At 63.6% G+C, this 55672-nt stretch carries 59 protein-coding genes (1 of these 59 cut by a window edge); 30 read left to right on the top strand and 29 right to left on the bottom strand.

The genetic code is table 11. The annotated features are described in order from the left end of the window. Positions 1-11: the 3' end of an HD domain-containing phosphohydrolase gene (locus tag OZ411_RS27725; protein ID WP_282530500.1), read on the top strand. It extends 1039 nt beyond the left edge of the window; only the last 11 of its 1050 coding nucleotides appear in the window; its start codon lies beyond the left edge, outside the window; it ends in the stop codon at positions 9-11. A gap of 135 nt (positions 12-146) precedes the next feature. Here OZ411_RS27725 and OZ411_RS27720 read toward each other — a convergent pair whose 3' ends face one another. The 8 genes from OZ411_RS27720 to OZ411_RS27685 form a co-directional block, all read right to left on the bottom strand. Next, positions 147-1769 carry an ABC-F family ATP-binding cassette domain-containing protein gene (locus OZ411_RS27720; RefSeq protein ID WP_282530499.1) on the bottom strand — a complete coding sequence of 541 codons (1623 nt, stop codon included), beginning with the start codon at positions 1767-1769 and terminating at the stop codon, positions 147-149. A 221-nt stretch (positions 1770-1990) separates the two neighbouring features. After that, positions 1991-2140, bottom strand: coding sequence for a hypothetical protein (locus OZ411_RS27715; RefSeq protein WP_130582672.1), 150 nt, complete (start codon positions 2138-2140; stop codon positions 1991-1993). Between the two features lie 50 nt (positions 2141-2190). Next, complete coding sequence (locus tag OZ411_RS27710) at positions 2191-2565, bottom strand: hypothetical protein (protein ID WP_130582673.1); 375 nt, start codon at positions 2563-2565, stop codon at positions 2191-2193. Between the two features lie 77 nt (positions 2566-2642). Further along, a complete protein-coding gene (locus tag OZ411_RS27705) occupies positions 2643-3428 on the bottom strand; it encodes a tetratricopeptide repeat protein (protein ID WP_282530507.1) in 786 nt (261 codons plus the stop codon). Positions 3429-3550: 122 nt separating this feature from the next. Further along, positions 3551-4597, bottom strand: a complete 1047-nt coding sequence (locus OZ411_RS27700; RefSeq protein ID WP_282530498.1) for a GDSL-type esterase/lipase family protein — start codon at positions 4595-4597, stop codon at positions 3551-3553. Between the two features lie 91 nt (positions 4598-4688). After that, the gene (locus OZ411_RS27695) at positions 4689-5375 is read right to left on the bottom strand and encodes a substrate-binding domain-containing protein (RefSeq protein ID WP_282530497.1); all 687 of its coding nucleotides are present in this window, start codon (positions 5373-5375) and stop codon (positions 4689-4691) included. Between the two features lie 6 nt (positions 5376-5381). Next, positions 5382-6026: a GrlR family regulatory protein gene (locus tag OZ411_RS27690; RefSeq protein WP_165421155.1), complete on the bottom strand. Its 645-nt coding sequence runs from the start codon at positions 6024-6026 to the stop codon at positions 5382-5384. A gap of 266 nt (positions 6027-6292) precedes the next feature. Continuing rightward, the gene (locus OZ411_RS27685) at positions 6293-7327 is read right to left on the bottom strand and encodes a glutamine synthetase beta-grasp domain-containing protein (protein ID WP_130579539.1); all 1035 of its coding nucleotides are present in this window, start codon (positions 7325-7327) and stop codon (positions 6293-6295) included. A 548-nt stretch (positions 7328-7875) separates the two neighbouring features. Between OZ411_RS27685 and OZ411_RS27680 the strand changes: the two genes are divergently transcribed. Next, positions 7876-8076, top strand: coding sequence for a DUF2735 domain-containing protein (locus OZ411_RS27680; protein ID WP_130579538.1), 201 nt, complete (start codon positions 7876-7878; stop codon positions 8074-8076). A gap of 90 nt (positions 8077-8166) precedes the next feature. On the opposite strand, the gene OZ411_RS27675 is transcribed toward OZ411_RS27680, so the two are convergent. Then, positions 8167-8481, bottom strand: a complete 315-nt coding sequence (locus tag OZ411_RS27675; RefSeq protein WP_282530496.1) for an MliC family protein — start codon at positions 8479-8481, stop codon at positions 8167-8169. 101 nt (positions 8482-8582) lie between these two features. On the opposite strand from OZ411_RS27675, the gene OZ411_RS27670 reads away from it, so the two are divergent. Next, on the top strand, positions 8583-9332 hold the full coding sequence (locus tag OZ411_RS27670; protein WP_282530495.1) for a tyrosine-protein phosphatase: 750 nt from the start codon (positions 8583-8585) through the stop codon (positions 9330-9332). A 58-nt stretch (positions 9333-9390) separates the two neighbouring features. Here OZ411_RS27670 and OZ411_RS27665 read toward each other — a convergent pair whose 3' ends face one another. Further along, positions 9391-9606, bottom strand: a complete 216-nt coding sequence (locus OZ411_RS27665; protein WP_282530494.1) for a hypothetical protein — start codon at positions 9604-9606, stop codon at positions 9391-9393. A 99-nt stretch (positions 9607-9705) separates the two neighbouring features. After that, on the bottom strand, positions 9706-10416 hold the full coding sequence (locus OZ411_RS27660; protein ID WP_282530493.1) for an SGNH/GDSL hydrolase family protein: 711 nt from the start codon (positions 10414-10416) through the stop codon (positions 9706-9708). Positions 10417-10541: 125 nt separating this feature from the next. Between OZ411_RS27660 and fabG the strand changes: the two genes are divergently transcribed. Together fabG and OZ411_RS27650 are read left to right on the top strand one after the other, a co-directional pair. Further along, positions 10542-11222 carry a 3-oxoacyl-ACP reductase FabG gene (fabG, locus tag OZ411_RS27655; RefSeq protein ID WP_282530492.1) on the top strand — a complete coding sequence of 227 codons (681 nt, stop codon included), beginning with the start codon at positions 10542-10544 and terminating at the stop codon, positions 11220-11222. A gap of 14 nt (positions 11223-11236) precedes the next feature. After that, positions 11237-11437 (top strand): hypothetical protein, encoded by a 201-nt coding sequence (locus OZ411_RS27650; RefSeq protein WP_130579533.1) that lies wholly within the window; start codon positions 11237-11239, stop codon positions 11435-11437. Positions 11438-11440: 3 nt separating this feature from the next. Here OZ411_RS27650 and OZ411_RS27645 read toward each other — a convergent pair whose 3' ends face one another. Continuing rightward, entirely contained in the window at positions 11441-12148 is a 708-nt protein-coding gene (locus tag OZ411_RS27645) for a hypothetical protein (protein ID WP_282530491.1), read from the bottom strand. A gap of 192 nt (positions 12149-12340) precedes the next feature. On the opposite strand from OZ411_RS27645, the gene OZ411_RS27640 reads away from it, so the two are divergent. Together OZ411_RS27640 and OZ411_RS27635 are read left to right on the top strand one after the other, a co-directional pair. Beyond that, the gene (locus OZ411_RS27640) at positions 12341-13030 is read left to right on the top strand and encodes a DUF2161 family putative PD-(D/E)XK-type phosphodiesterase (protein ID WP_282530490.1); all 690 of its coding nucleotides are present in this window, start codon (positions 12341-12343) and stop codon (positions 13028-13030) included. A 284-nt stretch (positions 13031-13314) separates the two neighbouring features. Then, entirely contained in the window at positions 13315-13617 is a 303-nt protein-coding gene (locus tag OZ411_RS27635) for a hypothetical protein (RefSeq protein WP_130579531.1), read from the top strand. Between the two features lie 57 nt (positions 13618-13674). Here the strand turns inward: OZ411_RS27635 and OZ411_RS27630 are convergent, their stop codons facing one another. Both OZ411_RS27630 and OZ411_RS27625 read right to left on the bottom strand, forming a co-directional pair. Beyond that, positions 13675-14289 (bottom strand): GNAT family N-acetyltransferase, encoded by a 615-nt coding sequence (locus OZ411_RS27630; RefSeq protein WP_282530489.1) that lies wholly within the window; start codon positions 14287-14289, stop codon positions 13675-13677. A gap of 165 nt (positions 14290-14454) precedes the next feature. Beyond that, complete coding sequence (locus OZ411_RS27625) at positions 14455-14853, bottom strand: PaaI family thioesterase (RefSeq protein ID WP_282530488.1); 399 nt, start codon at positions 14851-14853, stop codon at positions 14455-14457. A 120-nt stretch (positions 14854-14973) separates the two neighbouring features. On the opposite strand from OZ411_RS27625, the gene OZ411_RS27620 reads away from it, so the two are divergent. Next, positions 14974-15762, top strand: coding sequence for a cobalamin-binding protein (locus tag OZ411_RS27620; protein ID WP_282530487.1), 789 nt, complete (start codon positions 14974-14976; stop codon positions 15760-15762). A gap of 118 nt (positions 15763-15880) precedes the next feature. Here OZ411_RS27620 and OZ411_RS27615 read toward each other — a convergent pair whose 3' ends face one another. Both OZ411_RS27615 and OZ411_RS27610 read right to left on the bottom strand, forming a co-directional pair. After that, a complete protein-coding gene (locus tag OZ411_RS27615; RefSeq protein WP_282530486.1) occupies positions 15881-17158 on the bottom strand; it encodes an ArgE/DapE family deacylase in 1278 nt (425 codons plus the stop codon). Between the two features lie 70 nt (positions 17159-17228). Then, positions 17229-17951, bottom strand: coding sequence for a pyridoxamine 5'-phosphate oxidase family protein (locus OZ411_RS27610; RefSeq protein WP_282530485.1), 723 nt, complete (start codon positions 17949-17951; stop codon positions 17229-17231). 76 nt (positions 17952-18027) lie between these two features. On the opposite strand from OZ411_RS27610, the gene OZ411_RS27605 reads away from it, so the two are divergent. Genes OZ411_RS27605 through OZ411_RS27595 form a run of 3 tightly spaced genes read left to right on the top strand, consistent with a single transcriptional unit; the run spans position 18028 to position 20007 of the window. Continuing rightward, positions 18028-19527, top strand: coding sequence for a PLP-dependent aminotransferase family protein (locus OZ411_RS27605; RefSeq protein ID WP_282530484.1), 1500 nt, complete (start codon positions 18028-18030; stop codon positions 19525-19527). A 56-nt stretch (positions 19528-19583) separates the two neighbouring features. Continuing rightward, positions 19584-19736, top strand: coding sequence for a hypothetical protein (locus OZ411_RS27600; RefSeq protein WP_165421152.1), 153 nt, complete (start codon positions 19584-19586; stop codon positions 19734-19736). Between the two features lie 16 nt (positions 19737-19752). Beyond that, complete coding sequence (locus OZ411_RS27595; RefSeq protein WP_282530506.1) at positions 19753-20007, top strand: DUF6719 family protein; 255 nt, start codon at positions 19753-19755, stop codon at positions 20005-20007. Between the two features lie 179 nt (positions 20008-20186). Here OZ411_RS27595 and OZ411_RS27590 read toward each other — a convergent pair whose 3' ends face one another. Both OZ411_RS27590 and OZ411_RS27585 read right to left on the bottom strand, forming a co-directional pair. Continuing rightward, positions 20187-20591, bottom strand: a complete 405-nt coding sequence (locus tag OZ411_RS27590; RefSeq protein ID WP_130579545.1) for a hypothetical protein — start codon at positions 20589-20591, stop codon at positions 20187-20189. 99 nt (positions 20592-20690) lie between these two features. Beyond that, positions 20691-20852 carry a hypothetical protein gene (locus OZ411_RS27585; RefSeq protein ID WP_165421151.1) on the bottom strand — a complete coding sequence of 54 codons (162 nt, stop codon included), beginning with the start codon at positions 20850-20852 and terminating at the stop codon, positions 20691-20693. A gap of 454 nt (positions 20853-21306) precedes the next feature. On the opposite strand from OZ411_RS27585, the gene OZ411_RS27580 reads away from it, so the two are divergent. Beyond that, positions 21307-21522, top strand: a complete 216-nt coding sequence (locus OZ411_RS27580) for a hypothetical protein (protein ID WP_245476304.1) — start codon at positions 21307-21309, stop codon at positions 21520-21522. Between the two features lie 12 nt (positions 21523-21534). Here OZ411_RS27580 and OZ411_RS27575 read toward each other — a convergent pair whose 3' ends face one another. Next, positions 21535-22032 (bottom strand): CreA family protein, encoded by a 498-nt coding sequence (locus tag OZ411_RS27575; protein WP_282530483.1) that lies wholly within the window; start codon positions 22030-22032, stop codon positions 21535-21537. Between the two features lie 279 nt (positions 22033-22311). Between OZ411_RS27575 and OZ411_RS27570 the strand changes: the two genes are divergently transcribed. The 4 genes from OZ411_RS27570 to OZ411_RS27555 all read left to right on the top strand — a co-directional run bounded on the left by OZ411_RS27570 (position 22312) and on the right by OZ411_RS27555 (position 26475). Beyond that, positions 22312-24093: a L,D-transpeptidase family protein gene (locus tag OZ411_RS27570; protein WP_282530482.1), complete on the top strand. Its 1782-nt coding sequence runs from the start codon at positions 22312-22314 to the stop codon at positions 24091-24093. An 85-nt stretch (positions 24094-24178) separates the two neighbouring features. Then, positions 24179-24754, top strand: a complete 576-nt coding sequence (locus OZ411_RS27565) for a glutathione peroxidase (RefSeq protein WP_282530481.1) — start codon at positions 24179-24181, stop codon at positions 24752-24754. Positions 24755-24898: 144 nt separating this feature from the next. Then, complete coding sequence (locus tag OZ411_RS27560) at positions 24899-25900, top strand: polysaccharide deacetylase family protein (RefSeq protein ID WP_130579523.1); 1002 nt, start codon at positions 24899-24901, stop codon at positions 25898-25900. Positions 25901-25914: 14 nt separating this feature from the next. Beyond that, entirely contained in the window at positions 25915-26475 is a 561-nt protein-coding gene (locus OZ411_RS27555) for a dihydrofolate reductase (RefSeq protein ID WP_282530480.1), read from the top strand. Between the two features lie 106 nt (positions 26476-26581). Here the strand turns inward: OZ411_RS27555 and OZ411_RS27550 are convergent, their stop codons facing one another. Continuing rightward, on the bottom strand, positions 26582-27034 hold the full coding sequence (locus tag OZ411_RS27550; protein ID WP_130579522.1) for a DoxX family protein: 453 nt from the start codon (positions 27032-27034) through the stop codon (positions 26582-26584). A gap of 88 nt (positions 27035-27122) precedes the next feature. Further along, entirely contained in the window at positions 27123-29432 is a 2310-nt protein-coding gene (locus OZ411_RS27545; protein WP_282530479.1) for an NADP-dependent malic enzyme, read from the bottom strand. Between the two features lie 244 nt (positions 29433-29676). Between OZ411_RS27545 and OZ411_RS27540 the strand changes: the two genes are divergently transcribed. Next, positions 29677-31653 carry a hypothetical protein gene (locus tag OZ411_RS27540; RefSeq protein WP_282530478.1) on the top strand — a complete coding sequence of 659 codons (1977 nt, stop codon included), beginning with the start codon at positions 29677-29679 and terminating at the stop codon, positions 31651-31653. Between the two features lie 105 nt (positions 31654-31758). On the opposite strand, the gene aspS is transcribed toward OZ411_RS27540, so the two are convergent. Further along, entirely contained in the window at positions 31759-33531 is a 1773-nt protein-coding gene (gene aspS / locus OZ411_RS27535; protein ID WP_282530477.1) for an aspartate--tRNA ligase, read from the bottom strand. Between the two features lie 192 nt (positions 33532-33723). On the opposite strand from aspS, the gene OZ411_RS27530 reads away from it, so the two are divergent. After that, positions 33724-35202 carry a protein adenylyltransferase SelO gene (locus OZ411_RS27530; RefSeq protein WP_282530476.1) on the top strand — a complete coding sequence of 493 codons (1479 nt, stop codon included), beginning with the start codon at positions 33724-33726 and terminating at the stop codon, positions 35200-35202. 440 nt (positions 35203-35642) lie between these two features. After that, positions 35643-36875 carry a chromate efflux transporter gene (gene chrA, locus OZ411_RS27525; RefSeq protein ID WP_282530475.1) on the top strand — a complete coding sequence of 411 codons (1233 nt, stop codon included), beginning with the start codon at positions 35643-35645 and terminating at the stop codon, positions 36873-36875. Positions 36876-37051: 176 nt separating this feature from the next. Here chrA and OZ411_RS27520 read toward each other — a convergent pair whose 3' ends face one another. Next, positions 37052-37495 carry a hypothetical protein gene (locus tag OZ411_RS27520; RefSeq protein ID WP_282530474.1) on the bottom strand — a complete coding sequence of 148 codons (444 nt, stop codon included), beginning with the start codon at positions 37493-37495 and terminating at the stop codon, positions 37052-37054. Between the two features lie 765 nt (positions 37496-38260). Here OZ411_RS27520 and rnd point away from each other — a divergent pair. Together rnd and OZ411_RS27510 are read left to right on the top strand one after the other, a co-directional pair. Continuing rightward, positions 38261-39415 (top strand): ribonuclease D, encoded by a 1155-nt coding sequence (gene rnd / locus OZ411_RS27515; protein ID WP_282530473.1) that lies wholly within the window; start codon positions 38261-38263, stop codon positions 39413-39415. Positions 39416-39540: 125 nt separating this feature from the next. Further along, a complete protein-coding gene (locus tag OZ411_RS27510) occupies positions 39541-40605 on the top strand; it encodes a LysR family transcriptional regulator (protein ID WP_282530472.1) in 1065 nt (354 codons plus the stop codon). Here OZ411_RS27510 and OZ411_RS43395 read toward each other — a convergent pair. Beyond that, positions 40595-40891: a hypothetical protein gene (locus OZ411_RS43395; protein ID WP_349017042.1), complete on the bottom strand. Its 297-nt coding sequence runs from the start codon at positions 40889-40891 to the stop codon at positions 40595-40597. The genes OZ411_RS27510 and OZ411_RS43395 overlap by 11 nt on opposite strands. Beyond that, positions 40891-41553: an autotransporter outer membrane beta-barrel domain-containing protein gene (locus tag OZ411_RS43390; protein ID WP_349017041.1), complete on the bottom strand. Its 663-nt coding sequence runs from the start codon at positions 41551-41553 to the stop codon at positions 40891-40893. Before OZ411_RS43390 ends, OZ411_RS43395 begins: the two co-directional genes overlap by 1 nt. Positions 41554-42144: 591 nt before the next feature. Here OZ411_RS43390 and OZ411_RS27500 point away from each other — a divergent pair. Further along, on the top strand, positions 42145-42348 hold the full coding sequence (locus OZ411_RS27500; RefSeq protein ID WP_130581408.1) for a cold-shock protein: 204 nt from the start codon (positions 42145-42147) through the stop codon (positions 42346-42348). Positions 42349-42425: 77 nt separating this feature from the next. On the opposite strand, the gene purN is transcribed toward OZ411_RS27500, so the two are convergent. Then, entirely contained in the window at positions 42426-43079 is a 654-nt protein-coding gene (purN, locus tag OZ411_RS27495) for a phosphoribosylglycinamide formyltransferase (RefSeq protein WP_282530471.1), read from the bottom strand. Further along, positions 43076-44149: a phosphoribosylformylglycinamidine cyclo-ligase gene (purM, locus tag OZ411_RS27490; protein ID WP_282530470.1), complete on the bottom strand. Its 1074-nt coding sequence runs from the start codon at positions 44147-44149 to the stop codon at positions 43076-43078. Before purM ends, purN begins: the two co-directional genes overlap by 4 nt. Before the next feature lie 159 nt (positions 44150-44308). Here purM and OZ411_RS27485 point away from each other — a divergent pair, with 159 nt between their 5' ends. From OZ411_RS27485 to OZ411_RS27465, 5 genes are all read left to right on the top strand, one after another. Continuing rightward, positions 44309-44851, top strand: coding sequence for a CDP-alcohol phosphatidyltransferase family protein (locus OZ411_RS27485; protein WP_028165891.1), 543 nt, complete (start codon positions 44309-44311; stop codon positions 44849-44851). A gap of 133 nt (positions 44852-44984) precedes the next feature. Further along, positions 44985-45662: a chromosomal replication initiator DnaA gene (locus tag OZ411_RS27480; protein WP_130581405.1), complete on the top strand. Its 678-nt coding sequence runs from the start codon at positions 44985-44987 to the stop codon at positions 45660-45662. Between the two features lie 127 nt (positions 45663-45789). After that, positions 45790-47970, top strand: a complete 2181-nt coding sequence (locus OZ411_RS27475; protein ID WP_282530469.1) for an RNA degradosome polyphosphate kinase — start codon at positions 45790-45792, stop codon at positions 47968-47970. Between the two features lie 21 nt (positions 47971-47991). Continuing rightward, entirely contained in the window at positions 47992-49494 is a 1503-nt protein-coding gene (gene ppx / locus OZ411_RS27470) for an exopolyphosphatase (protein WP_130581403.1), read from the top strand. 497 nt (positions 49495-49991) lie between these two features. After that, the gene (locus OZ411_RS27465) at positions 49992-50546 is read left to right on the top strand and encodes a TonB C-terminal domain-containing protein (RefSeq protein ID WP_282530468.1); all 555 of its coding nucleotides are present in this window, start codon (positions 49992-49994) and stop codon (positions 50544-50546) included. Positions 50547-50592: 46 nt separating this feature from the next. Here OZ411_RS27465 and OZ411_RS27460 read toward each other — a convergent pair whose 3' ends face one another. After that, complete coding sequence (locus OZ411_RS27460) at positions 50593-51432, bottom strand: TerC family protein (protein ID WP_130581401.1); 840 nt, start codon at positions 51430-51432, stop codon at positions 50593-50595. 294 nt (positions 51433-51726) lie between these two features. Next, a complete protein-coding gene (gene ndk / locus OZ411_RS27455; protein WP_130581400.1) occupies positions 51727-52149 on the bottom strand; it encodes a nucleoside-diphosphate kinase in 423 nt (140 codons plus the stop codon). Positions 52150-52599: 450 nt separating this feature from the next. Here ndk and OZ411_RS27450 point away from each other — a divergent pair, with 450 nt between their 5' ends. The 3 genes from OZ411_RS27450 (at position 52600) to abc-f (ending at position 55213) form a co-directional block, all read left to right on the top strand. Further along, positions 52600-52851, top strand: a complete 252-nt coding sequence (locus OZ411_RS27450; protein WP_282530467.1) for a sulfur globule protein precursor — start codon at positions 52600-52602, stop codon at positions 52849-52851. Positions 52852-53062: 211 nt separating this feature from the next. Further along, positions 53063-53239 carry a hypothetical protein gene (locus OZ411_RS27445; RefSeq protein ID WP_282530466.1) on the top strand — a complete coding sequence of 59 codons (177 nt, stop codon included), beginning with the start codon at positions 53063-53065 and terminating at the stop codon, positions 53237-53239. A 111-nt stretch (positions 53240-53350) separates the two neighbouring features. After that, positions 53351-55213 (top strand): ribosomal protection-like ABC-F family protein, encoded by a 1863-nt coding sequence (gene abc-f, locus OZ411_RS27440; protein WP_282530465.1) that lies wholly within the window; start codon positions 53351-53353, stop codon positions 55211-55213. Positions 55214-55672: the final 459 nt, after the last annotated feature.

The following is a 55672-nucleotide window of genomic DNA, read 5'->3' as shown; positions in this document are numbered from 1 at the left end:
TGAACCGTTGACCCGCCCTCCTAGAGCGTGATGACTTTTCTTCGAATCGTCATCCCGCTCTAGCTCTTTGTTTGAGCATGATCTTTTTCGGAAAACCGGTCTCCACTTTTCCGGATCATGCTCTAGTCGTCGCCGACGGCCGAAAGCTAGCTCCGCAGCCCCGGTGCTTCCTGGCCCGTGCGAGCGACGTACTCCGTATAGCCCCCGCCAAATTGGTGGATACCCTCCGGTGTCAACTCCAGAACACGGTTGGAGAGCGCGGCGAGAAAATGCCGGTCGTGCGAGACGAACAACATCGTGCCTTCAAACTCCGACAGCGCGTTGATCAGCATCTCCTTGGTCGCGAGATCGAGGTGGTTGGTCGGCTCGTCCAGCACCAGGAAGTTCGGGGGATCGAAGAGCATCTTCGCCATCACCAGCCGCGCCTTCTCGCCGCCCGACAGTACCCGGCACCTCTTCTCGACATCGTCGCCGGAGAATCCGAAGCAGCCGGCAAGCGCACGCAATGAGCCCTGCCCCGCTTGCGGGAACGCGTCTTCGAGCGACTGAAACACGGTGCGTTCGCCGTCGAGCAGATCCATCGCGTGCTGCGCGAAATAGCCCATCTTGACGCTGCCGCCGAGCACGACCGCGCCGTTGTCCGGCTCGGTCGAGCCGGTTACCAGCTTCAACAATGTCGACTTTCCGGCACCATTGATGCCCATCACGCACCAGCGCTCGCGCCGGCGGATCATGAAGTCCAGTCCTTCATAGATTCGCTTGCTGCCATAGCCCTTGTGGACGTTCTTCAGCGCGACCACGTCTTCGCCGGAGCGCGGCGCCTGCTGGAATTCGAACGCCACGGTTTGGCGGCGTCTCGGAGGCTCGACCCGCTCGATCTTGTCGAGCTTCTTGACACGGCTTTGCACCTGGGCCGCATGAGAGGCGCGCGCCTTGAAGCGCTCGATGAACTTGATCTCCTTCGCCAGCATCGCCTGCTGGCGCTCGAACTGAGCCTGCTGCTGCTTGTCGGCCATCGCGCGCTGCTGCTCATAGAACTCGTAGTCGCCGGAGTAAGTGGTGAGCGCGCCGCCGTCGATCTCGATCACCTTGCCGATCACGCGATTGATGAACGCGCGGTCGTGCGACGTCATCAATAACGCGCCCTCGTACCCTCTGAGGAACTGCTCAAGCCAGATCAGGCTTTCGAGATCGAGATGGTTGCTCGGCTCGTCCAGCAGCATGACATCCGGACGCATCAAGAGGATGCGCGCCAGCGCGACGCGCATCTTCCAGCCGCCCGAGAGCGCGCCGACGTCGCCGTCCATCATCTCCTGGCTGAAGCCAAGGCCGGCCAGCGCCTCGCGCGCCCGCCCCTCGAGCGCGTAGCCGTCAAGCTCCTCGAACCGTCCCTGCACCTCGCCATAGCGCGCGATGATGTCGTCCATCTCGTCGGCGCGATCAGGATCGGCCATCGCGGCCTCGAGCTCCTTCAGCTCGGCCGCAACGATGCTGACGGGGCCCGCGCCATCCATCACCTCGGCGACCGCGCTGCGGCCGGACATCTCGCCGACATCCTGGCTGAAATAGCCGATCGTGATACCGCGATCGACCGCGACCTGCCCTTCGTCGGGCACGTCCTGGCCTGCGATCATGCGGAACAGCGTCGACTTGCCGGCGCCGTTCGGCCCGACGAGGCCGATCTTTTCACCCCGGTTGAGCGCTGCGGAAGCTTCGATGAAGAGGATTTGGTGGCCGGCCTGCTTGCTGACGTTATCGAGACGGATCATTGCGCTATCTGGTGGGACATCTGTGCGGGGCGCTCTTAGTCGATTTCGCCCGCCAGCGCGAGCGGAGATATCGGGCCAGCCGCCGAAAACACGGACTCGGCGCCTCGCCCGTCATTGCGAGCGCAGCGAAGCAATCCATAGCGCGGCAAGTGGGGGCATGGATTGCTTCGCTACGCTCGCAATGACGAGGAGAGAGGCGACGTCGCGCAGGACAGTCTCGACTAGTGGCGCTTGAAATATTGCACGTCGCGCTCGTGCTTTTCGGCCGCGGCCCGGGTCTTGAAGGTGCCGAGATTGCGGCGTTTACCGGTCTTCGGATTGACCTTCCGCGAATAGAGGCGGTATTCGCCGGATCGTAGCTTGCGGATCATGGTCGGGTCTCCTTTTGCCCGATCAACCGCGCCCCACCCTCTCGGTTCCATTAGGGCTTGCGCTGAGGTGGAAATAGCTGATTGCCAAATGGCTGCGGTCCAGTGGGAACGCGGATGGCGATGAAGCTTCGGCCCATCGACGTGTGGCAGGAATTGCAGCCTTCGGTCAGATTTCCAAAGGCCTTCGCAAATTTGCGGCCATCCTTCGCGGCGATCGCGTCGGAAACCGACTGCAACGGATCCTTCAGCGTGGTGACATTGCTGACGGGGATACCGGAATACAGCATGGCTGCTTCCGCAAGGCTGGATTCGAGCTGGCTCAGTTCGTAGGCCGCGAGCTCCCAATTCTGGGCCGTGGCGGCAAAGCGGCTTACGGAATTCGAACAAGCCGCACCACAGACGTCATTGCGAGCGTAGCGAAGCAATCCATTGTCACCGCAAGCTTTGAGAGATGGATTGCTTCGCTACGCTCGCAATGGCGGCTGGGCTACCATTGATCGCGCTAGAAGCAGAGGTTCGTCACGACGTTGCCGCGCTTGTCCTTGATCGTCATCGGACATCGCGCCCGCTCCAGCGCCTTCTTGGCGTCCTCGTCGCCGAGGGCTGCGGCGCGCTCGTAATAGGCTTTCGCGGCATCCGAATCCTTCGGACCGCCGCGGCCGGATTGCGCGAAGGCGCCCATCCGCTCCAGCGCGCCGGGATGATTTTGCGCCGCCGCCTTCTCGAACAGCGCGCGCGCCGCGACATCATCCTTCTCGCCGCCGGTGCCTTCGGAAAGCATCAGGCCGAGCTGATATTGCGCCTCGGGGTTGGTCTCGGCGGCCTTCGCGAGCAATTCGCGGGCGCGCGCCGGGTCGGCCGCCGAGGAGCCGCCGAGCGCGGCGAGATTGGTGACGCCGCGCGGATTGCCGGCCTGCGCCGCGCGCTCGAACAGTTTGCGCGCCTGCGCCTCGTCCTTCGCAACGCCCGCGCCAGTCCCATAGAGCACGCCGAGCTCGACCATCGCCGAGGTCGAGCCCTTGTCTGCCGCCTTGCGCCAGGCCGCGACCGCTTCCGCCGTTTGCCGATTGGCCGCATAGGCGCGGCCGAGCTGATACATCGCCCGGCGCGAGGATTTCGTGGCAGTCGCGCAGTATCTGATCGCGGTCGCGATGTCGGCCGAGGCGACCTCCGGCACGCCCTTGACGTCGGCGGGCTTGTCGGGATCAGAGGGATCGGCCGCGAGGCGGTCGCACAGCACGAGGTCGGCAGATTGCGCATGGGCATGGCCTGGCGCCACGCCAACCATGAGCGCAGCAAACAGGCAGCAGGAAAGTCGTTTCTTCATGCCGCTACGTTGCTTCGAAGGCCCGGCAAATTCAAGGCTGCCGATGGCGGCAAAGCCGGCATTCGACAGCCTTGAAAAGGGATCTAGGCGGCCCGCCCGAACAGCACGCGCGACGCAATCGCCGGCGTCTCGAACGTGCCGGACTTGGGCAGGCTCTTCAGCATCGCATCAAATCGGGCGGCGGTCTTTGCGGCGCCGGCGGCCGTCGGATGCAATTCGTCGCGCCATTCGTTCTTGCCAACCGCCCCGCGCAGGTCGACAAAACGATAATTCGAATAGGTCGCGGCGAAGCCCGCAAGCCCCTTGTTGAAGGCATCGGTCATGATGCGCATGATCGCCTGGCAGAGGTCGGCCTGAAAGGTCGGGTCGAGTCCCACGAACATCATGCCATTTCCGATCCAGGGGCCGCTGCTGCGCGGGATCGCGTAGTCGTAGCCGTGGCCGACCATGATCACATCAGGCGCGCGCAGATGGACGCGCTGGATCAGGGACTCGTAGTCCTGCAGGACCAGCTTGAGGTTTGCGTAGAATTCCGGCTTGACGTAGTAGGCGGCATCCGACGGATTGGCGTGATCGGGATCGAACAGATTGAGGAAGCGCGCGATGCCGGCATCGCCGCCAAGCATGTCGTTTCCTCCGCCGGAAAACAGAAACGTATCCGCCTCCCCGGAGATCAGCGCGGGCCAGAACTGGCCGGCCTGGATCATTTCCGTGAGCGTATCTCCCCAATGCGCCAGATTGCTGATGGGATAGACGTAACTTTGCTGGAGCACGTCAATCAGCGTGGGCGGCATGACCAGCGGCGGCAGCCGAAACCATGAATCGCCCTCGGCGACAACCGGGACCTTGCGACCAAAACCCTTCGGTGGCGTGGTCGGAGCAAGCTTTTCATCTCGGCCAATCGACGCATCATGCGCAAGGGCGTCGGCCAGCTTGGCGGATTTCTCGATGCCCTGAAAATCAACGGCGGAGCGGTTCAAACCGACCGTGAAATCGAATGGCCGCCGCGGATTGGGCTGGACGACAAAGAAATTCGAAATGTCGGCATCGCTGATGCTGCGATTCTGGATTTTCTCGACGACGGCGTGGAATGGCGTTTTGCCGCCGGCTGATTTCCGCTTCTTGGCCATGGCATTCCCTCCAATGAATGCCACGAGCATTGCACAACCTAAAGTTCGCAGCAACGCGATGGCGGGTCAGCGCAGCGTCCACCGTGATACATCAAGGCTCAAGCCCCGACTCGCGCAGCATCGGCGCGACCTTGGCGGAAGCGAGATAGCGCAGCAGCCGGTCGGCCTGGCCCGCCTTCTCCGAGCCAATCATGCGGCCCGCTGAGAACACCGCCGGCGTCTGCAACTCGCGCGGAATTGCGCCGACGACCTCGATGCCCGCAACCTGCTTCAATTCGCTGATCTGCTGCACGGCGAGATCGGCCTCATCAGTGATGAGTCGCTCTGCGGTGAATCCCGACGGAATAATGGTCGCACGCGCGTTGATCTCGGCCGCGATGCCTAAGCGCTCGATCAGTTGCGCGAAGAAAATGCCGCTGGCGCCGATCCGCGAATAAGCCACCGAGCGCGCAGCCAGCAGCGTCGCGCGCAATGCCGCCTCGCTGGTGATGTCGGGATGAATGGCTCCGGCCTTCACGGCGATGCCGACATAGGAGCGCGCGAGATCGACGCAGCTCTCCGCGGCCACGCGTCCTTCCCGCACGAGCTCGGCGAGCCCCTCTTGCGTCAGGATGAGGATGTCGGCGCCCTCGCCGCGCCTGATCCGGTCGAGCAGCGCCAACGTCGGCGCGAAATCGGCGTCGATCCGTACGTCGCTGGACGCCTCATACAGTCCGGCAAGATTGGCAACTGCGCCTTTCAGCGCCAGCGTAGAGAGCAGGCGAATGGTGTCTGGCATCGCGTCTTACAGGCGGCGCATCAGCTTCAGCACTGCCGTCAATCGCAGGCTGCGCTTGCCGGCGAGCGCGGTTGCTTCCAGCACCGCTCCCTCGTCATCACAGGTGCCGGAAAAGCCGATACCGACTTCGTGGCCGCCGAAGACCGGATTCTCGCCCCTCGCCGGTGTGTGCTCCTGGTTGAGGATCTGGCCTTTCCAGCGGCCATTCTCCGAGAAGTAGGTACCAAGATAATAGAAGCACGCGTCACCGCCGACGATGCGGCCATCCTTGAGCAGCATCACGCCGGTCAGGCCGCCTGAGACCCCATCCAGCAGACGAAGATCGATGGAATAGAGGCCGTTGGCGATCCCGCCCTCGCCGACGCCGCCGGCGATCGGAATCTCCTGCTCCTCGATCGGCGTCAGCACTGCCTGAAACGGGACGCCTGGCACCTCCCGCAACCCTCCCTCGAAGCGATAGGTGTCACCATTGGGCCGGCCCTGCGCCACCAGCGTCGCATCATCGGTGCCGGCCATGGCGGGATAGTTGGGATCCGGATTGTGGCGCACGGTCCTGACCACAACCGAGACATCGTCGCCGCTTTCCTCGTAAGTGCCGATATGGGCGAAGGCCGAATTGCCGCCGAGCATCTTGCCGTCGTGCGCATGCATCACGCTGCGGCCGACCGCATCGTTGAGCTGAAATCTGACCTTATAGAAGCCTCCGAAACCCACGTCGGTCCCCGGCCTGCGCCATCCAGACCAAGTCTAGCGCGCTTTCGGTGAGGTCGATACCGGCTTGCGCTGAACAAAGCGTGTGGACGGTTCGGAAGTGCAACCAGTCCAATGCCACTAAAATGCGAAAGTCCGCCAAAGCCAGACGGCTTTGGCGGACTTGATTGCGGCCCCGGGCGCCCCCAGCCCGGGCCGGGAGCGTCTTAGGCCGCGGCCTTCTTGCCGGTCGGGACCTGAGCGACGGTCTTCAGGATCTGCGAAGCGATCTGGTAGGGGTCGCCTTGGGAGTTCGGACGGCGATCTTCCAGATAGCCCTTGTAGCTGTTGTTGACGAAGGAGTGCGGAACGCGGATCGAAGCGCCGCGGTCGGCGACGCCGTAAGAGAAGGTATCGATCGAGGCCGTCTCGTGCTTGCCGGTCAGGCGCATATGGTTGTCCGGACCGTAGACCGCGATGTGGTCAGCGCGGTTGGCCTTGAAGGCTTCCATCAGCGCCTCGAAGTACTCCTTGCCGCCGACTTCGCGCATGTACTGGGTCGAGAAGTTGGCGTGCATGCCGGAGCCGTTCCAGTCGGTGTCGCCGAGCGGCTTGCAGTGGAACTCGATGTCGATGCCATAGCTCTCGGTGAGGCGCAGCATCAGATAGCGCGCCATCCACATCTGATCAGCAGCGGTCTTGGAGCCCTTGCCGAAGATCTGGAATTCCCACTGGCCCTTCGCCACTTCGGCGTTGATGCCTTCGTGGTTGATACCGGCGGCGAGGCAGAGGTCAAGATGCTCTTCCACGATCTTGCGGGCGACATCGCCGACGTTCTTGTAGCCGACGCCGGTGTAGTACGGGCCCTGCGGAGCGGGATAGCCGCTCGAGGGGAAGCCCAGCGGACGGCCGTCCTTGTAGAAGAAATATTCCTGCTCAAAGCCGAACCAGGCGCCGGCGTCATCGAGAATGGTGGCGCGCTTGTTGGACGGATGCGGGGTGACGCCATCGGGCATCATGACTTCGCACATCACGAGCGCGCCGTTGGTGCGCGCAGCGTCCGGATAGACGGCGACCGGCTTCAGCACGCAATCGGAGCTGTGGCCTTCAGCCTGCATGGTCGAGGAGCCATCGAAGCCCCAGAGCGGAAGCTGCTCGAGCGTCGGAAACGACGCAAATTCCTTGATCTGAGTCTTGCCGCGCAAATTCGGTGTCGGCGTATACCCGTCGAGCCAAATATACTCGAGCTTGTACTTGGTCATTGAGCCTCTCTGTTGATGATGCAAAACGCGAGGGGCCGAAAAGCCAGCCGGTCTTGCCCCACGCGTACCCGGCCACCATCGGCCAAGAATCTACCAAGCAATTTGAATGCCAATCGCTGCAGTGCGGGAGCGAGCCTCTGGGGAAAAGTCCAGACGGCGAGACGCCATTTTCGCTGCGACATAGAAGCGCGGCTGGCATGCGCGTCAGGCGGCCAAATGACCCTTTGAGGCGGTAACCGGCGCCTGATTCTCCGGCAATTTTGGCTAGGTGCCTGCGGTCCGATTAAAGCCTTGGCACGCCCAAGCAACTTTCCTTGGATGCGCCGCCCCGCACCCGCAACCTTCGCCGCGGCTTACGAGTTAGCCATCTGCTTAGTGCCTCACGCGAAGCAAAACCGAAAATGCCTACAGAATGATCATCTAGTGACTTTTTTTGATCATCTTGCATTCGAGCGGGGCACGGCTGATATCGCAGGTCCGGGTAACCACACGAGAACAAGTCGGGCGCACCGTGGAGGATCGCAGCTCCGATGAGAGGAGAGAATCACATGAATTCGGGTTTGAATCAGGGATCTGCCAAGATCTACCAATTTCCGGTCGGCGGCCGGGCCTCCATCGCGGGACACCGCTACGGTGAGACCAAGTCGGCGCTCGAGATTGCCGCCTCACAGGTGAACAAGGCCGATTGCAGCGGTAGCTGGTACCACCAAGCGGCTATCGAGGAATCCAAGCCAACGCGTGACCACTAATGCCGGGTGGATGTCGGATAACGTCCCGACGGGAATGTCGGGGATCGGTAGCGTAGAAAAGGGTCGGAGCGAGCGCGTTTCGGCCCTTTTTCATGCCAGCTCGCAGGCCGTGGTCGGCCGCTTGGCGTGCTTGAGCGTGGCGAGTCCGGCTTTGGTGATCCTCAGCGTAACGCCGCCGCCAGAGTAGCGCGAGCCTGACATGGTCAGCCGCTTCAACAGCGTCACCGCCTTGCCGTCGAGCTGCAGATGGGCGCGGGAATCGTATTGGAAAAATCCGACGATGAACTGCGTGCCGTCGGCGCAGCGATAGTTCCGGAACGTGCTCTGGGCCGAGGCTTGCGATCCACCGGCGAGGGTTCCCGCCACCAACACCACCGCAAAAATCGCTGCCTGTCGATGATTCATGCTTCGCCCCCGGAGCCAGCTTGAGTATAGACGAGCACGGGATGCGCACCATCTCTTATCCGGTCATCTGCTTGCCGTAGAAGATTGCTTAAGTCAGCCCGATGCAAGATTCCCCTGCCCGACATTTCAATCTCGCCGGCGCCAGCAATTTCCGCGACCTCGGCGGCTACACCACGCGCGACGGCCGCAGCGTCCGTTGGCGCCAGATCTTTCGCTCCAACCATCTCGGCCGCCTCACCGACGACGATGTCGCAGTGGTCCGCGGCCTCGGCGTCCGCAGCGCCTTCGATTTCCGTGGCCGCGAGGAGCGCGCCGAGGGGCTGTGCGGGGTCGCCGAGATCACCGTGCATTCGCTCCCTGTCGAACCAACGGTGATCGCCGCGCTGCGCGCCATCGCCGCCAGCGGCAGTCCGCCGACCGAGAATGACGCCATCGAGGTGATGCGCGATTCCTACCGGAGCTATGTGCAGGAGAACACGCCGCGCTTCCGCGCACTGTTTGCGCATCTGTTGGAGGACCGCGCGCCGCTCGTCATCCATTGCAGCGCCGGCAAGGACCGCACCGGCTTCGCCTGCGCGCTGATCCTGCACACGCTCGGCGTTCCCGATGAGGTGATCTCCGAAGACTATCTGCTGACCAACCGCTTCTATCGGCGCGATCCCATCGTGACCAGCGATCTGCCCGACAGTGTCCTGCAGGTGATCGGCACGGTGCGGGCGGCCTTCCTGGCCACGTCGTTCGAGGCCATCAACGCCGATTACGGCGGCCTCGACAATTATATCCGCGACGGACTCGGCATCGCCGAGGCTGAGCGCGCGCAACTCTCCGCGCTCTATCTCGAGAAGGTCTAGAGCGTTTTCGAGCGAAGTGGATACCGGTTCGCGTGAAGAAAACGCGTCAAAGCAAGCTCTAAGCAGCCGCTTCCAGCTCGGCGTCGAGGTCGGCGATGACCTCCTCGAAGGCCGAGATCGCCTGCTGTACGGCCGCGATCTGCATCAACTCCCAGCCGCTGACCGGACCGGCGCGATTCTGCAGCGCGACGACCAAGTCCCGCCGCTGCTCCTTAAGCTGAACGAGCGGTAAACCGTGATCGGGTAAGTTTCCCATGGTCTGATCCCCTGCCATGATGGGACCTCGCTTCTAGCGAACGGATTCTGCAATCGACTTACAGAAGTCCGGCAAATTTTACCGATCAAGGGCGAGACCGTAGTCCTACGTAGACGGCTACGCTACGGCGGCAGCTTTCCGAATAGCATCCGTAAGACCCCTAGAGATCCGGAGCGTGCTGCCGTCGCTCTGATGCAATCGATCGGGATCGGTCGGGTCGAGCATACGATCGAAACCGATATTGTTCTGCGCATGCCAATGCTGCATCAGCGCCCAGCGGCGAAACACATTGACTCCTGCCCGCTCTGCCACTGCGGCGATCAGCGAGACCATGCGCTCGGAAAGCTCCGCCTTGTCGTCGATCAACATCGCCGGGACATGTTGCGGATCGATCAGCAGCACGTCCATCTGGCCTGCATGGGCACGAAGCCGGTCGACACCGACGGCAATTTTCGCCGCGACGTCGTCGACGTTGTACTTCTCCTTGTGGAAGACGGCGTTGGTGCCGACCTGCCAGATCACCAGTGACGGTGCCGGTGCTTCGGCGAAAATGTCCGAATCGAAGCGATCTAGTTCTTCGATCGCCTCTTGGCCGCCTACCCCCCTGTTGAGCACATCGATCCTTGGATTATCGCTGGCGCGCCTCAGATACATTTCCAGCCAATATGGATAAGGCAAGACATCTTCCCTACCAGCGGTCGATGATGATCCCATCGCGATGATCTTCAGCGGCCCGCCGTGCCGAAGCGCCTCGGCCGGGCGTGGCAGCGGATACTTGAAGGCGATCAACTGATCGGGCAATTCGGCATCTGCAAAATTGTCAACCATTTTGGAGCCTCACAAATTGATTGCTATTTAACGTTGAATGCCTATTTGGCGACGGTTTTGCCGGCATTGCAAATGAATTTCTGCTGAGTTTAGTCTGTCTGCCCCGGGTAGTGCGGAGCTGTCTCATGAACGGAAAAGTTATTGTCATCACCGGCGCGTCCGGTGCGCTCGGCAAGGTGGTCGTTGAGGAAGCCCTGGCGCGCGGCGCATGCGTGGCCGGCATTGATCACGCGCCGTCATCGCTTTCGCCGACGTCGAGCCGGATTGAGCTCGGCGGCGTTGATCTGACCGACGCAGCCCAGGCGAAAAAGGCGATCGACACGGCGGCGACACATTTCGGCCGGCTCGACGCGCTCATCAACATCGCCGGCGGCTTTGCCTTCGAGGCGGTCTCAGACGGCGATCCCGTAACCTGGCAGCGGATGTATGCGCTCAACGTCACGACCGCGCTCAACGCCTCGCGCGCGGCGATCCCGCACCTTCTTGCGTCCAGCGCCGCGCGTATCATCAATATCGGCGCGCTCGGTGCACTGCAGGCCGGTGCCGGCATGGGCGCCTATGCGGCTTCGAAATCCGGCGTGCACCGCCTGACCGAAGCGCTCGCCGCCGAGCACAAGGGCAGGATCACGGTCAACGCCGTGCTGCCTTCGATCATCGACACCGCCGCCAACCGCGCCAGCATGCCGAAGGCGGATTTCTCAAAATGGGTGGCGCCAAAGGAACTCGCCGACGTCATCCTGTTCCTCGCCAGCGACGCAGCCAGCGCAGTCACCGGCGCGCTGTTGCCGGTGAATGGGCGCGTTTAGCAGAGGTTTTCGAGATGAAGACCGCCAAAGACATTGCACAAGCCGTTGAGCAACTCCCTCTTGGAGAGCTGGCGCGCTTTCGAGCATGGTTTGAAGCATTCGATGCCGGCAGCTTCGATATGGAAATCGAGCGCAACGCCCGCGCGGGCAAGCTTGATCCGTTAGCCACTGAAGCAATCAGCGCCTATCGCGCGGGCAGATGTCGAGACCTTTGACCCTCACGCCTCCACCAGCTTCTTCAGGACCGCCTTGAAGCGGACGCTGCGTTTGCCGGCGAGCGCAGTGGCTTCAGCCTCGGCGCCTTCGGAATCGTAGGTGCCGGAGAAGCCAATGCCGACTTCGTGGCGGCCGAACAGCGGCCGCTCGCCCAGGCTCGGCGTATGCTCGCGATTGACGATCTCGCCCTTCCACCGGCCATTCGCGGCGGTGTAGGCGCCGATATAGTCGAAATAAGCATCGCCGCCCCAGATGCGGCCGTCATGCAGCATCATCACGCCGGTGTTGCCGCCGTCGAGTCCATCAAGCATGCGAATGTGGATGGAATAGAGCCCGTTGCCGATGCCGTCGGGTCCGACCCTGCCAGGCGCAGGCGCATCCTTGTCGTTGATCGGGGTCAGGATTGCCGTGAACACGATGCCGGGCAAGGCGGAGGTCCCGCCTTCGAAATGAACCTCGTCGCCCTTGTGCGTGCCCTTGAAGGTCATGACGATGTTGTCGACCGGGAACATCGGCACATAGTCCGGATCGTGGTTGTGGCGCGTCATCTTGACCTCGGACGAGATGATGCCGCCTTCCTCCGTGTAGCTGCCGATGAAGGACGAACCGGAATTGCCGCCATAGAACTTGCCGGAGGCGGTTGCGAACATCACGCCGCAGCCAGTGCCCCGCACTGTCCTGAACGAGAATTTGTACAGTCCCTGCAGCACCCTGGCGCCTGCTTCTCACGCGACAAATGCAACCAGTTCCCGCGCGGACCGTTTGCTCGCGCAGGCTCACCGATCGCCATTTGGTCTAGTCGTCCCGCACCAAGACTAACCGTTTTGCCACCGTCCCGGCAAACGCTTTGCGGTAGACTCCTCGAAATTGAGTCGCGGCATTCCGCGGCTGGAGTCTTGCGCGTGGAAACCTCGCTCTATCTGCCCGTCAAACGGTTCCTCGAACAGCTCGGCTTCACGGTGAAGGGCGAGATCGGCGGCTGCGACCTGGTGGCGCTGAGCGGCGACGATCCGCCGGTCGTCGTGGTCGGTGAGCTGAAGCTCACCTTCAACCTGGAACTGATCCTGCAGGCGGTCGGTCGCGCCGGCGCCTGCGACGAGATCTGGATCGCCGCCAAATTATCGACGCGCGGCAAGGGCCGCGAAAGCGACGCGCGCTACCGCAATCTCTGCCGCCGCCTCGGCTTCGGCATGCTGGGAGTGACCGGCGCCGGCGAGGTCGAGGTGCTGGTGAAGCCGCCGACCACGGCGCCGCGCCGCGATCCGAAGAAGCGCTCGCGCCTGGTTGCCGAGCACAATCGCCGCAAGGGCGATCCCGTGATGGGCGGCAGCACGCGCTCGCCGATCATGACCGCCTACCGCCAGCAGGCGCTTGCCTGCGCGTCGGCCCTCGCCAATGGACCACGGCGCGTGCGCGAGCTCCGGGTCGATATTCCGGATGCCGGCAAGATCCTGCTGCATAATGTTTACGGCTGGTTCGACCGCGCCGAGCGCGGGATCTATGTGCTGACCGACGCAGGCCGCGCCGCGTTGCAACGTTGGCCGCAGCCGCCCGTTGATTCCGCAGCTATCGAAAGGGCGGCCTCGATGTGAGTGACGACGGCGCACGATTGCGGTGCATAACCGGTAACGATCGCGCGATGAGTCGGGGTAAACTTGAGAAAGTCTACCGTGCATGGCTGGATTGCCATGTCAGTTTCATATTGCAATGCAACAATATGGCGCCTAGGTATCCGGCCCAGGCATGATCCGGAAAAAGTAGCTACCGGTTTTTCCTCGCGACAGACACGAAGGGTTTGCGCGGAGATCATGCTCAAAACGAAGAGGCGGGCGGATGAGATTCATGGAACCGTCGTCGCGCTCCCAGCGAGGCCCCGATGAGCGAAGACTGGCAAACGAAATATGGTCCCCGACGCGTGAGGCGCGATCCGCCGACGCTGGAGGAAGCGATCTTCGCCGCCGTCGGCATCACCGACGACCTCGAGCAGCAGGCCGAGATCGCGTCCGCCTTGATGGGCCTTCCTTACGAGGACGTGCTGGCTGAGGTGAAGAAGACGGCGCGAACCAGCGTAAGATCGGCGACCCGTGTGATCACGGGCGAGCAAGGCGCGCAGCGCGCGGTCGTGGTCGAGCGGCGCGTGGTCCGGCGGTTCGGTAACGACAAGCGCACCGGCACCTGAACTTCGATTGGCAACTCGTTCATCTGAACGAATTGCCGGGGCGGAGTGGCGCGCCGATCAGGCGGCGCGGCCCCAGCCGTACATCTTGAACACCATCTGCCAATAGGCGCGGTTGAGATTGGCGATCGCGCGCGCCGCCTCCAGCGGCGCAACCGCCGCGGGCACCGGCTCCGGCTGGCCATGCCGCGCGAGATCGATGCTGCCGGTGGATTCACCGTGGCGGAACGTCAGCTTCGCGCCGAACTTGCTGGCGAGCGTCCGCATCGCCTCGTTCTGCGCACCGGTGGTGATCCGAAGCGAGCGATAGCCCCTCGCCTGCGCCTCTGCGATCAGCTTGCGGAACAGGACGCTGCCGACGCCCTTGCGGCGCGCCGCGCGCTCTACGCTGAAGGCGATCTCGGGCTCGCCGTCCGGCGATTGCTCCGGCGGATGCAATTCGGCCGCACCGCGCACCGTGCCGTTCTCGAAATAGGCGATGATGACGGTGCCGTCGCTGGCGCATTTTTCGGCGTAGCGCTTGATGAAGCCGTCATCCATGAAGCCATGGAAGCGATCATAGCGGCTGGTTCGGTCCAGCCTCAGCAGATGATCCCGCAAAAGCGGCAATTCCGACTGGCTGAGGGTCCGAACGGTACCTTTGGCTGGCGCCGAACGGGTAGAATCGTAGTTCATTCCATAACTCCTCGTGGTAGCCCTCGAGGAGGCGTCGAATCCCTAGACGCCCAATATTGTGCGTCGCAGCATGAAATTCAAGTACGAAGATTCACCGAATCTCGCATTTGGATTCACTTGATCTTTCGGATTGAATTTATTGATGAATTCAGGACTTCGCGCATACTAAAGTACCATCTGGGTCTGGGTTACGATGGCAACCAGCTTGCCGTCCTCGGTTTCCAATCGGGTCTGCCAGACCTGCGTGCGCCGCCCGCGATGCACGGGCGTGGCAACGGCGATGACCGTGGTCCCCTCCTTGGCGCCGCCAATGAAGTTGGTCTTGCTCTCGATCGTCGTGGTCCCCTCGGCATCCTCGGGCAGATTGATCACAGTCGCGGCCGCCCCGACCGAGTCCGCAAGCGCCATCACCGCGCCGCCGTGGATGGTGTGATACAGCGTGCAGAGGTCCGGCCGCACCAGCATCTTTGCCACCACGCGGTCCTTGTCGGCCTCCGTGAAGATGACGCCCTTCAATTCCGCAAACGGCATCTTCATCGATTGGATCTTTTCCAGCGGCGTCATGCGTCCTCCCGTTTTGTTGTGCGCGCGGCAGCGGCAGAGAATGGACGGAGCCGGTAAATCAGGCAATGACGTCGGAGGTAATGGCCGGCGTGACGATGCGGCCGACGATAGAGATTTCCGATGCGCCACTTCCCTCCCCGCCGGATCGTCTGCCTCACCGAGGAGACCGTGGAGACGCTGTACCTGCTCGGCGAGCAGGACCGCATCGTCGGCGTCTCCGGCTATGCGGTACGGCCACCGCAGGTCCGGCGCGAGAAGCCGCGCGTCGCGGCGTTCATCTCGGCGGACATCCCGAAAATCCTGGCACTCGAGCCGGACCTCGTGCTCGCCTTCTCCGACATCCAGGCCGACATCGTCGCCGATCTCGTGCGGGCCGGCGTCGACGTCCACGTCTTCAACCAGCGCGACATTGCCGGCATCATGGCGATGATCCGCACCCTCGGCGCCATCGTCGGCGCCGCCGAACGCGCCGACCGGCTTGCCGCGGATTTCGAGCAGCGCCTCGCCGCCATCGCTGCGACACCGCGTTCGCAGCCGAAGCCAAAAGTCTATTTCGAGGAATGGGACGATCCCCTGATCAGCGGCATCGGCTGGGTGTCCGAGCTGATCGAGATCGCCGGCGGCGAAGACGCGCTGCCAGGCTTGCGGTTACACAAGTCCGCGAAAGATCGCATCATCGCGCCCGAGATCGTGCGTGACGCCGCGCCTGACGTGATCCTCGCCTCCTGGTGCGGCAAGAAGGTGGTACCCAATCGCATCCGCAACCGCCCCGGCTGGAGCGATATCCCCGCCGTGCGCAACGATCGTATCGTCGAGATCAAGTCGACGATCATTTTACAGCCGGGCCCGGCCGCGCTCACCGATGGGCTGGATGCGATCGTCGCGGCGCTGTGGTCGTCGAATTCGTAGGTGGGCAAAGCGAAGCGTGCCCACCTTCCCTTGCACCGGCCGTGAATGGTGGGCACGCGGAGCCTGTCATCGGGCGCGCGTTCGCGCGACCCGTTGGCTTTGCCCACCCTACGGCGCCTTACACCTTCTCCACCCCACACCATTCCGCGATGAACAGTGCGGTGGCCTTGGTGGATTTGCGCAGCGACTCCAGATCGACATATTCGTTGAAGCCGTGCATCGCCGCGCCGCTGGCGCCGAAGCACAGGCTCGGGATGTTGTAGTTCAATCCGTAGAAGCGGGTATCGGTGAGCGCGGTGAAGGCACGGTCTTCCACCGTGCCGCCATAGACGGCGCCAAACGCCTTCGCGAACGCCGCTTCCGGCGCGGCCGCGTCAGTCAGCTCATAGCCCTCGGACAGGAAGCCCGACCACTGCACCTCAGGCGGATTGTTGGAGAGGAAACGATGGTCGCGCGCGGCCGCCGAGACGCAAGCCAAAATCTCCTTCTGGCACTCCGCGATCGACCAGCCCGGCAGCACGGCGATGCGGCAATCGACGTCGCACCAGGCCGGCACGCTGGAGGCCCAGTCGCCGCCCTTGATGATGCCCGGATTGAAGTTGATGGGATGCGCGACGTCCTTGAAGTGCCGGTCGGCCTTGGCGCGCTCGTTCCATTCGGCTTCGAGCTTCTCCAGCGCGTGGATCAAATGATACGCCGCCATGATCGCGTTTGAGCCGGCGCCCGCCTCGAACACGTGTACCGGGAAGCCGCGCACCTTCAGCCGAAACCAGATCACGCCGACCTGCGAGCGGATCATGTGGCCATTGGTGGGCTCCGGGATGAAGCAGGCATCGGCGCGATAGCCGCGTTGGAGCGTCGAGAGCGCGCCGACGCCGGTGCTCTCCTCCTCGATCACCGACTGGAAGTGGATCCGCCCGGTCGGGCGAAAGCCTGCAGCCTTGATCGCATCAAGCGCATAGAGCGCGCCGATCGTGCCCGACTTCATGTCGCAGGCGCCGCGGCCATACATCCGCCCGTCCTTGATGGTGGGTGAGAATGGCAGCGTCTCCCACATGTCGAGCGGGCCGGTCGGCACCACGTCGCAGTGCCCCTGCAGGATCAGCGATTTGCCGCCATCGGTAGGCGGCCGGTAGGTGCCGACCACCGTGCGCGCCCGGGAGAAATCATGCTCGATCGGGCCGAAGCCGCGAAGATCCTTCAGATCGTCGACATTGATATGCCAGTCGTCGACCTCGTAGCCGCGTGCGCGCAGGAGATCGCCGATCATGTCCTGGCATGGACCTTCCGCGCCACGGGTCGAGGGGATCGCGACGAATTCCTTCGTGGTCGCAAGCTGCGCATCGAAGCCGGCATCAACGGCGTCCAGGATCCTTTGTTGCGTATCGGCATTCATGCGGCGGCTCCAACTCCAGGTTCGATCATCAAGCGCACGGGCGCTTGCCCGACACCGCTATAGCGTGATCTCAGCCACCGGGGTACTGCGCAAAATAGGCATCTCGCAATGCTTCTTCGAGCAGACGGCCTTCCGAATAGCCATCGAGTGATGCCGGCCGCGTCACGCCGTCGAGCAGCCGCGAGCAAGGTTCCGGCGCGCCGAGCACGGTGCGCACCGGAATGCGCTCGGCATAAATCGGCAGCTCGTAATCCTCATCGTCATCGGCGACGCCCTTGGCGCGGATCTTGGCGGAGGCTTCCTCGATCTCCATCGCGATGAAGGATGTCGCCTTGATCTCCTGCGTATTGCTCTGCCGCAGGCTCGCGGTGCGATCGGGAAAGAAGCGGTCGACCATCGCGACCAGCGCGCGCTGCTTCTCGTCCGGATCGGTGACGAGGTAGGCCGTCCCAAACGCCATCACCGCGCGGTAGTCGGCCGAATGATTGAAGCCGCAGCGCGCCAGCACCAGGCTGTCGAGATGGGCGACCGTGAGACAGACCCTCTGGCCCGCGGACTGGTTCCTCAGCATGCGGCTGGCGCTGCTGCCGTGCCAGTACAGCCGTGTTCCCTCGCGCCAGAAGAAGGTAGGCGTGCAATAGGGCTGGCCGTCGATCGCATAGGAGACGTGGCACATCATCGAGGAGTCGAGGATGCGGTGAACGGTTTCATGATCATAGAAGCCGCGATCATGGCGGCGCTTCACCTGGTTTCGTGGTGACAACGGATATGAGGCGGCAGCACCTTCGCTCACGGTAACTCCTGTTTAGGATTTTGAACGTTTCGAAACAGTTGTAGCGCCGGATTTGGTCTGCGATAGTGCCAATTCCATGCGAAAAATTTCGACCAATTCTGCGTCGCCGCGCAAGGCCGAGCTGCCGGTCGACCTTTCCGGACCGCATGTCACACCAGGCGCCTCCGCCCAGCAGCGCCTCTACCAGGCGCTTTGCCACGCCATCCTCGGCGGCATCGTCAAACCGGGCGAGCCGCTGCCGCCCTCCCGCACGCTGGCACGGCAGACTGGCTTTCGCCGTAACGCGGTCGTCACCGCCTATGAACGGTTGATCGCGGACGGGTTCGCGGTGGCGACCACAGGCTCGGGGACGTTCGTCGCGGCCCGCATCCCTGCCCGCACCCGCGAAGCGCCGAAGCCAAAGATCACCATCGATGCGCCCCAGCAAGGCGCGCTCGCGCTCGGCTGCACGCATATCGATAGCCGCGCCCTGCAGCGCTTCCGCGCCTTCGTCGGGCGACGGATGCGCGCCTTCAGCGCAGTGCATTTCCATTACGGCGATCCCAGGGGCAGCCGCGAGCTCCGCGCCGCAATCGCCGATCATTTGTTGTCGGCGCGCGGCCTGCGCTGCGACCCCGAGCAGATCATGCTGACGTCGGGCACGCTGCACGGGTTGCGCATCGTGTTGAGCGCGATCCTCAAGCCCGGCGATCAGATCTGGTGCGAGGATCCGGGGTACCCAATCGCGCGCCGAACCATCGAGCATTGCGGCTATCGCGCGGTTTCCGTTCCGGTCAACGCATCGGGCATGATGGTTGCGAACGGCCGGGCCCGCGCGCCGGCGGCGCGTGCGGCCTATGTGACGCCGTCGCATCAGTTTCCGCTCGGCGTGCAGATGTCGATGCCGCGCCGGCTGGAACTGCTCGACTGGGCCAAGGCCGCCGATGCCTTTGTGTTCGAGGACGATTACGACAGCGAGTTCCGCTATGACGGCGCTCCCCTGCTGTCGCTGGCCGGCATCGATCATCTCCGGCGCGTCATCTACATGGGCACGTTTGCCAAGACGCTGTTTCCGGGATTGCGCATCGGCTACTGCGCGCTGCCTGAAAAATTGATCGGCCCGGTGACGGCGGCCCGCGCCGCGCTCGACCGCTTTCCGGGCACGCTGATGGAAGGCGCTGTCGCTGACATGCTCAACTCCGGCGCCTTCGCCGCCAACCTGAAGAAGGTGCGCAGGCTCTACCGCGAAGCGCGTGACGTACTGGCCTCGACGCTGGCGGCGGCATCAGACGGTGAGCTGTCGGTGCCGGTGCCCTCGCAGGGCCTGCATCTGGTGGCGCGGTTCGATCCGTCGACCGACCCGGTCGTGGCGTCAGAGGCCAGACGCGCGGCCGGCGTCGACGGCTGGCTGCTTGCGGAGACCTATCATCGCGCGCGTCCCCTGCCCGGCTTCGTGCTGGGGTTTGCCGGCCACGACCTTCCGGAACTGAAAGCATCGGCCGAGCGACTGGCGAAGGCGTCACTCACCGCGCTGCGCGAGCGCCGCAAGCCGAGAGCCCGCGTCGCCAAAACGCCAACGTCGCGCGCGGCTCTATGAGAATCGCCGGCGGCTCATTAAGCTGAAAATGAAAAGCTGTACGGCGGAGATACCGGATGCCCGGCAATCGCAACGTCCTGTATCTGATCATCGGTGTGCTGCTCGCCGTCATCGGCGTGCTCGGCTACCAGCTCTACCAGGCCAAGAAGCAGCCCGAAGGTTTCCAGATCAATGTCGGCCCCGACGGGCTGAAGATCCAAGGGAAGTGACGCTCAAGTGACGCTGATGATTTCGGAAAGAGTTCTGCGCGTCGGCTGCATCGCGCTGCTTGGCTGGCTCGCATCGCCACTGTCAGCGTCGGCGCAGGTGCTGGGACGCGAGCAGGACATCATTGATTTGCGACTGGGCCAGCGCGTGATGGTCGACGACGGATCATGCCCCGCGGGCCAGATCAAGGAAGTCTCGGGCTCGCAGATGACGAGCCAGGGCGTGACGCGCGTGCGCAAATGCATCCCACGTCTCGGCACCAAGAAGCGCTAGAACACACCCCCTCCGTCACGCCCCGCCACCGGGTCTCGCCTCCGGCGAGCCCGATGACAGGCTCCGGCCGGGCATCCAGTAATCGACATCGCCAGTCGTGCGCACAGAACGCGCCGCGGAATACTGGATCGCCCGGTCAAGCCGGGCGATGACCTCGTGGGATGATCGAGAAACGCTGCTTACTCCGTCGCCGGATCGAACATGCACTGCAGCGTCGGCTTGGCGATCTTGGTGAAGGTCGGGCCGATCTCAGACTGCTTTGACGGCGGCACCCAGTCGGTCTCGATCGTCGGCACGCCGGTCTCGCTGATCCCGCGCAGCAAGGCTTCGCGCAGATCGGGATCCTCGACGGTGGCGGCAGCATAATCATGCAGGCAGCCGCATACGGCTTCCGGATGCGCCCAGCGGCCGAGCATGTGGGGCGCGCACTGGCGCACGAATTCACCACGCGGGTCGGGCAGCACCTTGAACAGGGTGCGGAATTGCACCGGCTGGGTCTGATGCGTTGTCGGCGCCTGCGCCTGCGCGGAACTGGCAGAAACGATCAATGCTGCGATGACGGCGAGACAGGTGCGCAAGAGCATGCAGTTCATTTACCGTCGGCTTTCTTGCAGACTTCTCAGAGCATGATCCGGAAAAAGTGGAAACCGGTTTTCCGAAAAGATCATGCTCAAACAAGGAGCTCAGTTGGCGGCAACGACGATAGCCTGAGTCGTGGCGCTCACAATCGGCGAACCCGTGTACGAGAAGGCGCCGATGCCCAGAAGGCCGCTGTCGGAGGACCCCGCCATTGAGGGTCCAGCCAGAACGAAGGCGAAGGCAAGGATAAAGCTGATCGTCCGCATTTGACTGTCTCCGGTCTTCCAGCGTTCCCGCCGTCTTGTTGGCGATTTGATAGCCACGCCCTGTTTCCGGACATCTGCGCCAAAACCTCAAAATGGTTTCATTCCACTGCCGAATTGTTTCGTCGGCTCGGCGCGACGAAACATTGGTGCGAAAAACGCAATGATTTCAGTACCCGCATTTCTGGTACACTAGCGCCCTCGTGCCTTATCTCGCCACCGGCGAAGAAATGATTCACCTCGCGAATGACATAAATCAACGTCGGCAACCACGGTTTGGCGCTAGATTATCAACGTGCCGATCAACAACGTCGCGAGTTCTTAATCTTTGGCCGCTAGGAGCGCTGCAGCGAACTGAACCTAACAACTTACTCTGCCGACTCAGTCGCACAGCTCGCAACCTTTGTTGATGGTCGCGCGTTAGTTACTTGTCCCAATCCAACGAAGGATCGCAGTCGTGGGCAATGGCAACATCGATGTTGGCAAGGAAACCGCGCCCCGCAAACCCGGCCAGCAGCAGATGGTGGGTGCGATGTCGCAGCAGGACATCCACGTCATGGGTGACAATGAATGCGCGCAGCAGAAGCTTGTGCGCCTCGTGGGCTGCCGCGATCCCCAAGCCCGCCTGCAGGCCGGCATGCGAGGATCTGAATTGAAGAAACGGCAGTTCTAGCCACCTCTTCCACTACTGGATGAAGTCGCCGCATTTCTGGACGACGGTGTCGGCCGCCCCCCAGGGCATGATCGGCACTGACGAGGTCGAGTTCTTCGGCGAACCTTCGATCAGCTTGTCCGAATAGACCATGTAGACGAGCACGTTGCGCTTGGCATCGCAGCCGCGGACGATTTGCATCTTCTTGAAGAAGAGCGACCGGCGCTGGCGGAACATGTCGTCGCCCTGGCTCATCTTGTCCTTGAAGCGGATCGGGCCGATCTGCCGGCAGGCCAGCGAAATGTCGGAGACTTCCTCCGCCACCCCCAGCCAGCCCTTGAAGCCGCCCTTCTCCGGCACCGTGAAATGACAGGCCACGCCCTCGACCTCGGGATCGTCGACGCCATAGGTCGCGAGCTTGTCGTTGGGCGAAATCCATTTGAATACGGTGGAGCGGCGGAAGATCAGGTCGGGCTCGTCGGCAGCGACCGCTGCCTGCACCAGTCCCAGCGCCAGGACGACTGTGGCCAAAGCCAGCCTCTTCCAAGGCAGTTGCGGAGAAGTGATGGCTTTGGCGTGCATGATGGCTCCGCTACGTTGTTGGCGCGGCCTATGTATGGCGAAAAGGCTGCAGGGAAAGGCTGCGCGCATTGAGAAACGCGGTGGCCGGTTTAACCTAATGTGAGGCTTTTTTGCTACGCTTTCTATGAAAAGCACCGCGATCACAGAAGGGTTAAAGTGCCTGCGCTGGTGAACGTATTTCGCCTCTGCGACAACCAACCAATATCGGGACTGGGAATCTTAAGGACTATGCGCGTGAGCGGACGTCGGATTTCGACATTGCATACTGCAAGTAAACGGGCTTGGAAGATCGCGCTTCTGGCGACGGTAGGCACGCTCGGCGCCGCCTCGCAGGCCGATGCCGCGCTCTACTACTGGAATAACTATGATCCCAGCTACTACCAGCCCGAGCCGCAGATTCAGCCGCGGCGGCAGAAGCCCCGCAAGCCCGCTGCAAAGGCCGCAGCCCCTGAGAAAGACACCGGCATCAAGCCGCAGACGCCGCTGATCATCACGGTCTCGATCCATGACCAGAAGATGCGGGTCTTTGACGCCAACGGTCTCTTTGCCGAGAGCCCGGTCTCGACCGGCATGAAGGGCCACTCCACCCCGATGGGTGTCTTCAGCGTCATCCAGAAACACAAATTCCATCACTCCAACATCTATAGCAACGCGCCGATGCCCTATATGCAGCGGATCACCTGGTCGGGCGTCGCGATGCATGCCGGCGTGCTGCCCGGCTATCCGGCCTCGCACGGCTGCATCCGGATGCCGATGGCATTCGCGATCAAGATGTGGAATTGGACCAAGATGGGCGCACGCGTCATCATCACGCCCGGCGAGATCACGCCCGCTGCTTTCTCGCATCCGCTGCTCGCCACGCAAAAGGTGGGGCCGCAACCCGTTGCCGAAGAACCGAAGGTGGATGCTCCGCTCGGCGTCAAAGGCGACAAGGGCGACAAGGGCGCGGAGCTCAAGCCGGCCAACGAAAACGGTCTCGAGCTGCGCGCGACCGTGGGTCATGCCGAGCTGCAAACATCGCTGCGCGAGCAGACCCATACCGCGGACGCCAGCGGTGCGATGCCGGCCGACCGCCCCTCTCTCACGTTAGCTGGCGCGACCATCGCGAAGGCTGACGAGTCCTTGAAGAGCGAAGTCACAGGTGCTGCGCCCGATGAGGCGAAGGCGGAAACCGAAGCTGCGCTCACCAAGACCGCCGCCGTAACCGCTTCCGACGCCGGGCTGGACGACAGCACGATCGGCGAAGCGAAATCAGCCGGCGAGCATCCGATCGAGATCACCGCCAGCACCGAAGCTTCGAAAACCGAAGCCACTGCTGGTCAACGCGTGAAGGCCGAAACAACGGCCGAAGCGGTCAAGCAGGATGCGCCCAAGGTCGACGCCGCAAAATCGACCGAGCCCAAATCTCCCGCGACAGAGGCTCCCGAGATAAAGGCTGCCGAGACAAAGGCTGCCGAGACATCCGCCGAGCCCGCCAAGCCGGGCGAAATACCTGCTGCCGACGTCAAGAAGGATGCTTCACGTTTGCCGGGCGCCGCAAAGCTCGATCAGCCGAAGCGGACCGGCCAGATCGCCGTTCTGATCAGCCGCAAGGATTCCAAGCTTTACGTTCGGCAGAATTTTGCGCCGCTGTTCGAGGTGCCCGTGGTGATCGCATCTGGCGACCGGCCGCTGGGCACGCATGTGTTCACCGCCCAGGTCGACAAGAGCGATCCCAATCTCCTGCACTGGTCGGTGGTCTCGCTGCCGACTGCACGCACAGCCGTGCGTCTCGAGGAAGATGCGTATCCGGGACGGCGCCGCCGCGGCGCAACCGCCGCCGCCGAGGTCAAGCCGCAGCCGCTCGCCAACAGCCCGGCGGAGGCGCTCGACCGCATCACCATCCCGCAGGACGCAATGGCGCGCGTCAACGAGGCGCTGACGTCAGGCGGCTCGATCATCGTCTCCGACCAGGGCATCAACCAGGGCGAAACCGGCGAAGGCACCGACTTCATCATCCCGCTGCGCTAGGCATCTCCGTAACGGCATGTTGAAAGCCGCCCCCCACCCCGCCGGGTTATTGTTCGGCGAATCTTCACGCCGAAGGGGAATGGCCATGATCAGCCGCAGGATCTTTGTCGCGGGTGCGGTGGCCGTATTGGCCGAACCTTTGTACTCCCGGAGCTTGCGGGCGGAGCCGGCGATGAGCCGGGTCACCGCGTATGCCTTCTCGTTTCCGGCGCTGCAGGGCGGTGACATCCGGCTTGCCGAGCGTGCCGGCCGGCCGCTCCTGATCGTCAACACCGCCTCGCTCTGTGGCTTCACCCCACAATATGCGGGGCTGCAGGCCCTGTGGACGGAGTTCCGCGACCGCGGCCTCGTCATCATCGGCGTCCCCTCGAACGATTTCGGCAGCCAGGAACCAGGCGGGGCAAGCGAGATCGTCGAGACCGCGCATCACCAATATGGCGTCACCTTCCCGATGGCGGCCAAAGCCGTCGTGAAAGGACCCAATGCGCATCCCTTCTACAGATGGGCTGCCGAGGCGCGTCCGAAGGATATCCCGCGCTGGAACTTTCACAAATATCTGATCGGCCGCGACGGCTACATCGCCGACGTCTTCCCCGAGTCGGTCGCGCCGGAGGACACGAGGGTCAAGACCACCATCGCCCGGGCGCTGGCGGCGGCCTGATCCCTGCAATTTACCTGTGCAGGAAGTCGGCCTCCGTTGCATTGGCGGGGGGTGACCATCTAGGCTACTATTAGTTGGGGTAGGAGGCAGTTCGGGCGGGCATTGGATACCTCTATCCGCACGATAGCTCTAGGGAACACAGCCATGCGCATTGCGGCAGGTCTGATTTTTGCGGGTGTGGTTTCGCTGCTCTCGTCCACCGCGGTTTGGTCGCAGACTCCTCCCGCGGTCAAAGGTGCTCCCGTCGCCAAGGGTGCGAACGCTGCTCCAGCGCCTGCACAGCAGGCGGCCGCTCCGCAGGCGGCACCAGCGCCGGTTCCTGCGGCCGCCCCCGCGCAGCCACCGCAGCCCGCGCGCGCCGCTTGCAACAATCCGAACGCGCTCGGCGTCGGCCGCACGGTCGAGATCGACACGACCGGCGGACCCGGCTTCGGTTTCGAGCATTTCAAGCAGCTCGACTTCCTGCGCGACCACGAGGTGGTCCTCACCTTCGACGACGGCCCATGGCCGAACAACACGCCTGCCGTGCTGAAGGCGCTGGCGGACGAATGCACCACCGGCATCTTCTTCCCGATCGGCAAGCACGCGACCTACCATCCCGAGATCCTCAAGCAGGTTTACAATGCCGGCCACACGGTCGGCGCGCACACCTGGTCGCATGCAAACCTGAACAACAAGAAGCTGACGGAAGACCAGCGCAAGGACGAGATCGAGAAGGGCTTCGCTGCGGTCAAGTGGGCGCTCGGCGTCGCGCCTTCGCCGTTCTTCCGCTTCCCGGCGCTGCAGCATCCGCCGGAAATGGTGACCTATCTCGGCACCCGCAACATCGCCATCTTCTCCTGTGACCTCGACTCGTTCGACTTCAAGGCGAGCAAGCCGCAGACGGTGATCGACACCGTGATGAAGAAGGTCGACAAGCTCGGCAAGGGCATCATCCTGATGCACGACTTCCAGAAGCACACCGCGGAAGCCCTGCCCGAACTGTTGAGCCGGCTGAAGGCCGGCGGCTACAAGGTCGTGGCGATGCGCGCGAAAGCGCCGGTGCAGGTGCTGCCGCAATATGAGGAAGAGCTGGCCAAGGACGCCAAGCTGCCGACGGTGAGTGCGCGGCCGGTCAACAGCGTCGTGACGACGGTTTCGGAATAGCGCGCGAAGCGATCGTGCCGGCGTTGCGTTTCGAAGGCTATGTGATCGTCTCCGCCGATGGCCGGCTGGCCAGCGCCGATAACGTGATGCCGGACCAATTGAAGTTCGAGGGCGACAAGAGATTCTTCTCCGCCGCCCTCGACCGTGCCGACTTGATCGTGCATGGCCGCAATTCCTACGAGGACCAGCCGAACTCGCCACAGCGAAAACGCATCATCGTGACGCGCAAAGTGCGCGCCACCACGCCCGATCCCGCAAATCCGCAAGCCACGCTCTGGAATCCCGCCGGTGCCACGTTCGAGACCGCGAGCGCGCAAGCGGGCGTCACCTGCGGCACCGTCGCGATCATCGGCGGTCCCTCGGTGTTCGACATGTTCATGGATCGCTACGACACGTTCTGGCTGTCGCAGGCATCGCGGGTGAACCTACCGGACGGGGAGCCTTGTTTCCCCGGCGTCCCCACCCGCTCGCCGCAGCAAATCCTTGCATCGCACGGATTGAAGCCGGGTGAGCCGCAAATCCTCGATGCGAACCAAGGCGTCACCGTCACGCCGTGGCGGCGCGACACAGCGTGAGGCTGCCGTAGCCCGGGTGAAGCGCCAGCGTAACCCGGGGCCGCTCGCAAATACGGATACCGCCGTCCCGGGTTACGCGTTCCGCTCCACCCGGGCTACAAGTCTCTCACGCATCGCCGTAGGCGGCCTCAGCGCTACGCGGCGTGCGGCCGTAGCCGGCGAGGATGAACAGCGCGCCGATGATCGACAGGTTCTTCAGCGCCTCCATCAGCGTGTGGGCGTTTTCAGGCGCCGGCTGATTCCAGAAATCGTGGAAGTAGAAGGTCGCGCCGACCACGAGGATGATGAGCAGGATCGAGAAGAATCGCACCAGCCAGTTCAATGCGATCATCAGGCCGGCGATGACTTCGAACACGCCGACCGAAATCGCGATCAATTGCATGATCGGCATTGCCGCCAAGGTTTCAAGCTGGTGCGCATAGGGCGCTGCAATCTCGGGAATGGTGATCTTGGCTGCGAAGGAATCCGCGGTCGCCTGGATCGCCAACAGCTTGGTTGCTCCCGAATAGATGAACAGGACGGCGAACAAAACCCGTCCGAAAGCAATGAACCCCGGCATGGTCGTCCCCATTGATCACAGTCGTGAACCGAGCGCGGAACGATTATGGTCGTTCCGCCTGCCGCGAGCAATTCGAATTCGTCTCCGCCTAGCCGAACAAGGTCGGCTGCGCGCGGCCCGCACGCTCCTGGGCCTCGACCGCTGCGACCGCCGTCATGTTGAGGACACCGCGCGCCGTCACCGACGGCGTCAGGATATGCGCCGGCCGTGCCGGGCCGATCAGGATCGGGCCGACGGGAAGCGCGTCTCCCAGCGACTTGATCATCTGGTAGGCGATGTTGGCCGCATCGAGATTCGGCATGATCAGGATGTTGGCCTCGCCCTCCAGCTTCGATGCCGGCAGCACCAGGTCACGCACGGCCTTGGACAGCGCGGTGTCGCCCTGCATCTCCCCGTCGGCCTCGATCTCCGGATGCTTTTCTTTAAGGAGCTGCGTGGCCCGCCGCATCTTGCGCGAGGATTCGGTGTCGTAGCTGCCGAAATCCGAATGCGACACGAAAGCGACCCTGGGCTTGAAGTTGAAGCGCTGGACGTGGATCGCCGCGAGCGATGCCATCTCCGACAGCTCTTCCGGGCTGGGATTCGGCCGGACCTGCGTATCCGCAATGAAATAGGCGCCCTTGGTCGAGATCATCAGCGCCAGCGCCGCGTAGTCGCTGACGCCAGGCAGGAAGCCGATGATCTCGCGCACGTGGCGCAGATGGCTCATGTAGCGGCCCTCGACGCCGCACAGCATGGCATCCGCCTCGCCGCGTACCACGGCGAGCGCCGCGATAACCGTGTTGTTGGTGCGCACCACCGTGCGCGCCGCATCGGGCGTCACGCCGCGCCGGCCCGCGACGTCGATATAGGACTGCACATAGGAACGGTAGCGCGGATCGTCCTCGGGATTGATGAGGTCGAAATCCTTGCCGGCCTTGATCGCGAGGCCGAAGCGCTTGATGCGGGCTTCGACCACCGAGGGCCGCCCGACCAGGATCGGCCGCGCCAGCTTCTCTTCCAGCACCACTTGCGTGGCGCGCAGCACGCGCTCGTCCTCGCCTTCGGCATAGATCACGCGCACCGGCTGCGTCTTGGCCTTCGCGAACATCGGCTTCATGACGAGACCGGAACGGAACGCGAAGCGCTCGAGCAGCGCGGTGTATTCGTCGAAATTCTTGATCGGCCGCGTCGCAACGCCCGATTCCATCGCCGCCCTCGCCACCGCCGGCGCGATGCGCAGGATCAGGCGCGGGTCGAACGGGCTTGGGATCAGCGAGCCGGGCCCGAAACCCTGTGTCTCACCGGAGTCGTAGCGCGACGCGACGGCGTCCGAGGGCGGATCGCGCGCGAGCTGTGCGATCGCGTCCACCGCCGCATGCTTCATCGCCTCGTTGATCGCGGTCGCGCCGACGTCGAGCGCGCCGCGGAAGATGAAGGGAAAGCACAGGACATTGTTGACCTGATTCGGGAAGTCCGAACGTCCGGTGCAGATCATGGCGTCAGGGCGCGCTTTCCGCGCCTCGTCCGGCATGATCTCCGGCACCGGGTTGGCAAGCGCCATGATCAGCGGATTTTCCGCCATCTGCTTTGCCATTTCCGGCTTCAGCACATTCGGCGCCGAGAGTCCTAGGAAGATGTCGGCGCCGCCGATCACGTCGGCCAAAACCCGTGCGTCCGTCTTCTGCGCATAGACCGCCTTCCAGCGGTCCATCAAGGTGTTGCGGCCCTCATGCACGACGCCGTCGATGTCGCAGACCCAGATGTTCTTGCGCTGCGCCCCCATCGATACCAGAAGATTGAGGCAGGCGATCGCGGCCGCGCCCGCGCCGGAGCAGACGATCTTCACCTCGGACAACTTCTTGCCGTTCAACAGCAGCGCATTGACGATCGCAGCCCCGACGATGATCGCGGTGCCATGCTGGTCGTCGTGGAAGACCGGGATCTTCATCCGCTCCTTGAGCTGCGCCTCGATCTCGAAACACTCGGGCCCGCGGATGTCCTCCAGATTGATGCCGCCGAAGGTCGGCTCCAGCGCCGCCACCGTCTCGACCACGCGCTCGATCGTGTCGGCCTTGATCTCGATGTCGAACACGTCGATGCCGGCGAATTTCTTGAACAGCACCGCCTTGCCTTCCATCACCGGCTTCGAGGCCAGCGGGCCGATATTGCCAAGCCCAAGCACTGCGGTACCGTTACTGACCACCGCGACCAGATTCGCGCGCGCCGTCAGCGAGGCGGCCTCGGCGGGGTTCTTCGCGATCTCGGTGCAGGCGGCGGCGACGCCGGGCGAATAGGCGAGCGCGAGGTCGCGCTGGTTGGCGAGCGGCTTGATCGCCTGTATCTCAAGTTTGCCCGGGCGCGGCAGCCGGTGATAGGCCAGCGCCGCCGAATGGAGATCTTCAGAAGAGGATGACATCGTACTCTCGCGTTTCCGGCCTCAAGCTCTTATTCTGTGCGGGTCTAACAAGGCCAGTTGTCCGGCAGATGGAGCCGGATGTGAAGCACGCCGGGCCCCCTCGATGCAACATCGGATCGCACTCCCGTCAACAGCCGCCCGGCTGCGCAATATTTGAAGCCATACCGCCCTTTCCTTCTCCGGTCATCCCCTTGAGAACATGGCAATTTGTCCCCAGGATGATCGGTAATTCGGAGCTGACCGGATGATACGGATATTGATCGGCCTGATCGCCGCGGTCGTGGTCGCCGCCGCCGGCCTGCTCGGCTTCAATCTCTACGTGCAGCATCGCATGACCAGCGGCATCGAGGCGGCCTTCGCGCAAGTCCGCGCCGCCGGCGGCAAGGCGAGCCATGGCAAGGTGACGGTGGATATGCTGGCGCGCACCGTCACGGTCGTGGACATCGTGGGCGAATCGGCGGCGCAACCACCGGCGCGGCTGCGGATCGCGAGCCTGACCGCCACCGGCGTCCGCCAGCCCGACCGTGCCCGCATCTCGGCCGACAGCATCGAACTGACCGACATCGAGCTGGCAACCGAGGTGACCGACAAGGTCCCGGCCAAGGTCACCTACAAGGTGCCGCGCTTCACGGTGAAGGATTATTCCGGCCCCTCCAACCCGGCGCAACTGCCGGCCTCGGAATCCCTGCTCGACATCTATCGCTTTGCGCTTCAGCAGTTCACCGGCATCGCGGCCTCGTCGGTCACAATCCCCTCGGTGACCGGCACGATCAATGGCGGCGCGGCGACGCCTGATGGTGGCGAGTTCGCCTATTCGGGCATTACGCTGCAGGACATCAGGGATGGTAAGGTCGCCAGCACCAAGGCGGACGGGTTCACTTTCACGGTGAACACGCCGCAGGCGGGCAAGCGCGAGAAGCTTACCGGCACTCTCTCCAATCTCGTCGCCCATGATTTCGATGCGGCGGCGGCCGGCACCGTGCTCGATCCCGAAAGGTCGAACGACGACAGCTATTATCGCATCTATCGGCAAGTCTCGGCCGGCCCCTATGTGCTCGCCACCGATCAGGGCATGCGGGCACAGATCGACAGCATCACGGTCGACGATATCGCGGTGCGGCCGTCAAAGCTGCAACTGGCGGCGATCCTCGCACTGGTGCCGCAGCCCGGAGCCGGCCCTCCGACCCAGGCCCAGGCGCGCGAGATCATGGAGAAGATGGCTGGCGTCTATGAGGGCATTCGCATCGGCAATGCGGAATTGCGCGGACACACGATGCGGACGCCGCAGGGACCTTTCAAGCTGGCGGCGATCCGCGCCAATCTGGAAAACGGCCGCGGCCAATTGGCGCTTGAAGGCCTGGACGTCGAGACGCCAAAGGGGCCGTTCAGGTTCGACCGTCTTGCGCTGAATTCCTTCGACATCCCGCAATTGATGCGCTTCGCGGCGCGTGCCAACGCCGAGCCAAAGCCCACGCCGGATGAAATTTTCGGTCTGTTCAGAGTGTTCGAAGGCGTCGAGGTCAAGGGCGCCGCCACGCCCTTCCGCGACACCAACAAGCTCATCAATATCGACACCATCAGCCTGGGCTGGGGCCAGTTCGTCGGCCCCGTCCCAAGCAAGGCGCATCTGGTCGCGAAGCTGAACGTACCCATAGATGCGACCGATCCGGCGATGCAGCCGTTTGTCGCGGCCGGCATCGACCGGGCCGCCATCGACATCGATCTCGGCGCCGGCTGGACCGAACAGTCCGGCGCCTTCGTGCTCGCGCCCGCAAGCCTCGAAATCGGCAACCTGCTGAAGGCATCGGCCCGCATTGCGCTCGCCAATGTGCCCCGAGCCGTGTTCTCCACCGATCCGGTGCAAGCAGCGAGCCTCGCCGGCCAGATTGAGGCCGGAGCCATCGAGCTCAGCTTGCGCGACAGCGGCTGCGTCGATCTTGCAGTTGCGCAATATGCCCGCGCCCAGAACGTCAGTCGCGAGGCGGCAAGAGGCGCCATCATCGACCAGATCAAGGCGTTTGGCCAAACCATCGCCGCCAATCCAGATGCGACTGCAGCAGTGGACGCCGTGATCCGCTTTGTCGAGAGCCCCGGACAAACGCTGATCATCAAGCTGACGCCCCGCGGCAAGGTGCCGGGACTCCAGCTCGTTCAGCTCCTCAAGACCGACCTGCTGATCGCGCTCGCGCAATTCCACGTCGAGGCCTCGACGGGACTCTAAATGCTGCCGTAGCCCGGGTGAAGCGCCAGCGTAACCCGGGACCGCTCGTAAACTCCGACGCAGATGCCCCCGGGTTACGCTGGCGCTCCACCCGGGCTACGCGCATCACTTGTTCGGCAGGTTGACCCTGACGTGAAGCTCGCGGAGCTGCTTCGTCGTGGCTTCCGACGGCGCGCCCATCAGGAGATCGACGGCCTGCTGGTTCATCGGGAACAGCGAGATCTCACGCAGGTTCGTGGTGCCGCACAACAGCATCACGATACGATCGAGCCCCGCCGCCATGCCGCCATGCGGCGGCGCGCCGTACTGGAAGGCCCGGTACATGCCGCCGAAGCGCTCGACCACGTCCTCTTCGCCATAGCCCGCGATCTGGAATGCCTTCACCATCGCTTCCGGCTTGTGGTTACGGACGCCGCCAGAGGCGATCTCGTAGCCGTTGCAGGCGATGTCGTACTGGAACGCCTTGATGGTCAGCGGATCCTGCGTCTGCAGCGCTTCCAATCCGCCCTGCGGCATCGAGAACGGGTTGTGCGAGAAATCGACCTTCTTGTCTTCCTCGTTGTACTCATACATCGGGAAGTCGACGATCCAGGCGAGCTCGAACCGGTCCTTATCGATCAGGTTCAATTCCTCACCGAGCTTGGTGCGCGCAAGGCCGGCGAACTTCCAGAACTTGTCGGGCTCGCCGGCAACGAAGAACGCCGCATCGCCTTCCTGCAGCCCGAGTTGTTCGCGGATCGCCGCAGTGCGTTCGGGGCCGATGTTGTTCGCAAGCGGACCCGCGCCCTCGCCGCCTTCGCGCCAGAAGATGTAGCCGAGGCCGGGCTGCCCCTCGCCCTGCGCCCAGGAATTCATGCGGTCGGCGAACGCGCGGCTGCCGCCGCCCTTGGCCGGGATCGCCCACACCTGGTTCTTCGGGTCCTCGAGCATTCGCGCGAACACCTTGAAGCCGGAGCCGCGGAAATGCTCGGAGACCTCCTGCATCACGATCGGGTTGCGCAGGTCGGGCTTGTCGGTGCCGTATTTGCGGATCGCCTCCGCAAACGGAATCCGAGGCCAGTTCTTCGTCACCGGCTTGCCCTTGGCAAAATCCTCGAACACGCCTGTAATGACCGGCTCCATCGCCGCGAACACGTCTTCCTGCGTGACAAAACTCATCTCGACGTCGAGCTGGTAGAATTCGCCCGGCAGGCGGTCGGCGCGCGGGTCCTCGTCGCGGAAGCAGGGCGCGATCTGGAAATAGCGATCGAAGCCCGACATCATGATCAATTGCTTGTACTGCTGCGGCGCCTGCGGCAGCGCGTAGAATTTCCCAGGATGAATGCGCGAGGGCACCAGGAAGTCGCGCGCGCCCTCCGGCGAGGATGCCGTCAGGATCGGCGTCTGGAATTCGAAGAAGCCCTGCTCCTTCATCCGCTTGCGCATGGAATCGACGACCGCGCCGCGGGTCATGATGTTCTGGTGCAGCTTCTCGCGACGCAGGTCGAGGAAACGGTACTTAAGCCTTATGTCTTCAGGATATTCCTGCTCGCCGAACACCGGCAGCGGCAGCTCGGCGGCGGGGCCGAGCACCTCGATCTCGCTGACATAGATCTCGACCTGTCCGGTCGGAAGTTCCGGATTGTCGGTACCCTCGGGGCGGCGGCGGACTTTGCCGTCCATCCGCACCACCCACTCCGAGCGCAGCTTTTCGGCATCGTGGAACGCCGCCGAATCCGGGTCCGCCACGCATTGGGTGATGCCGTAATGGTCGCGCAGGTCGATGAACAGCACGCCGCCGTGGTCGCGAACGCGATGGACCCAGCCGGAAAGGCGGACCGTCTCGCCGATATGGCTCTCGCGGAGCGCGCCGCATGTATGTGACCGGTAGCGATGCATGGACTTCCCAAACAGATGTCGGAGGGTTCGAATCGGGCGGCCAACGGCCTGCCCGATTTTGCGGGTGGGTTTACCCGAGGCCGCGAGGGGCGGCAACCAAGGGAACGCCCTGATTTGCGCCCGAACCGGACATTTTCGGCCCCGACGGCGCGAAGTGTTTGCCTAATCGAGGCCTGCGCCTATCTTTAGGCCATGACGGTGCATTTCCCCTTCCAGAACACCTATGCGGCGCTGCCGGCGAACTTTTTTGCCCGCGTTGCGCCGACCCCGGTTGCCGCCCCGCGGCTGATCAAGCTCAACCGGCCGCTCGCGGTTCAACTCGGGCTTGATCCGGACCTGCTGGAAACCCCGGAGGGAGCGGAAATCCTTGCCGGCAAGCGCCTGCCCGAGGGCGCTGACCCGATCGCGATGGCCTATGCCGGCCACCAGTTCGGCCAGTTCGTTCCGCAACTCGGCGACGGCCGCGCCATCCTGCTCGGCGAGGTCATCGACCGGGACGGCGTCCGCCGCGACATCCAGCTCAAGGGTTCCGGCCCGACCCCGTTCTCCCGCCGCGGCGACGGCCGCGCCGCGCTCGGCCCGGTCCTGCGCGAATACATCGTCAGCGAAGCGATGTTCGCACTGGGTATTCCGACCACGCGTTCGCTCGCCGCCGTCATCACCGGCGAGCATGTGATCCGCGAGACCGCGCTTCCCGGCGCCGTGCTGACGCGGGTGGCGGCGAGCCATGTCCGCGTCGGCACCTTCCAGTTCTTCGCCGCGCGCGGAGACACCGATGGCGTGCGCGCCCTCGCCGACCATGTGATCGCGCGGCACTATCCGGAGATCGCGAAGGCGGATCGCCCGTACCACGCTTTGCTCGAAGGCGTCGTCGCGCGCCAGGCGGAGCTCGTCGCGCGCTGGCTCCTGATCGGCTTCATCCACGGCGTGATGAACACCGACAACACCTCGATATCGGGCGAGACCATCGACTACGGCCCCTGCGCCTTCATGGACGACTACAACCCCGCGCAGGTCTACTCCTCGATCGACGAGATGGGCCGCTACGCCTATGGCAACCAGCCGCGGATCGCGCTGTGGAACCTGACGCGTCTCGCCGAATGCCTGCTGCCGCTGTTCTCCGACGACCAGGAGAAGGCGGTCGAACAGGCGCAATTCATCCTCGGCGATTTCTCCGAGAAGTTCAGCGCGGCCTATGCAGCCGGTCTACGGCGGAAGATCGGCCTGTTCACCGAACGCGACGGCGATGAGGCGCTGATCGAGGGTTTCCTGGACGCCATGGCGAAAAACCAGGCCGACTTCACCCTCACCTTCCGCCGCCTTGGCGACGCAGCCCTGGATGCATCAGCCGACGAGAACGTCCGCGCGCAGTTCATGGATCCCACCGCCTTTGACGAATGGGCCAAGCGCTGGCGCGAGCGTCTCGCCATCGAGCCGCAAACCCCGTCCGAGCGCCAGTCCGCCATGCACGCCGTCAACCCCGCCTTCATCCCGCGCAACCACCGCGTCGAAGCGGTGATTGCGGCCGCGACCAACGACGACAACTACGCACCATTCGAAGAACTGTTGACGGTGCTGTCAAAGCCCTACGACGACCAGCCGCAATACGCGGCTTACGCCGCCCCGCCGCTGCCCGATCAGCGCGTGCTGCAAACCTTCTGCGGAACGTGAGAAGGCGATGCGTAGGCATCGAGCCCGGAGTTGTAGGGTGGGCAAAGCGCAGCGTGCCCACCATCTCGAGCAAACTGCTGATGGGGGGCACGGCGCGCAGAGCGCCTTTGCCCACCCTACCAATTGCTCATCCTACAAATCACAAAACTAAATTCTTAAGGCGGGGCCCGGTGTGCCTGGGAGTCCGAGCCCCATAACCTCAACAACCTGGCCGCCAAGCTGTTCGGCTACATCAACACTTTAGCGCAGCGGGCCCACACGCTATTGATTTGCCGCAACAGCGGGCGAGCGTTTCTGAATTGCGAGCGATCGCCGATCCCGATCCGGCTCTTGCATCGATCACCTCGCGGAGGCTTGTTGTCGGACACTCTCCGAATATGCTCCGATGCAAGAGATACAGCTCGATCGAACTTCGGCTCCGCTGATGGGAATTCTGGACGATGAACATTGAGCGGATTTCAGACAGCGAAGCCGAACCTTCGCGTCCGCGCGCGGGCTCGCCGCTCGAAGTGCTTCTGGTCTTCCTCAAGCTCGGGCTGACCTCGTTCGGCGGTCCGATCGCCCATATCGGCTACTTCCGCAGCGAATTCGTCGAGCGCCGCAAATGGCTCGACGAACAATCCTATGCAGACCTCGTGGCGCTCTGCCAATTCCTGCCCGGCCCGGCAAGCAGCCAGGTCGGCTTCTCCCTCGGGTTGATGCGCGCAGGTTATCGCGGTGCGCTGGCGGCATGGACGGGCTTCACGCTGCCATCGGCCATAGCACTCCTGCTCTTTTCCTATGGCGCCAGCGCATTGAGCGGGCCGGTCGGGACAGGACTCGTGCACGGCCTGAAACTCGTGGCAGTCGCCATCGTAGCTCAAGCGGTATGGGGCATGGCGCGGACGCTGTGTCCGGACCGGGAGCGCGCCTCGATCGCGACGATCGCGGCACTCTTCATCCTGTTCAGCACGTCATCGGTGGCACAGATCGGCGCGATTCTGCTCGGCGGCATTGCCGGACTATGGCTCTGCCGCGCCGCGCAGCCGAGCGGGGAAAGCCATTTCGCCGTGCCGGTGTCGCGCGCCGCCGCCCTCACCGCGCTGGCAGCGTTCCTGATCCTGCTCGTCGGCCTGCCGATCCTGGCGCGGCTGTGGCCGTACTCGGGCACTGCCTTGTTCGACGCATTCTATCGCTCCGGCGCGCTCGTGTTTGGCGGCGGCCATGTCGTGCTGCCGCTGCTGCGCGAGGCAGTGGTCACGCCGGGCTGGGTCGGCGACGACGTGTTCCTGACCGGCTATGGCGCGGCCCAGGCCGTTCCCGGACCGCTCTTCACCTTCGCCGCCTATCTGGGCGCCGTCGTCAAGACGTCGCCGCACGGCATCGCCGGAGCCATCATCGGCTTGCTCGGCATATTCCTTCCGGGCGTCCTGATCCTGCTGGCAGCGCTGCCGTACTGGGACAGCTTTCGCAAACGTGCCGGTGCCCAGGCGATGATGCGCGGCGTAAACGCGGCGGTCGTCGGCATCCTGGGCGCGGCACTCTACAGTCCGGTGTGGACCAGTACGGTGCAGACGCCCAGGGACTTTGCGATTGCCCTCGTCGGATTCGTGCTGCTCATGGCCTGGCGCGCACCACCGCTCGTGGTCGTCGCCTTCAGCGCTATCGCGGGAATAGGCGCGGCGATTCTGTGATGCCTCTGTCAGCGCCGGCTCGGCTCGTTATGAGCATGTTCCATCGCTCGACCAGTGTTTCCCCGGATAGGATTTCGGTCGCCTTCGTGTTTTAGGGTAAGGCGTTCATGTAGGCATATTTACGTGCGCCCGGCAGCCAACGCTGCCGGGCTATTCGTTTGGAAGCATCGAAGAATCTAGGCCGCCTTCTGCAGCGGATAGGTCTGCAGGCGCCGCGCCGACAGCGCGCAGCCGCAATCATGCATGGTGCTGCGCTCGATGACGAAGCGGCGCTTCTCCAGCGAGGCACGCAGGCTTTCGTTCACAGCGGCCTTCTGGGCATCGACCCAGACCACCAGCACGCCGCTGGCACTCAGGCAATTCACCAGCCAGTCCAGCGTCGCCTCGAGTGTGCGCAACGGGCGTCGGCGCCAGTCGACAAAAGCGACGTCGTACTGACCGGCGGGGCGCCCGCAATTGCCCGTCGCGGCCGCGCGCGAATAGCCGCGCCGCTGAAGCTCGAGCATCAATTCAAAGCTCTTGGAGCCGGCGACGACGATGCGGTGCTGCATCGAGCAGCCCGCCAGTTGGATCATCGGATCAATGATCCTGTCGCCAGTGCCAACCTGAAGGGAAGACATGACATCACCTATTCCATTCGCTCTCGCGCCCGCGCGAGTCGGGCCGCACCTCGGATGCGCGCAATATCTTCACAGCGGGATATGATTTCGAGAGCGACCGACCTGCGGCCGTATATGCGCCGCATAGGGGCGCCTAACCCAGCGGTAGGATGGGCACTCACTATCCCCTCACCCTGAGGAGGTCGCGAAGCGACCGTCTCGAAGGGCGAGGCCACCGGCGGGGCCTCATGGTTCTCAAGGCGATGCGGAGCATCGTCCGGAGACGCGCGGAGCCTGTCATCGGGCCGCGCTTTGCGCGGACCGTTGGCGCTCCTCACCATGAGGGGGCACATCAGTGCCAGCCTCATCATCGCGGCGCACGCCGCCGGCGACCGTCACGCACACCCGCCATTAACCCCTCGTCCACCATCGCGGCGGCGGACGGCCGGTAACCAAATCCCTTAACAGACCATCAACCCGATCCCGACAAGTCTTACGACTTTGTTAGGGAGATTGCCGATGGAAGCCTTTGCTCTTGAATTCGTGGGAATGGCGATGGTGGCTCTCTGCCTTGTCGTGCTCGCAATGCCCGCCGCACGGCGGCCCTCCAAGCATGGGCGTCACGAGTAGGGCGGCCGCCCGACCACTGTTTTCGCCCGGCCGGCGCCTCCGCGGCCTGTTCCCCGCGGTCTGACCTGAGCCTATGCAGGGCCAGAATTGCAGCCAAGCCCCTTGACATACCTGCGCTTTCGGCAGAACGCGTGTCGGAAGCGTCATGGACTGTTCATGGATCTGATTAACACCACCTGGGAACTGCAGGCGGCCTGCGACCGCTTGGCCGCCCACCCCGTCATCACCGTCGACACCGAGTTCCTGCGGGAGACGACCTACTACCCCCTACTCTGCGTGCTGCAAATGGCGAGCCCGGATGAGGCCGTCGTGATCGACGCGCTCGCCCCCGGCATCGACCTGACACCTTTCTTCGAGTTGATGGCCAACGAGCAGGTGCTGAAGGTGTTCCACGCCGCCCGGCAGGACATCGAGATCGTCTGGCACCGCGCCAACACCATCCCGCACCCGATCTTCGACACACAGGTTGCGGCCATGGTGCTCGGCTATGGCGACAGCATCGCCTATGACCAGCTCGTCGAGCGCATCACCGGCCATCGGCCGGACAAGACCCACCGCTTCACCGACTGGTCGCGCCGGCCGCTCAGCGCCGAGCAGACTCAATACGCCGTCGCCGACGTCACGCATTTGCGCGACGTCTTCACCGCGCTCGACGCGGACCTGAAGAAGCGCGGCCGCAACGACTGGGTCAGCGAGGAGATGGAGATCCTGACCTCGCCCCGCACCTACGACTTCCATCCGGAGCGCGCCTGGGAGCGGCTGAAAACCAGGGTGCGGAAGCCGCGCGAGCTCGCGGTGCTGATCGAGGTCGCCGCGTGGCGCGAGCAGGAGGCGCAGAGCCGCGACGTGCCGCGCTCGCGCGTGCTGAAGGACGAGGCGGTCGGCGATATCGCAACACATGCGCCGACGTCGTTGGACAAGCTTGCCAACCTGCGCTCGCTGCCGAAAGGATTCGAGCGCTCGAAATGGGGCACGGACATCATCGCCGCCGTGCAGCGCGGGCTCGCCCGCGATTTCGCGAAACTGCCGAAGATCGAGAAGCCGCGCAACAATTCCAATGGTGCAGCGATCGTCGAACTGTTGAAGGTGCTGCTCAGGATGACGTCGGAGCGACACGCGGTCGCAAGCAAGGTGATCGCGACCGTCGATGATCTCGAGCAGATCGCCGCCGACGATCATGCCGACGTCGCCGCGCTGCACGGCTGGCGGCGCGAATTATTCGGCGAGGCGGCGCTCAAGCTCAAGCACGGCCGGCTGGCGCTTGCGATCGACAAGGGACGCGTAGTCAAGGTGGAACGCGCCAAGGAGTAACGGGGTAGTTATCGCCTTGCGCAGACCTAGCGCACTTATGTTGAAATTCCAGGTCGCAAGCAACATTTTGTGCACCTTCATCGCCTAGGTTGCGGCATCATCCCTTTACACGGGACAAGAAACGCATGCCGCATGATCTGGCCGGCAGCGCTGCGCCGATGCAGCGCAAGAAACTTGAAGACGCGCTTCGCCCTGAGTGGGGAGATTTGCGGGTGTTCCTGCTCTGCGCACGGAACCGCAGCTTTAGCCGCGCCGCCGACGTCCTCGGCGTGCCGGCAACCGCAATGATGCGCAAGATCGACAAGCTCGAGGACGATCTCGGCTGCAAACTGTTTTCGCGCGACGAAGCGCAACTGGCGCTGACCGGCGAAGGACGGGCGCTGCTGTTCGATGTCGAGCAGATGGAGCGTCTCAGCCTCAATGTCGTCAGGCGCGCGCGTGCGCCGGCGGAGGTGAGCGGCACCGTGCGGATCGCGGTGACTGAGGGACCCGGGAACTTCTGGGTGCTGCCGCGGCTGATCACGTTCGAACGGACCCACCGCAACATCATCGTCGAGCTGCGTTGCGTATCTGACTGCGCTGAAGTTCCGCGGCAGGAGGCGGACATCTCGCTTCAAGTCGAGCGGCCGAGCGATCCCGAACTGATCGCGACGAAGATCGGCCGGTTACACATCCACGCTTTCGCCTCGAAGGCCTATCGCGATGCCTACGGCCTGCCGACATCGCTCGACGAGCTGAAGCATCATCGCATCGTCAAGCAGGATGGCGTGCCGCATGGCGACGGCACCTACAAGCGGATCCTCGGCGTGGACTCGCTGGAGGGCATCGTCGGCATCTCCACCAATTCCAGCGTGGCCGCGCTCTACGCCGTCGAACAGGGCGCGGGAATCGGCTTCCTGCCGAGTTCGGTGATTGCGCTCGGCGCGCCGCTGGTCGCGGTCGACCTCGGCGTCAACCATCAACTGGATCTATGGCTCTGCTATCATCGCCAGTTCCGCCACTCGGACCGCCACACGCTGATGATCGAATGGCTGAAGAGCATCTTCGATCCCAAGGTCTATGCCTGCTTCCGCGACGAATTCATCCATCCCGACGAATTGACGCCGCTGATGGTGGGATCGCGCGAACATTTCGGATTGCAGAACTACGTGGCTCCAAAGCCTTTCCCGACCGAGGCGACTACCACTTGAACTCGACGCCGACAGTGCCCTGGTGCGACTGCATCGCGGCGCGGAATTTTCCGTCGTAGTTGAGATAGAGCCGCGCGGTATTGGTCAGGTTGAGCGACGCCACCGCGCCGGCATCCGCGCCATACTGGCTTTCAGCAGTGCCCTGCAGCGTGATGCTCTGACTGCCGAGGCTGACGGTGATATCGCCAAAGTTCTGCGCGACATTGTCGACGAACTTGCCATAGGCCGAGAGGTCGAACACCTTCTGGTCGAAGATCCAGTAGTGTCCGACTTCAGCCCCGATCATCACCCGCATCCGCTCCACAGTGGCGGCGCTGACGAAGACGGGATCGAGGCCGCCGAACTCCTGGAATGATCCGGTCTGGCGCGGACATATTCGAGGCTCGCCTTCGGCACGATGCGGCTCTGGTCCTTGTCCCAGTAATAACTGAACTCGCTCAGCGCGCCATCGAGCTTGGCGTTGTAACCCGCCGTGGCCAAACCAAGACCGGTATCGCGACTGGAGTGGATGTTGCCGAAGCCGTCCACGACGGCGATCGCCCAGGTCCACGGCCCCTTGTCGACGGTGGCGTGGGCGCCGAACTGGGTCAGGTCGATGGCCGCCGATTGCAGCGCGAGCGGCACGTCGATGTCGGTGCGGCTCTGGTCGACGGAGAAGCCGAGATTGACGCCCGGCGCGATTCGCGCACCGATGTCGGCCACCCCGCCCCAAGTCTTGCGGCGGTCGCCGACGAAATCCCCGACGGCGTCGTTGCGCGCCGAGATGCCGTAGCCCTCGAACCAGGTGCGGAAGCGCGGTGTCTCCACGCTCTCGGATGCACCTCCTCCACCGGGGTTGGTCCGCGCCATGCGGTTGAAGCCGTTGGTCGCCTGGTTGCCGATCCGCTCCAGGAAGTTGCTGCCAAGATTGGCTATCGCCGAGCCCGCCGCGAGATCGGCGTTAACCATGCCGGCTGTCGGCGACGGGATCGGCGTCGGACTTAGGCTCGGCGTTGGACTCGCCGCTGGGGGTGGGGTCGGGGTTGGTGCAGGCGTCGGCGGCCGCGATTGCGCCTGCGCCGAACAGATCTGCCGATGGCCAGGCAAAGCGCGGCCGCAATCGCCCATGCCAGGCCGCGGCAGCCCCTGACGGAGCTTGCCCCCGACGGGCGCCACGAGCAGCGCATGTATTCAATTCCCAAACGACGCGAGCCTGAAAATGCGTAAAAACAGCTGTAAATATCGGCCGATTTGCCCCTACTTCACCGGGAGCGTCAATCAGCCGGCCTTGCACACTTCGCCTCAGGCCGCAGCATTGTTGTCGATCGGCCACAGGCGTTGCCGCGGAGCACCGATTTTATGTGGCACACCAGAGGCTTGCTAACTTGCAGTTTTCGTGTTGCAATCTCCGGCACAATCGGATTGGGCCGTTCGACTGTGCGTTTCGTGACCTTGAAGTCTAAGAATCGGATTTTGATCAGACTGCCGGAAACCGGTTTGTGGCGTGGCACGCGCAAAGCGTGGCCGCGTCTTTTTTACGTCTAGACGAGGAGACAGGCGATGCCGAAGGGTACCGTCAAGTGGTTCAACCCAACCAAGGGTTATGGGTTCATCAAGCCGGCCGTCGGCGACAGGGACGTCTTCGTCCATATCTCGGCGGTTGAGCGTGCGGGACTCTCTACGCTCAACGAAAACCAAACAGTCGAGTACGACCTGGTGGAGAACCGCGGCAAGGCATCCGCGGAAAACCTCAAGGTCTCCTAGACTCCAATCACGATCAGCTCTGGCACTACCCCCGGCATCACCCCGGGGGGATTTCTTTGACGGACGCGGACGTTGCACTAACTTGCCGCGGGCGAAATCAGCGTGCCGTCTGACGCTGCGTTTCCCGCTGTCTTGCAGACATCGCCTTCCAGCGTGAGCCGGCCTGCCGCAAGCAGCCGCAGCGCTTCCGGATAGATCTGGTGCTCGATCTGGATGACGCGGGCCGCCAGCGTCTCTGGCGTATCGTCGTCGGCGACCACGACCGCGCCCTGCACCACAATCGGCCCGGCATCGGTCTCCGGGATCACGAAATGCACGGTGGCGCCTGAGATCTTCACCCCGGCCTTAAGCGCCTGGCCATGCGGATCGAGGCCGGGGAAGCACGGCAATAGCGACGGATGGATGTTGAGCATCCTGCCGTACCAGCGCTGCACGAATTCGGCCGTGAACAGCCGCATGAAGCCGCCGAGGCAGATCATCTCGACGTTCTTCTCGTCGAGCGCGCGCTGCAGCATCGCCTCGAAGCCGGCGCGGTCCTTGCCGAACGGCTTGCTCTCGATGACGATGGTCGGAATGCCGCTCGCGCTTGCCTTGGCGAGGCCGGCGGCGTCGGCGCGGTTGGAGATCACGACGACGATCTCGGCCGGAAAGTCGTCCGCCTTTGCGGCCTCGATCAGCGCGACCATGTTCGATCCGCGCCCGGAAATCAGGATGGCGACTCTGCGCTTCATTGCGAAAGATCGAGATGGCCGTTGTAGACCACGCGATGCTCGCCGGTCGCGTGGATCACCTCACCGAGCAATGTCGCGGTCTCGCCACTTTCGGTGAACACTTCCATGACCCGATCGACCGCATCCGCTTTCACGATCGCGATCATGCCGATACCGCAGTTGAAGGTGCGCAGCAGCTCGAGCTCGGCGATGCCGCCCGCCTCCGCCAGCCATTTGAACACCGGCAGGACCGGCAGCCGGGCGAGATCGATGCCGACACCCAGGTGCTTCGGCAGCACCCGCGGAATGTTGTCGGTGAAGCCGCCGCCGGTGATGTGGGCCAGCCCCTTGATCGCCCCGGTCTCGCGGATCGCGCGCAGGCAGGATTTGACGTAGAGCTTGGTCGGCGTCAGCAGCGCGCCGCCGAGCGTCATAACCGGCGAGAACGGCGCCGGCGCGTCGAAGCTGACGCGCGACTGCTCGACGATCTTGCGCACCAGCGAAAATCCGTTGGAGTGAACGCCGGACGAAGCCAGGCCGATCACGGCATCGCCAATGGCGATATCCGGTCGCGGCAAGAGCGTCCCGCGCTCGGCGGCCCCGACCGCAAACCCGGCGAGGTCATAATCGCCGTCCTTGTAGAGCCCCGGCATCTCCGCGGTCTCGCCGCCGATCAGCGCGCAGCCGGATTCGCGGCAGCCCTCGGCGACACCCGCGACGATAGCGGCGGCCGCCTCCGGGTCGAGCTTGCCGCAGGCAAAATAGTCGAGGAAGAACAGGGGTTCCGCGCCCTGAACGACGAGATCGTTGACCGACATCGCCACCAGGTCGATGCCGATCCCGTCATGCAGCCCGGTCTCGATCGCGATCTTGACCTTGGTGCCGACGCCGTCAGTCGCGGCCACCAGCACGGGGTCCTTGAAGCCGGCCGCCTTCAGATCGAACAGGCCGCCGAAGCCGCCGATCTCGGCGTCCGCGCCGGCGCGCGCGGTGGCACGGACCATCGGCTTGATCAGATCGACCAGCCGGTTGCCGGCATCGATGTCGACGCCGGAATCCGCGTAAGTGAGGCCGTTCTTGCGCTCGGTCATGCAAAATTCCAGTTGAAGACGGCTGGTTACGAGGAATTCCGCCCCCGCGCAATGGCTCGCAAGGCGGCAGGCGGTATACTATGTAGATAACGACCGGCTCAGCCCCCAGAGGGGCCGAATCTTCCGTGAATTCAGGCCGGTAGCCGGGAAGCGACCGAGTTGAGCATACCCAATATCATCACGCTGGGCCGCATCATTCTGGTGCCGGTCATCGTCTGGGCGATCGTCTCCAGCCAGATGGAAATCGCGTTTGCGATCTTCGTGATTGCCGGCGTCAGCGACGCCGTCGACGGTTTCCTCGCCAAGCGCTTCAACATGACGAGCGAGCTCGGCGCCCTGCTCGATCCGCTCGCCGACAAGGCGCTGCTGGTGTCGATCTATGTGGCGCTCGGGATCTGGGGCGCGGTGCCGCGCTGGCTTGTCATCCTCGTGGTCTCGCGCGACATCATGATCGTGGCGGCCGTGATCGTGTCCTGGCTGTTCGACAAGCCGGTCGAGATAAAACCGCTGATGGTCTCGAAACTTAACACGGGGGCTCAGGTTGCCTTCGCAGCCCTGGTGCTGGCCTCGCTCGGTTTCGGTTTCCAGCCAAGGCCTTATGATCTGATCCTGATGGGATTTGTCACCATCTTTACTTTGGTTTCCGTCTCCCTCTATCTCGTGGAGTGGGTGCGGCACATGAGCACGATCGAAGCGCGCTAGAGCGCTTTCGAGCTAAGAGCGTTTTCGAGCGAAGTGGGCACCGGTTCGCATAGCAATCAAGTTTACGCAGATTGCGTAGACTTATCTGCGCAGAAAACGCGTCAAGAGAATGAAAGCCCCGGAGAGTTTTTGCGTGGCAGGTAGCGTTCACCCTCGTCAGCTTGCGTTGGCGCTGCCGCATGCGGAGAGCCTGACCCGCGACGACTTCCTCGAGGGAACGGCGAATGAGGCCGGCCTCGCTCTGATCGAGAGCTGGCCCGACTGGCCGAACCGCATCATGCTTCTGGTCGGCCCCGAAGGATCGGGAAAAAGCCACCTCGCCGCGATCTGGGCCGAGCGAGCCGGCGCGCGCTCGACAGCGGCGCACGCACTGTCGGCCGAGACCGTGCCGGCGGACCTCGCGACCGGCGCACTCGTGGTCGAAGACTTGAACCCGCACGGCTTCGACGAGCGCGCGATGTTTCACCTGCTCAATCTCGCCCGCCAGGACGAAGCCTTCGTGCTGATGACCGCGCGCATTCCGCCGTCGGCGTTCGAGATCGAATTGCGCGACCTCCGGTCACGGCTGCGTGCAGTGCCGACCGTGTCATTGTTGCCGCCGGACGATCTCCTGTTTCGCGGCCTGATCGTCAAATACTGCACGGACCGCCAGATGACCGTGGACGAATCACTGGTGAGCTATCTCGCCAGCCGGATCGAGCGCTCCTACGCCGCCGCCCGCCAGGCGGTGGAACTGCTCGACACCGAGGCGCTGCGGCTCGGGCGGCCGGTGACGCGGGCGCTGGCGGCGGAACTGTGGCGCAACGCCTGACCCTGTGACTTGACGGCGCTGGCGCGGGGAACGTCAATGTCATCGAAACGTCATCCACTTATCACAGGCTTTGCATTGCATTTGCCTAAGTGGCTCTGGCCCTGAACTCGAATGGATCGAGAACTTCATGGAATCGGCACAACCTATTGAAGTACAAGAGAAAGAACAGGTTTCTGAGAGGCTGCCGGCGATCGCGACGAGCCCCGAACGCTTCATCAACCGCGAGCTTTCCTGGCTGCATTTCAATCGCCGCGTGCTGGAAGAGGCCGTCAACCCCGGCCATCCCGCACTTGAGCGGGTGAGATTCCTGTCGATATCAGCCAATAACCTCGACGAGTTCTTCATGGTCCGCGTCGCCGGTATCAAGGCGCAGGTCCGTGAAGGCATTCCGGAGCGCAGCCCCGACGGGCTGACGCCATCCGAACAGCTCGTCCTGATCAACCAGACCGTTTCCAAGCTCGCCTCCGATCAGCAGGCGATCTGGAGCGACCTGCGCACGATGCTCTCGGAAGTCGGCATCAACCTCGTCGATGGGCGGGACGTCACCAAGACCGAGCGGGCCTGGATCGAGGATCATTTCCTCCACAGCATCTTTCCGCTGCTGACGCCGCTCGCGATCGATCCGGCGCATCCCTTCCCGTTCATTCCGAACCTCGGCTTCACGGTGGCCCTGCAATTGTCCCGGATCTCCGACGGCAAGGCGATGAACGCGCTGATCCGCATGCCCGGCAAGATCGACCGCTTCATCCGCATCCCCAGTGAAGGCCGGTTGCGCCTGATCACGTTGGAGCAGGCCACCGGCCTCTTCATCGGGCGCCTGTTCCCGGGCTACACGGTCAACGGCCAGGGCGCCTTCCGCGTCATCCGCGACTCCGAAATCGAAATCGAGGAAGAAGCCGAAGACCTCGTCCGCACGTTCGAGACCGCGCTGAAGCGACGCCGGCGCGGATCGGTGATCCGGCTGGAGATCGAGGCCAAGATGCCGGAGGAACTGCGCCTGTTCGTGCAGCACGCGCTCAACGCCGCCGATGACGAGGTTTTCCTGGTCGACGGCGTGCTGGCCATGAACGAGCTGTCGCAACTCACCCGGCTCGACCGGCCCGATCTCGAATTCACACCCTATGTGCCGCGCCATCCGGAACGCGTGCGCGACCATGGCGGCGATATCTTCGCCGCGATCCGGCAGAAGGACCTGATCGTCCACCACCCCTACGAATCCTTCGACGTCGTGGTGCAGTTCCTGCAGCAGGCCGCCCGCGATCCCGACGTCGTCGCCATCAAGCAGACGCTCTATCGCACCTCGCAGAATTCGCCGATCGTGCGCGCGCTCGCCGAAGCGGCTGAAGCCGGCAAGTCGGTCACGGCGCTGATCGAGCTGAAGGCGCGCTTCGACGAGGAAGCGAACATCCGCTGGGCGCGCGACCTCGAGCGCGCCGGCGTGCAGGTGGTCTACGGCTTCATCGAGCTCAAGACCCACGCCAAATTGTCGATGGTGGTGCGCCGCGAGGGCGGCAATCTCACGACCTATGTCCACACCGGCACCGGCAACTACCATCCGGTGACCGCGCGCATCTACACCGATCTCTCCTACTTCACGTCAGACCCGATCATCGGCCGCGACGCCGCGCGTGTGTTCAACTACATCACCGGCTATGCCGAGCCGAGCGACATCGAGAAGATGGCGGTGTCGCCGCTCACGCTGCGCAAGCGCATGATCGAGCATATCCAGGGCGAGAGCAACCATGCGCGACACGGCCGCCCGGCCGCGATCTGGATGAAGATGAACTCGCTGGTCGACCCCGACATCATCGACGCGCTCTATGAAGCATCGCAAGCGGGAGTGCCGATCGAACTCGTGGTGCGCGGCATCTGCTGCCTCAGGCCGGGCCTGCCCGGGCTTTCCGAGAACATCCGCGTCAAATCGGTGATCGGCCGCTTCCTGGAACACGGCCGAATCTATTGCTTCGGCATGGGATATGGCCTGCCCAGCGCAAAAGCGGCTGTGTATATCTCCTCTGCCGACATGATGCCGAGGAACCTCGACCGCCGTGTCGAAGTGCTGTGTCCGCTGCAAAATCCCACGGTGCATCAGCAGGTTCTCGAACAGATCATGGTCGCGAATCTGAAGGACACCGAGCAGAGCTGGCGATTGTTGCCCGACGGATCGTCAACGCGTATGAAGGCCGCGAAAGGCGAAGAGCCTTTCAACCTTCATAATTACTTCATGACGAATCCAAGTCTGTCGGGCCGTGGAAAGTCTCTCAAGGAATCTTCGCCCCGCCGACTTACTCGCCGCAACGAGCGCTAGCCACCACAAGGGGACTTTCCGGTGAAGCGACCGCGCAAGCGCGCTATCAGCGTCGCTGTCATCGATATTGGCTCCAACTCGGTGCGTCTCGTGATCTACGAGTCGCTGTCGCGCAGCCTCATCACGCTGTTCAACGAGAAGGCGCTGTGTGGTCTCGGCCGCGAGGTGCAGAGCACGGGGCTTCTTGCGGAGGATGCGGTCGCAAAAGCGCTGACGGCGCTGCGGCGGTTTCGCGCGCTGTGCCGGGTCCAGAGGGTCGGCCGCGTCTATGCGATCGCGACAGCGGCCTGTCGCGACGCCAGGAACGGTGCTGATTTCATCGCCGAGGCCGAGCGGATCTGCGGAACGCGGATCGAAATTCTATCGGGCCCACGCGAAGCCAAGCTCTCCGCCCTGGGCGTCGTCTCCGGCGTGCACAAGCCCGACGGCATCGTCGGCGATCTCGGCGGCGGCTCGGTCGAACTGATCGACGTCAAGGGCAATCGCGTCCACAGCGGCGTGACGCTGCCGCTCGGCAGCCTTGCGCTGCAGGACCTCTCGGACAAATCGCTGAAACGCGCCGAGCGCATCGTCCGCAACGAGCTGTCTGAGGTTCCGCAGCTCAAGGCGGGCCGCGGCCGCAATTTCTACGCGGTCGGCGGCACCTGGCGCGCGCTGGCGCGCATCCACATCATCCAGAGCGGCTATCCGCTCAAGGTGATGCATGGCTATTCGATTCCCGCCGCCGACGCGCTCGATTTCGCGCAGCGCTTGCGCCGGCTGGCGGCAACCAACATGCTCGCCAATATCGAGGCTGTGGCCGACGCGCGGCGGCCGCTGCTCACCTACGCCGCGCTCGTTCTTGAATACATCATCCGGGTGGCAAAGCCGAAGACGATCGTGTTCTCCACCTTCGGCGTGCGCGAAGGCCTGTTCTACGAAATGCTGCCGCCAGCCGAGCGCGCCAAGGATGGCCTGATCTGCGCAGCGCAGACGATGAACGGCCTGCTCTCGCGGTCGGCGCGCCATGCCGAGGAACTGATCGCCTGGACCGATCGGCTCGTGCGTGTCGTGAGGCTGCGCGAGACCGACGAGGACCGCAGGCTGCGTCATGCCGCCTGCCTGTTGTCTGATATCGGCTGGCGCGTGCATCCCGATCACCGCGGCGAGGAGACGCTCAGCCTCATCACCAACGGCAATTTCGGCTCCATCACCCATCAGGGCCGCACCTTCGTCGCGCTCTCGGTGTTCTACCGCTACGCCGGCTTGAGCCTGGAGAACGAACCGCCGGAAATCGTGCAGGAGATGGTGCCGCATACGATGCTCGAACGCGCGCGCCTGCTTGGCGCCGCGTTTCGCGTCGCTCACCTGATCTCGGCAGCACGACCCGGCGTACTGCCGTCGACGCATTTCCGCACCGACGGACGTAAACTCATGCTGGTGTTTGAGCACCGGATGGTCGATCTCGTCGCCGACCGCGTCGGCAGCCGCTTCAAGCAACTGGCGCGTCTGGTCGGGCGCACCGGTTCGATCGTGCGGCGCTAGAGCATGATCCGGAAAAGTGGAAACCGGTTTTCCCTCGCGACAAACGCGAAGCGTTTGCGCGGAGATCATGCTCAAACAAAGAGTGCCGTAGCCCGGGTGAAGCGCCAGCGTAACCCGGGGGTCGCTCGCAACGCGGCTGCAGGTGTCCCGGGTTACGCGTTCCGCTCCACCCGGGCTACATGCTGTCCGCCGATCGCGGCACAGTGGAGGAGCGATGCAGGACATTCAGGCGCTGCAGCGATACGCCACGCTCGACGTCTGGCGCGAGCGCTGGTCGACGGTGGCGATGATTGCTGTGGCCCTGCTGCTGGCGCTCGGCCTGTTCGCGCTGATCTGGATGGCTCTGCGTAGCCCCGAGCCGGCGCGGCGCGAGCCGACGATCATCCAGCTTCTGCTTGTTCCCCCGCCACCTCCGCAGCGGCCTCCCGAGCCGGAAGGAGACGACGCAGCGCACTCTGCAGGCGCCGCCATCCGTCCCGGTCCCCCCGAAGAAGGTGGTGAACAATCGCCGGGATTCCGTCGCAGCCGCGCCGACACCGAAGCCGAAGCCCGCGCCGCCGCAGCCGAAGACAAAACTGCCCCCGGTGTCGGATCCGTTGAGCCTGGACGCGCCTCCCGATTGGAGGCAGGCCGCTCTGCCGAAGGGATCCAACGCCGGCACTCTCATCGGCGGGGACGGTGACAACGGCGGAGGCAGCGGCTGCGGCACCGCCAGCCCCTATCTCACGATGATCACCTCGCAACTCCGCAACGTGGTCGAGCGCAACGCGAGAGCGGACAGCCACAAGTTCCAGGCCCAGGCCCAGCTCTGGTTCGACGACCTCGGAAACGTGCAGCGGAGCCAACTCGTGCGATCGGCTGGAAATGCCGATCTCGATGCCACGATCACAAAGCTGCTGAAGGAAATCAGTATCGGCAGGGGACTGCCGCGGTGCGTCCAGCCCATTACGGTCTGGGTCGGCAACCCCTGGACCGGCGTCTTCAGGGACGCCGACAACAAGCCGGTCACGCCAAGCCATGTGGAGGTCTGGCGAACGTATCGCCGTCCCTAGAGCATAGCCCCGAAAAGGTTTTCCGAGCAGACCATGCCCAAGTGAGTCAGGCCGCCTTGGCGGCCCGCTCGGCGTGATGCATTGCGCGTCGGCGCCAGATCGATCCGACGACCAGCACCACGATGACGCCAAGCAGCGCCAGCGCGATCTCGCCGCCATGGCCGCCGCCGGCAAAATGCGGACCGATGCCGAGCGCCCCCAGCCAGGAATCGAGCGCGCCGCCGACCGGTCCGGCAAACAGCGCATCGAGCTTCGGATCGACCGCCGGATCGGTCGCGATCACATCGCCGGCGATCCACCCGAGCAGCGCCGCGCCGGCCCAGACCAGCACCGGCAGCTTGTTGAGCAGCGCCATGATCAGCGCCGCGCCCGCGACGATCAGGGGTACGCTGATCGCAAGACCCAACACCAGAAGCGGCACGCTGCCATTGGCCGCGGCGGCAACCGCGATCACGTTGTCGAGGCTCATGACAATGTCGGCGACGACGACGATCTGCACCGCCGCCCACAGATGCGCGGCCGCATCCACGCTGTCCTCGTCCTCGTGTTCGGGAACGAGCAGCTTTGCCGCGATCACGATCAGCGCCAACCCGCCGACGAGCTTGAGGTAAGGGAATTCCATCAAGGTCGCGACGATGCCGGTGAAGATGATGCGCAGAATCACCGCGGCCGCCGCGCCGAAGATCATGCCCCACAACCGCTGGCGCGGCGCGAGCCCACGGCAGGCCAGCGCGATCACCAATGCGTTGTCGCCCGACAACAACACATTGATCCAGATGATCTTGCTGACGGCGACCCAGAACGTCGTGGTCGCCATCTCGCTCTTGAACTGCGTGAAGAAAGCCGCGAGGTTCGCGGGATCAACGATCTGCCACAGCCAGTCCACAGCGCTTCCTTTCGGCCTTGCGACCACCCCTGGCGACGCTCAAGCCGCCGCAACTTCGTTGTATTAGAGCACGATCCGGAAAAGTGGATACCGGTTTTCCCTCGCGACAAACGCGAAGCGTTTGCGCAGGAAGATCATGCTCAAACAAAGAGCTAAAGCGGGATGACGATTCGAAGAAAAGTCATCACGCTTTAGAGCGTTCTCGAGCGAAGTGGATACCGGTTCGCCTGAAGAAAACGCGTCAAAACTAGAATCCAGAGCTTCGGTCCTGATTCAATCAGAACCGAAAATGCCCTAGCCGACGATCTCGTTGCCCGAGAAGAACTGCGCGATCTCGATCACGGCCGTCTCCGGGGCATCGGATCCATGCACAGAATTCTCGCCGATCGATTTCGCATGGAGCTTGCGGATCGTGCCTTCGGCGGCCTTGGACGGGTCGGTGGCGCCCATCACGTCGCGATATTTGGCGATCGCCCCCTCGCCTTCCAGCACCTGGACCACGACCGGGCCGGAGGTCATGAACTCGACCAGCTCGCCGAAGAACGGGCGCGCCTTGTGGACGGCATAAAAGGTCTCGGCCTGCCCGCGGGTCATGCGAATCCGCTTCTGGGCCACGATCCGGAGCCCGGCCTTCTCGATCAGTGCGTTGACCGCGCCGGTCAGGTTACGCTCCGTCGCGTCGGGCTTGATGATCGAGAAAGTGCGTTCAATCGCCATGATATCGTCCTTGCAAACGCTGGTTAACGAGTTGCGGGGCTTATATCGGCGTGATCCCGCAACGGCAAGCGACCCGGTGTCGCCCTGGCCTTAGAGCATGATCCGGAAAAGTGGAAATCGGTTTTCCGAAAAGATCACGCTCAAACAAAGAGATGAGATCATGATCCGATCCGTCTAATCGGATCATGATCGGGTTTCGGCACGATTTGGCGACCAGGGATCGGCATCGCCTTCGGGTGGCTCAGGGTTAACCAGGCCGGATTACGACAATTTCACGAACGTGAACCCATTCTGTAGCTGGCGTCGCGCTCCCGTTCAGACCGCGCGGCCTAGGCTGTTCACCGATCGGACGCCTTCGAAGCTCATCCACAAAGCTAAATGCGAGGGCGTCACGAGAGACATTGTCACCGCCGGCGCTTCTCACGGGCGCCGAAACTCGAGGAGACGACCATGCTACGTAAATTCTCGCTTGTCGCTCTTGCCGCGGCCTCGCTCGGCGCGGCTGCGCTGGCGCCGACCTCCGCCTCGGCGTGGGACGGTTGGCACGGTGGCTGGCATCATCGCGGCTGGGGCTGGGGTCCGCGCGTCGTTGTCGGCGGCCCCGCCTACTACGGCGGCCCCGGCTATGGCGGCTGCTACGTGCGGCGCCTGGTGCCGACCCCCTGGGGCCCCCGCTGGCGCCTGATCAACCGCTGCTATTGACCTGACCTGAGCTCCCCAAACCTGAGCTCCCCAAGACTTGAGCGCCCCGGCCGCAACGCCGGGGCTTTTTTTGCGCATGGAACCCGCCGGCCTGCTACCTGCGAGCGAGGATATGGAGGCGCGACAATCGGAAACAAATCCGGCGCTGCGGACTTGACCTTGCGAACTTTCATTCAAGCAAGGCGAGCTGGAACTCGCTGAAAGACCGATCATGATTAGCCGAATCCACGTTGACTTTGAGCAGCTCGATCACAAGACCTGCCGGTCCATTTGCGACGCGGTGGGCGAACGGCTGCAGCAAAGCTTGCGCCCGGAGACGTCACTGACCTCTCATTTGCAGCATCTCTTGGACGAGCTGCGCCGGCGCGAGGAAGACAGTCTGCATTGAAGGAGGCCAGCCTCGGGGCTGGCCGGGACAGCTCTGCGGAGCTGAAAAGCTAGAGCATAATTTACCGGACTGATGGGTTGCGTTTGGCGGCGGCTCCGGTGACAACGCCGCATGCTTTCCATCTCCGATATCTCCGTCCGCATCGCCGGGCGGCTTCTGATCGAGAACAGCTCGGTACAGATCATCCCAGGCGCCCGTGTCGGCTTTGTCGGCCGGAATGGCGTCGGCAAGTCGACGCTGTTTCATGCCATCCGCGGCGATCTTCCGCTTGAGGCCGGCAGCATCACCATCCCGCCACGCTGGCGGATCGGCAGTCTCGCGCAGGAAGCGCCCAATGGTCCGGAAAGCCTGATCGAGGTCGTACTGAAGGCAGATCTCGAGCGCGACGCGCTGCTGCGCGAGGCCGAGACCGCGCACGATCCGCACCGGATCGCGGAAATCCAGACCCGGCTCGTCGACATCGACGCCCATTCCGCCCCTGCCCGTGCGGCCGCAATCCTCAGCGGCCTCGGATTTTCGGCCGCCGACCAGGCGCGGCCATGCGCCGAGTTTTCCGGCGGCTGGCGCATGCGGGTTGCGCTTGCCGCTACGCTGTTTGCGGCGCCCGATCTGTTGCTGCTGGACGAGCCGACCAACTATCTCGACCTCGAAGGCACGCTGTGGCTGGAGGATCATCTTGCCCACTATCCGCGTACCGTGATCGTGATCAGCCATGACCGCGACCTCCTCGACACCTCCGTGGACCAGATCCTCCATCTCGATCACCGCAGGCTGACGCTCTACAAGGGGACCTATTCCTCGTTCGAGGAACAGCGCGCCACGCGCGAAATGCTCGATGCAAAGCACGCCAAGCGCCAGGCCGAGGAACGCAAGCGGCTGCAGGCCTTCGTCGACCGCTTCAAGGCCAAGGCTTCGAAGGCGCGCCAGGCGCAATCGCGCATGAAGATGCTGGAGCGGATGAAGCCGGTCACCGCGCTGGTGACGCAGGACGTGCACGAGATTTCGTTCCCGGTGCCCGAGAGGACGCTGTCGCCGCCGATCATCGCCGTCGATGACGTCGCTGTCGGCTATGATGCGGACAAGCCGGTGCTGAACCGCGTGACGCTGCGCATCGATACCGACGACCGCATTGCGCTGTTAGGTGCCAACGGCAACGGCAAGTCGACCCTGGTGAAGCTGCTCGCGGGCCGGCTCGCGCCGTTCTCCGGCAAGATCACGCGCGCGGAAAAGCTCTCGGTCGGCTATTTCGCGCAGCATCAGGTCGACGAGCTCAATCTCGACGGCTCGCCCTACAACCACATCCGCAAGCTGATGCCGGATGCGCCGGAGAGCAAGGTGCGCGCCCGCGTCGGCGCCATCGGCTTTTCCGGCAAAGCGGGGGATACGCTGGTGAAGAGCCTGTCGGGCGGCGAGAAGGCACGGCTGCTGCTCGGCCTTGCGACCTTCGCCGCGCCCAACATGATCATCCTGGACGAGCCGACCAACCATCTCGACATCGACAGCCGCGCCGCGCTCGCCGAAGCGATCAATGATTTTCCCGGCGCCGTGCTGATGGTCTCGCACGACCGCTACCTGATCGAGGCCTGCGCCGACCGGCTCTGGGTCGTCGCCAACCACACCGTGACGAGCTATGACGGCGATCTCGACGACTATCGCAGGACGATATTGTCCGCGAATGAGATACGCCCGGCTTCGCGCGAACGCAACAAGGAGAGCACCAAGCCCGAGCGTCCGAAAAGCGAGAAGCGCATCCCGCCGAAGCAGCGGATCGTGCAGGCCGAGGCCGAGATCGAACGCATCACCGGCATCATTGCCAAGATCGACGCCGCACTCGCGCTGCCGGACCTGTTCACGCGCGATCCGAAGCAGGCCGCACAACTCGCCCAAGCGCGCGCCGGCGCAGAAACCGCACTGCAGCGCGCCGAGGAAGAATGGCTGGAAGCGAGCTCACTCTCGGATGAAGCGGCAGGTTAGCCCGCTGCCTCGCGTCCTCATCCCGAGGAGCCGCGAAGCGGCGTCTCAAGGGATAGCCACGGACTCCCCACTCTCCGTCATTCCGGGCGCGCGAAGCGCGAGCCCGGAATCCATTCAACCACTTGCGCTGGCGGAGAAATGGATTCCGGGCTCGCCGCTTCGCGACGCCCCCGGAATGACAGCCCCCGTCATTGCGAGCCATCGGGCGGCGCTACCGCGCCGACCCGGTGGCTCGCAATGACGATGTGGATGCTTTGGGTGCGACAAAATAACCCGACGGGCAAATCAGCCCAAAGTCTGTCCACCCCTCACGCGAAAAATAAACCGCTTAACCCGTCGGGCAAATCAGCACTATTAATCCGCGCGTCTCACCCAAATGAGGGGCGGATCGCGATCGTCACGAACGTTGCGGTGAGATGCGGTGGACGAGAGTGTCACGACTGACGAGCGTGGCACTCG

It is taken from the genome of Bradyrhizobium sp. Arg237L, assembly GCF_029990105.1.
Classification (GTDB): Bacteria; Pseudomonadota; Alphaproteobacteria; order Rhizobiales; family Xanthobacteraceae; genus Bradyrhizobium.
This window is presented reverse-complemented; position numbering and strand designations above follow the sequence as displayed.

Coding starts and splice junctions, on each gene's coding strand:
- OZ411_RS27670 (WP_282530495.1), top strand. CDS start 8,583: ATGCAAGATTCCCCTGCCCGACATTTCAATCTCGCCGGCGCCAGCAAT.
- OZ411_RS27600 (WP_165421152.1), top strand. CDS start 19,584: ATGCCCGGCAATCGCAACGTCCTGTATCTGATCATCGGTGTGCTGCTC.
- OZ411_RS43390 (WP_349017041.1), bottom strand. CDS start 41,553: ATGGTTAACGCCGATCTCGCGGCGGGCTCGGCGATAGCCAATCTTGGC.
- OZ411_RS27620 (WP_282530487.1), top strand. CDS start 14,974: ATGCGCCACTTCCCTCCCCGCCGGATCGTCTGCCTCACCGAGGAGACC.
- purM (WP_282530470.1), bottom strand. CDS start 44,149: ATGACCGAGCGCAAGAACGGCCTCACTTACGCGGATTCCGGCGTCGAC.
- fabG (WP_282530492.1), top strand. CDS start 10,542: ATGAACGGAAAAGTTATTGTCATCACCGGCGCGTCCGGTGCGCTCGGC.
- OZ411_RS27625 (WP_282530488.1), bottom strand. CDS start 14,853: ATGACGCCGCTGGAAAAGATCCAATCGATGAAGATGCCGTTTGCGGAA.
- OZ411_RS27660 (WP_282530493.1), bottom strand. CDS start 10,416: ATGGTTGACAATTTTGCAGATGCCGAATTGCCCGATCAGTTGATCGCC.
- OZ411_RS27685 (WP_130579539.1), bottom strand. CDS start 7,327: ATGACCAAGTACAAGCTCGAGTATATTTGGCTCGACGGGTATACGCCG.
- OZ411_RS27570 (WP_282530482.1), top strand. CDS start 22,312: ATGCGCGTGAGCGGACGTCGGATTTCGACATTGCATACTGCAAGTAAA.
- OZ411_RS27565 (WP_282530481.1), top strand. CDS start 24,179: ATGATCAGCCGCAGGATCTTTGTCGCGGGTGCGGTGGCCGTATTGGCC.
- OZ411_RS27585 (WP_165421151.1), bottom strand. CDS start 20,852: ATGCGGACGATCAGCTTTATCCTTGCCTTCGCCTTCGTTCTGGCTGGA.
- OZ411_RS27500 (WP_130581408.1), top strand. CDS start 42,145: ATGCCGAAGGGTACCGTCAAGTGGTTCAACCCAACCAAGGGTTATGGG.
- ndk (WP_130581400.1), bottom strand. CDS start 52,149: ATGGCGATTGAACGCACTTTCTCGATCATCAAGCCCGACGCGACGGAG.
- OZ411_RS27700 (WP_282530498.1), bottom strand. CDS start 4,597: ATGGCCAAGAAGCGGAAATCAGCCGGCGGCAAAACGCCATTCCACGCC.
- OZ411_RS27605 (WP_282530484.1), top strand. CDS start 18,028: ATGCGAAAAATTTCGACCAATTCTGCGTCGCCGCGCAAGGCCGAGCTG.
- OZ411_RS27590 (WP_130579545.1), bottom strand. CDS start 20,591: ATGCTCTTGCGCACCTGTCTCGCCGTCATCGCAGCATTGATCGTTTCT.
- OZ411_RS27475 (WP_282530469.1), top strand. CDS start 45,790: ATGGAATCGGCACAACCTATTGAAGTACAAGAGAAAGAACAGGTTTCT.
- OZ411_RS27715 (WP_130582672.1), bottom strand. CDS start 2,140: ATGATCCGCAAGCTACGATCCGGCGAATACCGCCTCTATTCGCGGAAG.
- rnd (WP_282530473.1), top strand. CDS start 38,261: ATGGATCTGATTAACACCACCTGGGAACTGCAGGCGGCCTGCGACCGC.
- OZ411_RS27635 (WP_130579531.1), top strand. CDS start 13,315: ATGAGCGAAGACTGGCAAACGAAATATGGTCCCCGACGCGTGAGGCGC.
- chrA (WP_282530475.1), top strand. CDS start 35,643: ATGAACATTGAGCGGATTTCAGACAGCGAAGCCGAACCTTCGCGTCCG.
- OZ411_RS27530 (WP_282530476.1), top strand. CDS start 33,724: ATGACGGTGCATTTCCCCTTCCAGAACACCTATGCGGCGCTGCCGGCG.
- OZ411_RS27520 (WP_282530474.1), bottom strand. CDS start 37,495: ATGTCTTCCCTTCAGGTTGGCACTGGCGACAGGATCATTGATCCGATG.
- OZ411_RS43395 (WP_349017042.1), bottom strand. CDS start 40,891: ATGATCGGGGCTGAAGTCGGACACTACTGGATCTTCGACCAGAAGGTG.
- OZ411_RS27675 (WP_282530496.1), bottom strand. CDS start 8,481: ATGAATCATCGACAGGCAGCGATTTTTGCGGTGGTGTTGGTGGCGGGA.
- OZ411_RS27545 (WP_282530479.1), bottom strand. CDS start 29,432: ATGTCATCCTCTTCTGAAGATCTCCATTCGGCGGCGCTGGCCTATCAC.
- OZ411_RS27560 (WP_130579523.1), top strand. CDS start 24,899: ATGCGCATTGCGGCAGGTCTGATTTTTGCGGGTGTGGTTTCGCTGCTC.
- OZ411_RS27705 (WP_282530507.1), bottom strand. CDS start 3,428: ATGGTTGGCGTGGCGCCAGGCCATGCCCATGCGCAATCTGCCGACCTC.
- abc-f (WP_282530465.1), top strand. CDS start 53,351: ATGCTTTCCATCTCCGATATCTCCGTCCGCATCGCCGGGCGGCTTCTG.
- OZ411_RS27680 (WP_130579538.1), top strand. CDS start 7,876: ATGAATTCGGGTTTGAATCAGGGATCTGCCAAGATCTACCAATTTCCG.
- purN (WP_282530471.1), bottom strand. CDS start 43,079: ATGAAGCGCAGAGTCGCCATCCTGATTTCCGGGCGCGGATCGAACATG.
- OZ411_RS27630 (WP_282530489.1), bottom strand. CDS start 14,289: ATGAACTACGATTCTACCCGTTCGGCGCCAGCCAAAGGTACCGTTCGG.
- OZ411_RS27540 (WP_282530478.1), top strand. CDS start 29,677: ATGATACGGATATTGATCGGCCTGATCGCCGCGGTCGTGGTCGCCGCC.
- OZ411_RS27615 (WP_282530486.1), bottom strand. CDS start 17,158: ATGAATGCCGATACGCAACAAAGGATCCTGGACGCCGTTGATGCCGGC.
- OZ411_RS27445 (WP_282530466.1), top strand. CDS start 53,063: ATGATTAGCCGAATCCACGTTGACTTTGAGCAGCTCGATCACAAGACC.
- OZ411_RS27690 (WP_165421155.1), bottom strand. CDS start 6,026: ATGCATGCGCACGACGGCAAGATGCTCGGCGGCAATTCGGCCTTCGCC.
- OZ411_RS27650 (WP_130579533.1), top strand. CDS start 11,237: ATGAAGACCGCCAAAGACATTGCACAAGCCGTTGAGCAACTCCCTCTT.
- OZ411_RS27665 (WP_282530494.1), bottom strand. CDS start 9,606: ATGGCAGGGGATCAGACCATGGGAAACTTACCCGATCACGGTTTACCG.
- OZ411_RS27550 (WP_130579522.1), bottom strand. CDS start 27,034: ATGCCGGGGTTCATTGCTTTCGGACGGGTTTTGTTCGCCGTCCTGTTC.
- aspS (WP_282530477.1), bottom strand. CDS start 33,531: ATGCATCGCTACCGGTCACATACATGCGGCGCGCTCCGCGAGAGCCAT.
- OZ411_RS27450 (WP_282530467.1), top strand. CDS start 52,600: ATGCTACGTAAATTCTCGCTTGTCGCTCTTGCCGCGGCCTCGCTCGGC.
- OZ411_RS27695 (WP_282530497.1), bottom strand. CDS start 5,375: ATGCCAGACACCATTCGCCTGCTCTCTACGCTGGCGCTGAAAGGCGCA.
- OZ411_RS27510 (WP_282530472.1), top strand. CDS start 39,541: ATGCCGCATGATCTGGCCGGCAGCGCTGCGCCGATGCAGCGCAAGAAA.
- OZ411_RS27595 (WP_282530506.1), top strand. CDS start 19,753: ATGATTTCGGAAAGAGTTCTGCGCGTCGGCTGCATCGCGCTGCTTGGC.
- OZ411_RS27720 (WP_282530499.1), bottom strand. CDS start 1,769: ATGATCCGTCTCGATAACGTCAGCAAGCAGGCCGGCCACCAAATCCTC.